The organism is Azospirillum palustre (genome assembly GCF_002573965.1).
Lineage (GTDB): Bacteria > Pseudomonadota > Alphaproteobacteria > Azospirillales > Azospirillaceae > Azospirillum > Azospirillum palustre.
Genome location: NZ_PDKW01000038.1, coordinates 376,007 through 432,939, shown reverse-complemented (window position 1 = coordinate 432,939; position 56,933 = coordinate 376,007). Strand labels below are relative to the sequence as shown.

47 protein-coding genes and 2 pseudogenes (1 of these 49 cut by a window edge) are annotated in these 56,933 nt (G+C 68.9%); 27 read left to right on the top strand and 22 right to left on the bottom strand.

Translation table 11 applies throughout. The annotated features are described in order from the left end of the window. The 6 genes from CRT60_RS05710 to CRT60_RS05685 form a co-directional block, all read left to right on the top strand. Positions 1–694, top strand: partial view of an ABC transporter permease gene (locus CRT60_RS05710; RefSeq protein WP_425290395.1) — the 3' portion only. The gene continues 335 nt to the left of window position 1, outside the view; only the last 694 of its 1,029 coding nucleotides appear in the window; its start codon lies off the left edge, out of view; the stop codon is at positions 692–694. Beyond that, positions 691–1,572, top strand: coding sequence for an ABC transporter permease (locus tag CRT60_RS05705; protein ID WP_098735460.1), 882 nt, complete (start codon positions 691–693; stop codon positions 1,570–1,572). Before CRT60_RS05710 ends, CRT60_RS05705 begins: the two co-directional genes overlap by 4 nt. After that, complete coding sequence (locus tag CRT60_RS05700; protein WP_098735459.1) at positions 1,569–2,588, top strand: ABC transporter ATP-binding protein; 1,020 nt, start codon at positions 1,569–1,571, stop codon at positions 2,586–2,588. Before CRT60_RS05705 ends, CRT60_RS05700 begins: the two co-directional genes overlap by 4 nt. Continuing rightward, complete coding sequence (locus CRT60_RS05695) at positions 2,572–3,588, top strand: ABC transporter ATP-binding protein (protein WP_098735458.1); 1,017 nt, start codon at positions 2,572–2,574, stop codon at positions 3,586–3,588. Before CRT60_RS05700 ends, CRT60_RS05695 begins: the two co-directional genes overlap by 17 nt. A 22-nt stretch (positions 3,589–3,610) precedes the next feature. Next, positions 3,611–4,159: a carboxymuconolactone decarboxylase family protein gene (locus tag CRT60_RS05690; RefSeq protein ID WP_098735457.1), complete on the top strand. Its 549-nt coding sequence runs from the start codon at positions 3,611–3,613 to the stop codon at positions 4,157–4,159. Between the two features lie 145 nt (positions 4,160–4,304). After that, positions 4,305–5,339 (top strand): aldo/keto reductase, encoded by a 1,035-nt coding sequence (locus CRT60_RS05685; protein WP_098735456.1) that lies wholly within the window; start codon positions 4,305–4,307, stop codon positions 5,337–5,339. A gap of 48 nt (positions 5,340–5,387) precedes the next feature. Here CRT60_RS05685 and CRT60_RS05680 read toward each other — a convergent pair whose 3' ends face one another. Genes CRT60_RS05680 through CRT60_RS05630 form a run of 11 tightly spaced genes read right to left on the bottom strand, consistent with a single transcriptional unit; the run spans position 5,388 to position 18,099 of the window. Next, positions 5,388–6,401, bottom strand: coding sequence for a ketopantoate reductase family protein (locus tag CRT60_RS05680; RefSeq protein ID WP_098735455.1), 1,014 nt, complete (start codon positions 6,399–6,401; stop codon positions 5,388–5,390). Further along, positions 6,398–8,065 carry a rhodanese-like domain-containing protein gene (locus tag CRT60_RS05675; protein ID WP_098735454.1) on the bottom strand — a complete coding sequence of 556 codons (1,668 nt, stop codon included), beginning with the start codon at positions 8,063–8,065 and terminating at the stop codon, positions 6,398–6,400. Before CRT60_RS05675 ends, CRT60_RS05680 begins: the two co-directional genes overlap by 4 nt. Further along, positions 8,062–8,856: a class II aldolase/adducin family protein gene (locus CRT60_RS05670; protein ID WP_098735453.1), complete on the bottom strand. Its 795-nt coding sequence runs from the start codon at positions 8,854–8,856 to the stop codon at positions 8,062–8,064. Before CRT60_RS05670 ends, CRT60_RS05675 begins: the two co-directional genes overlap by 4 nt. After that, positions 8,853–9,875 carry an ABC transporter ATP-binding protein gene (locus CRT60_RS05665; protein WP_098735452.1) on the bottom strand — a complete coding sequence of 341 codons (1,023 nt, stop codon included), beginning with the start codon at positions 9,873–9,875 and terminating at the stop codon, positions 8,853–8,855. Before CRT60_RS05665 ends, CRT60_RS05670 begins: the two co-directional genes overlap by 4 nt. Further along, a complete protein-coding gene (locus CRT60_RS05660; RefSeq protein ID WP_098735451.1) occupies positions 9,872–10,888 on the bottom strand; it encodes an ABC transporter ATP-binding protein in 1,017 nt (338 codons plus the stop codon). Before CRT60_RS05660 ends, CRT60_RS05665 begins: the two co-directional genes overlap by 4 nt. Positions 10,889–10,891: 3 nt before the next feature. Continuing rightward, a complete protein-coding gene (locus tag CRT60_RS05655) occupies positions 10,892–11,785 on the bottom strand; it encodes an ABC transporter permease (protein WP_244592291.1) in 894 nt (297 codons plus the stop codon). Continuing rightward, entirely contained in the window at positions 11,782–12,765 is a 984-nt protein-coding gene (locus CRT60_RS05650; RefSeq protein WP_098735450.1) for an ABC transporter permease, read from the bottom strand. The genes CRT60_RS05655 and CRT60_RS05650 overlap by 4 nt, the downstream gene beginning before the upstream one ends. Positions 12,766–12,790: 25 nt before the next feature. Beyond that, the gene (locus tag CRT60_RS05645) at positions 12,791–13,621 is read right to left on the bottom strand and encodes an SDR family NAD(P)-dependent oxidoreductase (protein WP_098735449.1); all 831 of its coding nucleotides are present in this window, start codon (positions 13,619–13,621) and stop codon (positions 12,791–12,793) included. Positions 13,622–13,672: 51 nt separating this feature from the next. Beyond that, positions 13,673–15,061 (bottom strand): LLM class flavin-dependent oxidoreductase, encoded by a 1,389-nt coding sequence (locus CRT60_RS05640; RefSeq protein WP_098735448.1) that lies wholly within the window; start codon positions 15,059–15,061, stop codon positions 13,673–13,675. Next, the gene (locus CRT60_RS05635; RefSeq protein ID WP_098735447.1) at positions 15,058–16,443 is read right to left on the bottom strand and encodes an LLM class flavin-dependent oxidoreductase; all 1,386 of its coding nucleotides are present in this window, start codon (positions 16,441–16,443) and stop codon (positions 15,058–15,060) included. Before CRT60_RS05635 ends, CRT60_RS05640 begins: the two co-directional genes overlap by 4 nt. A 9-nt stretch (positions 16,444–16,452) precedes the next feature. Then, positions 16,453–18,099 (bottom strand): ABC transporter substrate-binding protein, encoded by a 1,647-nt coding sequence (locus tag CRT60_RS05630; protein ID WP_244592290.1) that lies wholly within the window; start codon positions 18,097–18,099, stop codon positions 16,453–16,455. A 399-nt stretch (positions 18,100–18,498) separates the two neighbouring features. On the opposite strand from CRT60_RS05630, the gene CRT60_RS05625 reads away from it, so the two are divergent. The 8 genes from CRT60_RS05625 (at position 18,499) to CRT60_RS05590 (ending at position 26,338) form a co-directional block, all read left to right on the top strand. After that, positions 18,499–19,839 (top strand): LLM class flavin-dependent oxidoreductase, encoded by a 1,341-nt coding sequence (locus CRT60_RS05625; RefSeq protein WP_098735446.1) that lies wholly within the window; start codon positions 18,499–18,501, stop codon positions 19,837–19,839. A gap of 85 nt (positions 19,840–19,924) precedes the next feature. Next, positions 19,925–21,553, top strand: a complete 1,629-nt coding sequence (locus tag CRT60_RS05620; protein WP_098735445.1) for an ABC transporter substrate-binding protein — start codon at positions 19,925–19,927, stop codon at positions 21,551–21,553. Then, complete coding sequence (locus CRT60_RS05615; protein WP_098735444.1) at positions 21,550–22,746, top strand: acyl-CoA dehydrogenase family protein; 1,197 nt, start codon at positions 21,550–21,552, stop codon at positions 22,744–22,746. Before CRT60_RS05620 ends, CRT60_RS05615 begins: the two co-directional genes overlap by 4 nt. A gap of 31 nt (positions 22,747–22,777) precedes the next feature. Beyond that, complete coding sequence (locus tag CRT60_RS05610; RefSeq protein ID WP_098735443.1) at positions 22,778–24,019, top strand: acyl-CoA dehydrogenase family protein; 1,242 nt, start codon at positions 22,778–22,780, stop codon at positions 24,017–24,019. Between the two features lie 360 nt (positions 24,020–24,379). Next, positions 24,380–24,757: a response regulator gene (locus tag CRT60_RS05605; protein ID WP_098735442.1), complete on the top strand. Its 378-nt coding sequence runs from the start codon at positions 24,380–24,382 to the stop codon at positions 24,755–24,757. A 5-nt stretch (positions 24,758–24,762) separates the two neighbouring features. Further along, positions 24,763–25,140 (top strand): response regulator, encoded by a 378-nt coding sequence (locus CRT60_RS05600; RefSeq protein ID WP_143273097.1) that lies wholly within the window; start codon positions 24,763–24,765, stop codon positions 25,138–25,140. A gap of 100 nt (positions 25,141–25,240) precedes the next feature. Further along, positions 25,241–25,774, top strand: coding sequence for a response regulator (locus tag CRT60_RS05595; RefSeq protein WP_244592289.1), 534 nt, complete (start codon positions 25,241–25,243; stop codon positions 25,772–25,774). A 54-nt stretch (positions 25,775–25,828) separates the two neighbouring features. Further along, positions 25,829–26,338, top strand: a complete 510-nt coding sequence (locus tag CRT60_RS05590; protein ID WP_098735439.1) for a response regulator — start codon at positions 25,829–25,831, stop codon at positions 26,336–26,338. A gap of 62 nt (positions 26,339–26,400) precedes the next feature. Here the strand turns inward: CRT60_RS05590 and CRT60_RS05585 are convergent, their stop codons facing one another. Further along, complete coding sequence (locus CRT60_RS05585; protein WP_098735438.1) at positions 26,401–27,537, bottom strand: mandelate racemase/muconate lactonizing enzyme family protein; 1,137 nt, start codon at positions 27,535–27,537, stop codon at positions 26,401–26,403. After that, the gene (locus CRT60_RS05580; RefSeq protein WP_098735437.1) at positions 27,534–28,868 is read right to left on the bottom strand and encodes an MFS transporter; all 1,335 of its coding nucleotides are present in this window, start codon (positions 28,866–28,868) and stop codon (positions 27,534–27,536) included. Before CRT60_RS05580 ends, CRT60_RS05585 begins: the two co-directional genes overlap by 4 nt. A gap of 147 nt (positions 28,869–29,015) precedes the next feature. On the opposite strand from CRT60_RS05580, the gene CRT60_RS05575 reads away from it, so the two are divergent. Continuing rightward, positions 29,016–29,912 (top strand): LysR family transcriptional regulator, encoded by an 897-nt coding sequence (locus CRT60_RS05575; protein WP_098735436.1) that lies wholly within the window; start codon positions 29,016–29,018, stop codon positions 29,910–29,912. Between the two features lie 31 nt (positions 29,913–29,943). On the opposite strand, the gene CRT60_RS05570 is transcribed toward CRT60_RS05575, so the two are convergent. Beyond that, complete coding sequence (locus CRT60_RS05570; RefSeq protein WP_098735435.1) at positions 29,944–30,843, bottom strand: dihydrodipicolinate synthase family protein; 900 nt, start codon at positions 30,841–30,843, stop codon at positions 29,944–29,946. A gap of 79 nt (positions 30,844–30,922) precedes the next feature. Further along, entirely contained in the window at positions 30,923–32,410 is a 1,488-nt protein-coding gene (locus CRT60_RS05565) for an aldehyde dehydrogenase (RefSeq protein WP_098735434.1), read from the bottom strand. 221 nt (positions 32,411–32,631) lie between these two features. On the opposite strand from CRT60_RS05565, the gene CRT60_RS05560 reads away from it, so the two are divergent. The 8 genes from CRT60_RS05560 (at position 32,632) to CRT60_RS05525 (ending at position 41,698) form a co-directional block, all read left to right on the top strand. Further along, on the top strand, positions 32,632–33,261 hold the full coding sequence (locus tag CRT60_RS05560) for a cupin domain-containing protein (RefSeq protein ID WP_161957980.1): 630 nt from the start codon (positions 32,632–32,634) through the stop codon (positions 33,259–33,261). A gap of 169 nt (positions 33,262–33,430) precedes the next feature. Next, a complete protein-coding gene (locus tag CRT60_RS05555) occupies positions 33,431–34,315 on the top strand; it encodes an ABC transporter permease (protein WP_204561684.1) in 885 nt (294 codons plus the stop codon). Beyond that, positions 34,312–35,118 carry an ABC transporter permease gene (locus CRT60_RS05550; protein WP_098735431.1) on the top strand — a complete coding sequence of 269 codons (807 nt, stop codon included), beginning with the start codon at positions 34,312–34,314 and terminating at the stop codon, positions 35,116–35,118. Before CRT60_RS05555 ends, CRT60_RS05550 begins: the two co-directional genes overlap by 4 nt. Next, on the top strand, positions 35,115–36,242 hold the full coding sequence (locus tag CRT60_RS05545) for an ABC transporter ATP-binding protein (RefSeq protein ID WP_098735430.1): 1,128 nt from the start codon (positions 35,115–35,117) through the stop codon (positions 36,240–36,242). Before CRT60_RS05550 ends, CRT60_RS05545 begins: the two co-directional genes overlap by 4 nt. Positions 36,243–36,289: 47 nt before the next feature. Beyond that, entirely contained in the window at positions 36,290–37,366 is a 1,077-nt protein-coding gene (locus CRT60_RS05540) for a polyamine ABC transporter substrate-binding protein (protein WP_098735429.1), read from the top strand. A gap of 58 nt (positions 37,367–37,424) precedes the next feature. Then, on the top strand, positions 37,425–38,861 hold the full coding sequence (locus tag CRT60_RS05535; RefSeq protein ID WP_098735428.1) for an FAD-binding oxidoreductase: 1,437 nt from the start codon (positions 37,425–37,427) through the stop codon (positions 38,859–38,861). A gap of 45 nt (positions 38,862–38,906) precedes the next feature. Further along, entirely contained in the window at positions 38,907–40,193 is a 1,287-nt protein-coding gene (locus CRT60_RS05530; protein ID WP_098735427.1) for an NAD(P)/FAD-dependent oxidoreductase, read from the top strand. 149 nt (positions 40,194–40,342) lie between these two features. Then, on the top strand, positions 40,343–41,698 hold the full coding sequence (locus tag CRT60_RS05525; RefSeq protein WP_098735426.1) for an ATP-binding cassette domain-containing protein: 1,356 nt from the start codon (positions 40,343–40,345) through the stop codon (positions 41,696–41,698). Between the two features lie 171 nt (positions 41,699–41,869). Here the strand turns inward: CRT60_RS05525 and CRT60_RS37735 are convergent. From CRT60_RS37735 to CRT60_RS05510, 4 genes and pseudogenes are all read right to left on the bottom strand, one after another. Then, a pseudogene (locus tag CRT60_RS37735) lies at positions 41,870–42,012 on the bottom strand (IS30-like element ISAzs27 family transposase); the annotation flags it as partial. Positions 42,013–42,071: 59 nt separating this feature from the next. Beyond that, a pseudogene (locus CRT60_RS05520) lies at positions 42,072–42,552 on the bottom strand (IS30 family transposase); the annotation flags it as partial. A gap of 101 nt (positions 42,553–42,653) precedes the next feature. Then, entirely contained in the window at positions 42,654–43,652 is a 999-nt protein-coding gene (locus tag CRT60_RS05515) for an LLM class flavin-dependent oxidoreductase (protein WP_098735425.1), read from the bottom strand. 138 nt (positions 43,653–43,790) lie between these two features. Beyond that, positions 43,791–45,047, bottom strand: coding sequence for a cation:proton antiporter (locus CRT60_RS05510; RefSeq protein WP_098735424.1), 1,257 nt, complete (start codon positions 45,045–45,047; stop codon positions 43,791–43,793). Positions 45,048–45,426: 379 nt separating this feature from the next. Here CRT60_RS05510 and CRT60_RS05505 point away from each other — a divergent pair, with 379 nt between their 5' ends. Then, positions 45,427–48,156 carry a GAF domain-containing hybrid sensor histidine kinase/response regulator gene (locus CRT60_RS05505; RefSeq protein WP_244592288.1) on the top strand — a complete coding sequence of 910 codons (2,730 nt, stop codon included), beginning with the start codon at positions 45,427–45,429 and terminating at the stop codon, positions 48,154–48,156. A 196-nt stretch (positions 48,157–48,352) separates the two neighbouring features. On the opposite strand, the gene CRT60_RS05500 is transcribed toward CRT60_RS05505, so the two are convergent. Both CRT60_RS05500 and CRT60_RS05495 read right to left on the bottom strand, forming a co-directional pair. Beyond that, positions 48,353–51,505 carry an efflux RND transporter permease subunit gene (locus CRT60_RS05500; RefSeq protein WP_098735422.1) on the bottom strand — a complete coding sequence of 1,051 codons (3,153 nt, stop codon included), beginning with the start codon at positions 51,503–51,505 and terminating at the stop codon, positions 48,353–48,355. Between the two features lie 30 nt (positions 51,506–51,535). Further along, complete coding sequence (locus CRT60_RS05495) at positions 51,536–52,741, bottom strand: efflux RND transporter periplasmic adaptor subunit (protein ID WP_098735421.1); 1,206 nt, start codon at positions 52,739–52,741, stop codon at positions 51,536–51,538. Between the two features lie 276 nt (positions 52,742–53,017). On the opposite strand from CRT60_RS05495, the gene CRT60_RS05485 reads away from it, so the two are divergent. After that, positions 53,018–53,764: a TetR/AcrR family transcriptional regulator gene (locus CRT60_RS05485; RefSeq protein ID WP_244592287.1), complete on the top strand. Its 747-nt coding sequence runs from the start codon at positions 53,018–53,020 to the stop codon at positions 53,762–53,764. 28 nt (positions 53,765–53,792) lie between these two features. Here the strand turns inward: CRT60_RS05485 and CRT60_RS05480 are convergent, their stop codons facing one another. Then, a complete protein-coding gene (locus CRT60_RS05480) occupies positions 53,793–55,265 on the bottom strand; it encodes an MFS transporter (protein ID WP_098735420.1) in 1,473 nt (490 codons plus the stop codon). A 316-nt stretch (positions 55,266–55,581) separates the two neighbouring features. Between CRT60_RS05480 and CRT60_RS05475 the strand changes: the two genes are divergently transcribed. Beyond that, positions 55,582–56,256, top strand: a complete 675-nt coding sequence (locus tag CRT60_RS05475) for an amino acid ABC transporter permease (RefSeq protein WP_098735419.1) — start codon at positions 55,582–55,584, stop codon at positions 56,254–56,256. A gap of 13 nt (positions 56,257–56,269) precedes the next feature. Beyond that, positions 56,270–56,923, top strand: coding sequence for an amino acid ABC transporter permease (locus tag CRT60_RS05470; protein ID WP_098735418.1), 654 nt, complete (start codon positions 56,270–56,272; stop codon positions 56,921–56,923). The last annotated feature ends 10 nt before the right edge of the window (positions 56,924–56,933 follow it).

The following is a 56,933-nucleotide window of genomic DNA, read 5'->3' as shown; positions in this document are numbered from 1 at the left end:
CGGGCAGCGGCTGCCGGCCACCCTGCTGCTGATGACCGCCAGCATCGGGTTCGCGGTGCTGGCCGGATCGGCGCTCGGCGTGGTCGCCGCGCGCAACGCCGGGCGGCTGGCGGATACGCTGATCTCGACGCTGGCCCTGCTGTTCTATGCCACGCCGGTGTTCTGGATCGGACTGGTGCTGGTGGTGGTCTTCTCGGTCGGGCTGGACTGGCTGCCGGTCGGCGGCATGACCAGCGTCGAGGCCGGCTATGGCGGCTGGGACCATGTCAAGGACGTCGCCCGTCATCTGGTGCTGCCGGCGGCGACCCTCGGGCTGTTCTACCTCGCCATCTACACCCGCCTGATGCGGGCGGCGATGCTGGAGGTGACGACCCAGGACTTCGTCCGCACCGCCGTCGCCAAAGGGTTGAAGCCGCGCCGCATCGCGCTGCGCCACGTGCTGCGCAACGCGCTGCTGCCCGTCGTGACCATGCTCGGGGTGCAGGTCGGCTCGATCCTCGGCGGGGCGGTGCTGGTGGAGACCATCTTCGCCTGGCCGGGGCTGGGGCGCCTCGCCTTCGAGGCGCTGTTCCAACGCGACCTGAACCTGCTGCTCGGCATCCTGCTGTGCAGCTCGGCGGTGGTCGTGGTCGTCAATCTCGCGGTCGATCTCCTCTACACGGTGCTCGACCCGCGCATCGAGCTTGCCAGATGAGCATCGCCCAATCCGTCCTTCCCGCCGCGGAGGAGCGGCCCGTCCGCCGCGGCCTGTTCGCCCGCCTGCTGCGCCGGCCGTCGCCGGTCGCCGGGCTGGTCCTGCTCGGCGCCATCCTCGCCATGGCGGCGCTGGCCGACGTCGCCTATCCGGTCGATCCGCTCGACATGGTGGGCACGCCCTTCCTCTGGCCGGGCGCCGATCCCGATTTCCCGCTCGGCACCGACATGATGGGGCGCGACATCGCCGCCGGCATCTTCCACGGCGCGCGGGTGTCGCTGCTGATCGGCGGGGTGGCGACGCTGGTGTCGCTGGTCATCGGCGTCGGCGTCGGCGCCATCGCCGGCTTCTTCCGGGGCCGCGCCGACCACGCGCTGATGCATGTGACGGAGCTGTTCCAGACCATCCCGCCCTTCCTGTTCGCCATCGTCATCGTCGCCATCCTGCAGCCGACCATGACCAATGTGGTGCTCGCCATCGGGCTGACCTCCTGGCCCAGCCTGGCCCGGCTGGTGCGGGCGGAGGTGCTGCGCCTGCGCGACGGCGAGATGGTCCAGGCCAGCATCGTGCTCGGCCTGTCGGATGCGCGGATCATCCTGACCCATGTGCTGCCCAACGTGCTGGCGCCGATCGTCGTGTCGGCCTCGATCATGGTGGCGTCGGCGATCCTGACGGAATCGAGCCTCGCCTTCCTGGGCCTGGGGGATCCCAACATCGTCAGCTGGGGCAGCATGGTCGGCGCCGGCCGCGAGGTGCTGCGCACCGACTGGTACGTCGCCACCGTGCCGGGTCTCGCCATCGTCGCGGCGGTGCTGGCCCTGAACCTGCTCGGCGACGGGCTGAACGACGCTCTCGATCCCAGGCAGAACCGCCGATGACCGCATCATCCCCTGTGCTGGAGGTGGAGGATCTGTCCATCCGCTTCCAGGAGCGCGGGCGCAGCCTGCTGGCGGTGCGCAACCTGTCCTTCCAGGTGGCGCGCGGCGAAACGCTGGCCATCGTCGGCGAGTCCGGCTGCGGCAAGTCGATCACCGCGCTGGCCCTTCTCGGCCTGGTCCCGCCGCCGGGCCGCGCCGAGGGCAAGGCGATCCGGCTGGAGGGACGCAACCTGCTGGGGCTCGGTCCCGAGGCTCTGCGCGATGTCCGCGGCCGCCGCATCGCCATGGTCTTCCAGGAGCCGATGACCACGCTCAACCCGGTGCTGACCATCGGCGAGCAGATCGTCGAGACCATCCGCGACCATGAACCGGCGAGCCGCCGCGAGGCCCGCGACCGCGCGCTGACGCTGCTGGAGCGCGTCCACATCCCCGACCCGGTCCGCCGCTTCGGCGAGCACCCGCACCGGCTGTCCGGCGGGATGCGCCAGCGGGTGGTGATCGCCATGGCGCTGGCCTGCAACCCGGCGGTTCTGGTCGCCGACGAGCCGACGACGGCGCTCGACGTCACCATCCAGGCGCAGATTCTCGACCTGATCGACGAGCTGAAGCAGGGCGGCATGGGCGTCGTTCTCATCACCCACGATCTGGGCGTCGTCGCCGGCCATGCCGAGCGGGTGCTGGTGATGTATGCCGGCCGCAAGGTCGAGGAGCGCGCCGCCGCCGACCTGTTCGCAACCCCGCTGCACCCCTACACCCGCGGCCTGATCGCCGCCCGCCCGCGCCGCCGCGTCGAGGGCGGGGAGCGCCCCCGGCTGGTCGAAATTCCCGGCACCGTGCCGTCGCTGGCGGCGATGCCGCCGGGCTGTGCCTTCGCCCCGCGCTGCGCGTCGGCGACGGAAGACTGCACCGCGGCCGAACCGCCCCTGACATCGTTGGAAGACGGGCAGGTCGCCTGCCTCCGCGTCGGAGACTTCCTTGCCCCAAGCCACAGCCTTCCCCATGCCCGCCTCGCCTGACCCCGTGCGCCCCGATGCCGGGGAGGGAGAGCCGCTGCTGGCGGTCGAGGACCTCGTCGTCCGTTACGATACGCCTCAGGGTGTCGTCCACGCGGTGGACGGGGTGTCGCTGACCGTCGGGCGGGGCGAGACGCTCGGCCTCGTGGGCGAGTCGGGGTGCGGGAAATCGACGCTCGGCCGGGCGATCCTGCGGCTGATCGAGCCGGCGTCCGGCCGCATCCGTCTGGACGGCGAGGATCTGTCCGGCAAGAGCCGGGCGGCGCTGCGCCCGATCCGGCGCAAGTTGCAGATGGTGTTCCAGGACCCGTTCGGCTCGCTCGATCCCCGCTGGACCGTCGGGCAACTGCTCGCCGAGCCGCTGCATGTCCACGGCATCGGCCGGCGGTCGGAGCGGCGCGACCGCGTCGCCGGGCTGCTCGCCCGCGTCGGCTTGCCCGCGGATGCGGCCTCGCGCCATCCGCACGAGTTTTCCGGCGGCCAGCGCCAGCGCATCGGCATCGCCCGCGCGCTCGCCCTGTCGCCGGCGCTGGTGGTCTGCGACGAGCCGGTGTCGGCGCTCGACGTCTCGGTGCAGGCGCAGATCCTCAATCTGCTGGACGATCTGCAACGCGACCTCGGCGTCGCCTTCCTGTTCATCAGCCACGACCTGTCGGTGGTCGAACACATCGCCGACCGGGTCGGCGTGATGTATCTCGGCCGCATCGTCGAGACCGCCCCGCGCGCGGCGCTGTGGCGGCGTCCGCTGCACCCCTATACCCGGGCGCTGTTCGATGCGGTCCCCGATCTGGACCGGCCGGCGGAGCGGCGGACGCGGGCGGCGTTGACCGGCGACCTGCCCAGCGCCTTCGCGCCGCCGGCCGGCTGCCGTTTCCACACCCGCTGCCCCCTGGCGGTCGAGCGGTGCCGCCATGAGGCGCCATCCCTGCGTGCCATCGGCGATGCGGACCACCTCGTCGCCTGTCACCTTGCCGAGCCCCCGTCGAAAACCGATCTTGTCTGATCCGACAGAAGGAACCGTTCCCATGGCCCGTGTCCGCAACATCGAAATCGAGGACGTCAGCGGCGAAGCCCGTGCCGTCTACGAGCGCATCCAGCGCGACTACGGCCCCTTCGGCAACATGCTGCGCGTCTTCGCCCACCGCCCGCCGGCCTTGCGCCACGTCTTCGGGCTGCTGCTGGAATCCGCCTCCGACGCGGTGATCTCCAAACGGCATCTGGAGATCGTCCTGGTGACCGCATCGAAGGCGGCGGCCTGTGCCTACTGCGTCGCCCACCATGCCCCGCGTCTGGTCGAGCAGGGCCTGCCCGCCGAGACGGTGGAGCGCATCCTGGAGCCCGACGTGCCGGGGCTCGATCCGGTGGACCGTCTGGTTCGGGACTATGCGGCGCAGGTCACCCGCGACCCGGCGCGGGTGAGCGACGCCCTGTTCGCCCGCTTGCTTGAGCATTTCAGCGAGGAGCAGGTGGTCGAGCTGACGCTGCGCACCGCGCTCTGCGCGTTCTTCAACCGGTTCAACGAGGCGCTGGGCATCGAGATCGAGGAGGACGCCCTGACGCTGCCGCTTGCCTGAATGGCGAGGCGACCGGTCCACTGGTCTCGGCGCAGGGATCGGTCGCAAGATAGGTCGTAGGGAGAGCGTCCAAGGTTGCCTGCCGGCGGGGCTGCCGGCCGGGGATCCGCAGGGTGAGGCGTCCAGCCAAGGGAGATTTGGGGACATGGTCGATTACCGCAATCTTGGCCGCAGCGGACTGAAGGTTCCGCCGCTGGCGCTGGGCACCATGATGTTCGGCGGGCAGACCGACGAGGCGACAGCCCACCGCATCGTCGCGAAGGCGCGGGCTCAGGGCTTCACCTTCATCGACACGGCCGACGTCTATCATCGCGGCGCGTCGGAGCGGGTGGTCGGAAGCGCGATCCGCGGCGACCGCGACGCCTGGGTGCTGGCGACCAAGTTCGCCAACCCGATGGGGGAGGGGCCGAACAGCAGGGGCATCTCGCGCAAGTGGATCGTCGAAGCGGTGGAGAACAGCCTGCGCCGCCTCGGCACCGACTACATCGACATCGCCTATATCCACCGGGCGCCGTTCGACGCACCGCTGGACGAGGCGGTGCGGGCCATCGCCGACCTGATCCGGGCCGGCAAGCTGCGCTATTTCGGCGTGTCCAACTTCACCGGCTGGCGGATCGCCGAGATCGTCCATCTGGCCGACGCCCACGGCATCGACCGGCCGGTGGCGAGCCAGCCGCTTTACAACATCGTCGACTGCAAGGCGGAGGTGGAGCAGCTTCCGGCCGCGGGCCATTACGGGATCGGCGTCGTCTCCTACTCGCCGCTCGCCCGCGGCGTGCTGACCGGCAAATATGTTCCCGGGGCGGCACCGGCGCCGGACAGCCGGGCCGGCCGGGCCGACCGCCGCATCCTCGAAACCGAATGGCGCCCGGAATCCCTGGCCATCGCGCAGGAGATCCAGCGCCATGCCGCCGCCCGCGGCATCTCCGCCGCCGATTTCGCCCTGGCCTGGGTGCTGAACAACCGGCTGGTCACCGCCGCAATCGCCGGTCCCCGCACCGAGGAGCAGTGGGACGCCTATGTGCGGGCGCTCGATTACCGCTTCACCGCCGAGGACGAGGCGCTGGTCGACCGTCTGGTGTCGACGGGCAATGCGTCCACCCCCGGCTACAACGACCCCGGCCATCCGGTCGAGGGCCGCGTCCCGCGCATCCCGGCGGGCGGCCCGGTGCCGGACTGACGGACCGCCTGCCGCCGATGGCGACGCCAGAAAAGATCTGCGCCGCCGTCACCGGCGCAGCGAGCGGTCCAGGCCGCGCAGGATCGGCAGGACGATGTCGATGACCGGCGTCGGAACGGAGCGTTCCCTGGCAAAGGCCTGGACCTGACCGAGCAGGCATTCGACCTCGGTGCTCCGGCCGAGCAGGACGTCCTGCAACATGGACGGCCGGGTTTCCGACCGTGTGGCGGCCCACACCGTTGAATCGGCCATCGTATCGTCGGCATCGCCATGCTGGGTCAGATCATAGCCGAGCGCCCGGGCGGTGTCGGTCACCTCGTCGGCGATGCGCCGTCCGAGTTCCGCCAGCTCCGGGTCGGCGGCCCGGTCCTTCGCCGACAATCGGGTCAGGGCGGCCAGTGGATTGCCCGGCGCGTTGACCAGCAGCTTGCGCCAGATGTCGGTCCGGATGTCGGTCGACAGCAGGGCGGGCATGCCGGCGCCGGTGAACAGTTCGACCAGTCCGCGGGCCCGCGGGCTGTCGCCGCCGTCGGGTTCGCCGATGGTGAAGCGGCTGTGCGCGCCGTGGATGACGACCCCCGGTTCGACGATCTCGTTGGGCGACATCACGACGCCCCCCAGCGCCCGCTCCGGCCCGACCTGTCGCCAGAGCGCGGCATCGGGATCGAGCAGCGGCAGCGGACCGCCGCCCTCCCGCAGGCCGCCTTCCCGCAGGCCATAGTTCCACCACCACGGGATCCCGTTCAACAGGAAGACCGCGACCCCGTCGGAAGCCAGCAGCCGGGCGAGCGCGCCTGCCGCCGCCGGCAGGGCCGGCGCCTTCAGCGTGACGACGACGATGTCCTGCGGCGGCAGGGTCGACGGATCGTCGGTCGCCACCGGCAGCGCGACGCGGAACTCTTCCCGATTGCTCCGGAAGGTCAGACCATGCTCGCGCATCGCTGCCAGATGAGGACCGCGCGCGACGACGGCGACGCCGGGGATACCGGCGTGCAGCAGCCTCGCCGCCACATGGCTGCCCACCGCGCCCGCCCCGAAGATGCAGATCCGCGGGGCGGTCATCGCGCCGCCGCCGGTCCGATGCGGAAACCGGCGGCTTCCGGCGTGCCGACGGCCTCCGGCAGCGACAGTTCCCAATCGAGATAGGCGCGCGACGCTTCGAGATTGCCGCTGTGGCGGTCATGGAGCCAGAACAGATGGTCGATGCGGTCGGCGTCGGCAGGCTCGGACGGCGACGGGACGACCGCAAGCCCGGCGGCCGTCCAGGCCGCCTCGCCGCCGGGAAGGACCGCGGCCGGAATGCCGGCCTCTTCCAGATCCAGGGCGAGGAGATGGGCGGTCACCGGATCCCGCCCCGTCACCACGACCCCGGCCGCGCGGTCGAACCGTTCCGGCGGGCCGAGGTGCGAGCGGTTGGCCCAGAGCGCTCCCGCCGGGTGGGCGCGGCGGTAGTCGCCGCTGGAATCCGAGAAGAGCAGAGCCGCACCGCGCCGCAGCCGGTCGCCGGCCTCGTCGGCGGACAGTACCGTCGCCAGCGGTGGGGCGGCGGGCACCGCATGGGCGGCAGGCGGCGCGGTCCCCGACACCAGCCCGGGCAGGACCAGCGCATCCCAGCCGAGCTGGCGCAGCCAGTGCGCCGTCACGGTGGCGCGCACACCGTCGTCGTCGGTCAGCACGATCCGTGCCCCGCGGGTGGCCGCCCATTTGTCGAGCGCCTGCACCAGCTGCCCGCCCTGGGCGGATGGAACCCCCTCGGCATGCCCCCCGGCATGCTCGGCCGGCGGGCGGACGTCGAAGAGATAGGTGGTTCGGGCGGGATCGGCACGCAGCCGCTCCAGCGCGGCGCGGTCGATCACCGGGACGGCGAAGCGCCGGGCAAGATCGGCGGCGCGCCGCTGCGCCGTTTCGCCGGCCTCCGGCCCCACCGGCGGCCGGGGCGGAAGCGGGGTATCGCGCTCCAGCTCGAAGCCGGCAAGGCGCCAGCCCTGGGTTCCGCCCGACAGGACGACCACGCGGTTGGGAACGCCGGCGTTGATCAGCGCCTGCGCGCCGATGATGCCGCGCGTCCGTCCGGCACAGGACACGACGACGAGGCTGTCCGGCGAGGGAACGAGGTCGGCGAAGCGGTGGACGATCTCGGCACCCGGCGCGCTGACGGCGCCCGGCACATGGAAACGCTCGAACTCTTCCACGGTGCGGCTGTCGAGGATCACCAGATCGGCCCCGGCCCGGATGAGCCGGTCGAGTTCAGCCGCCTCGATGTCAGGCGTATGATAGGCATGTTCGACGCATTCGGCGAAGGCCTTGCCCGGCACGTTGACGCTGGGGAAGAGCGTCAGGCCGGCGGCGGACCAGGCCTCCACCCCGCCGGCCAGCACATGGACGCCGGTATAGCCGAGCGCCGAGAGCCGGCTGGCCGCCCGCGCGGCGACCGTTTCCCCTGCCAGCAGGACGATGCGGGTGTCGGCGCGCGGGACGAGCGCGGCGATGTCGAACTCCAGCCGGCTGAACGGAATGTTGACGGCGAGAAGCGGGTGTCCCTCGCCGAAGGAGCCCTCCTCGCGCAGGTCGAGGAAGGCGATCTCGCCGCCGTCCTCCAGCCAGTGCAGAAGCGTCCGGGGATCGATGCCGGTCGTCCCGGCCGGCGTCTTAATCGGCGTCTTGGCCGGGGCGTGGGGGAAGGCGGTCACGGCGGTGCCCTTTCGGTCGAAAACGGAGACGGTCATTCGCGGTAGCCGGGGTTCTGGCGGTCGAGCAGCCGCTTGAGGGCGCCGAAATGCAGCTCGTGGCCCGACGGCACGCCTGGGGCCAGCGGGGTGCCGGTGATGGTGGCGTGGACATGCGCGACCATCTCGGCGGGCAGTTCGCGCAGCGGCTTGCCGGTCCATTGGGCGAAGATCTGCACCCGCGCCGCCCGCTCCAGCGTATAGAGCCGGTCATAGGCTTCCGAGACGGTCCGGCCGGCGACCAGCACGCCGTGGTGCGCCATGATCAGGATGGTCTTGTCGCCGAGGATGTCGGCCAGACGCTCGCCCTCGGCCGGGTCGCGGGCGAGGCCGGTGTAGTCGTCGTCATAGGCGATCTCGGCGATCAGCTGGGCCTCGGTGTGCCCGATCGGCAGCAGCCGCTGGTCCTGCAACCGGGTCAGCGCGCTGGTGTAGGGCATGTGGGTGTGGAACAGCGCGGCGTGCTGCGGCTTGCGCCGGTGGATGGGGGCGTGGATGCAGAAGGCGGAGCGCTGGAGCGGTCCCTTGCCGTCGAGCAGGCGGCCGTCGTAATCGACGGTGAGCAGGTCGCCGGCCTTGATCTCCGACCAGTGCAGCCCGAGCGGGCTGACATAGAATCGGTCGTCATGTCCCGGCACCGCCAGGGTGAAATGGTTGTAGATGCCCTCGCTCATCTCCTGGATCACCGCCAGGCGCTGGGCCGCGGCCAGATCGACGCGGGCCTGCCTCTGTTCGGCCGTCTCGAAACTCGGGTCATGCGCGGGGACGGGCTTGCCGGTGACGGCGTTCATTGGACGGTGTCCTTCTGCAGGGAATGGGGGAGGGACGGGGCTGCCGCGCCACCGAGTGCGCCATCGGGCGCGGTATGGAGATGACAGGCGACCGCATGTCCGGGGGCGATCTCGGCCAGCCGCGGCGTCTGCTCGCGGCACAGGCGGGTCGCGAAGGGGCAGCGGCCGGCGAAGCGGCATCCTGGTGGCGGATCCTGCGGTGCCGGCAGGTCGCCCGGCAGCAGCCGGGTCCGATCCAGCCCGCGCCGTTCCGGTTCCATGCGCGGAACCGCGGCGATCAGCGCCTGGGTGTAGGGGTGGGCCGGCGACCGCCACAAGGCCGCGCGGTCGGCGATCTCGACGATCTGGCCGAGATACATCACGGCGATCCGGTCGGCGAGATGCTGGACCACCGAGAGGTCGTGGCTGATGAACAGGTAGGCGATCCCGCGCGACGCCTGGAGGTCGGCCAGCAGGTTGAGGATCTGCGCCTGGAGCGAGACGTCGAGCGCCGAGACCGGCTCGTCGCAGACGATCAGGCTCGGCTCCAGCATCAGGGCGCGGGCGATGGCGATGCGCTGGCGCTGGCCTCCGGAGAACTCGTGCGGAAGCCGGTCCGCCATCTCCGGATGCAGCCCGACCTGGGCCATGACCTCGTGCACCCTGTCGCGCCGCTCGCTCCGGCCGCCCCGGCCATGCACGGCCAGCGGCTCCTCCAGGGCGCGGCGGATGCGCTGGCGCGGGTCGAGCGAGGCCGCCGGGTCCTGGAACACCATCTGGAAGCGGCGGCGGTGCGGGCGCAGATGGCGGCCGTTCAGCCGGCCGATGTCCACCCCGTCGAGCCGGATGGCGCCGGAATGCGGATCGACGATCCGCATGATCGCCTTGCCGAGCGAGGATTTGCCGCAGCCTGACTCGCCGACCAGACCCAGCGTCCTGCCGGCGTGCAGGGCGAAGGACACGCCGTCCACCGCCATCAGGGAGCCGCGCCGGGTGGCGTAGCGGACACGGAGATCCTCGACCTCCAGAAGCGCGCTCATTCCGCCGCCCTCCATTGGCTGCGGTCGGCCCATCGCGGGACCTGCCGGGGCGTCCAGGCCGGCAGCCCGGCCCTGTGGCAGGCGACCGCCGCCTGCCCGTGCCGCTGCAACGGCGGGACGGCGGCGCAGCCGGCGTCGGCGTCGGCGCAGCGCGGAGCGAAGGCGCAGCCCGGCGGGATCGCGCCGGGCAGGGGCACCAGGCCGGGAATTTCCTGCAGCCGCTGCCGCGGCGGCGGCTCGCCCAGCGTCAGCCGTGGCTTGGCCCCCATCAGCCGGCGGGTGTAGGGATGCAGCGGGGCGGCGAACAGGCCGGGCGTGTCCTGCTCCTCGACCTTGCGTCCGGCATACATGACCAGCACGCGGTCGGCGGTTTCGGCAACGACGCCGAGGTCGTGGGTGATGAGGATCAGCCCCATGCCGAGGTCGCGGCGCAGCTCGTCGAGCAGGCAGAGGATCTGCGCCTGGATGGTGACGTCGAGCGCCGTCGTCGGCTCGTCGGCGATCAGCAGGGAGGGGTTGGCGGCGATGGCGATGGCGATGGCGACCCGCTGGCGCATGCCCCCCGAGAAGCGGTGCGGATGGTCGTCGAGGCGGCGATGGGCGTCGGGAATATGGACGAGATCCAGCAGCTCCGCCGCCCGCGCCCGCGCCGCCCGGGCACCGAGCGGGCTGTGGGCGCGCACCGCCTCGGCGACCTGTTCGCCGACGGTCAGCACCGGATTGAGCGCCGACATCGGGTCCTGGAAGACGATGCCGACGCGGTCGCCGCGCACGGCGCGCATCCGCGCCTCTGGCAGGCCGGTCAGGTCCAGCCCGTCGAGCCGCACCCGTCCACCGATCCTTCCCGGCGGCGCCACCAGCCGGGTCAGCGCCAGCGCCGTCATCGACTTGCCGCAGCCGGATTCACCGACGATGGCCAGCGTCTCGCCGGCTTCGACCGAGAAGGACAGCCGATCGACGACGACGGCGTCGCCGAAACGGACGGTCAGGTCTTCGACCTCGAGCAGGCTCATGGGTCACCTCACGGGGGTGCGGGGATTGAGGAGGTCGTTCAGGCCGTTGCCGATCAGCATGAAGCCCATGACGGTGAGGAAGATCGCGCCGCCGGGAAGCGCCGTCATGTACCAGGCGGTGCGCAGCATCGGCCGGCCGGCGCCGACCATGCTGCCCCAGCTCATGCCGTTGGGGTCGCCGAGACCGAGGAAGGACAGCGAGGCGTCGGACAGGATCGCCTGGGCCACCAGGATCGAGGCGGCGACCACGACCGGCGCCAAACTGTTCGGCAGCACATGCAGCAGGACGATCCGCCCATGTCCCATGCCCAGCGTGACCGCGGCGTCGACATAGTCCAGCCGGCGCACCCGAACCGCCTCCGCCCGCACCAGCCGGGCGATCTGCGGCCAGGCGGTGATGCCGATGGCGAAGCTGATGCTGGCGGTGGTCGGCCCGAGGATCACCACCAGGATGATGGTAAAGAGCAGGCTCGGCATGGTCTGGAACAGTTCGCTGATCCGCATCAGCACGTCGTCGACGGCGCCGCCGAAATAGCCGGCCAGCACGCCCGCGGCGATGCCGACCAGCAGCGCCAGCGCCGCCGCGGCGATGCCGACGGTCAGCGAGGTGCCGGCGGAGTGGGCCATCGCCGCCGCCATGTCGCGGCCCAGCATGTCGGTGCCGAGCGGGAAGCGGGCGTCGGCGCCGGGCCAGGTGCCGGCGGGGCCGGCCATGTCGCGCGGATCGCCCGGATAGAACAGGCCGGCGGACAGCGCGACGGCGACGACGGCGGCCAGCAGCAGCAGGCCGACCAGCAGCGCCCGCGAACCGCGCAGCCGGCGCAGCCCCGGTGTGCGCATCAGGCGCTGGAGGATGCCGCCCGGCATCCCGCCATGGGTCGGGGCGGACAGGCTCATTGACGGACCTCCACCCGAGGGTCGAGCGCCGCATAGAGCAGGTCGACCGCCAGATTGACGACGATGACGATGAAGGAGCTGCACAGGAAGATGCCGAGCAGCAGGTTGACGTCGCGCGAGAACACCGCCTCCTGCGCCAGCCGGCCGAGGCCGGGCCAGCCGAACACCGTCTCGACCACCACCGTGCCGCCGAAGATGGCGCCGAGTTGCAGGCCGGTGACCGTCACGATCGGCAGCAGGGCGTTGCGCAGCACATGGCGGATCACCACGCGGGCCTCGGTCAGCCCCTTGGCCCTGGCGGTGCGCACGAAATCGAGCCCGTAGACCTCCAGCATCGCCGAGCGGGTGATGCGGACATAGATCGACAGGAAGAACAGGCTCAGCGTCACGGCCGGCAGCACCAGATGCCGGCCGATGTCGAGCCACTCGTCCCAAAGGCCGCGGTAATCCGCCCCCACCGTCACCATCCCGGCCGACGGCAGCCAGCGCAGCTCGATGGAGAACAGCACGATCAGCATCAGCCCGACCCAAAACAGCGGGGTGGCGAAGCCCATGGTGGAGACCACCGAGATCGCCTCGTCCAGCAGGCTTCCGCGCGACCGCGCCGCCACCACGCCGAGGAGCACGCCGATCACGAGCGCGACCAGGATCGCGGTCAGCGACAGCAGGATCGTCGCCGGCAGGCGTTCGAGGATCAGCTCGCCCACCGGCATGCCCTGGCGGAAGGAATAGCCGAGGTCGAAATGCAGGATGCCCTGGATGTAGTTCACGAACTGGAGGTGGACCGGAATGTCGAGCCCGTAGAGCCGGCGCAGGTTCTCCATGAACTCCGGCGTCGCCGAGCCGGATTCTCCGGCGATGACGTCGGCGAGGTCGCCCGGCGTCAGCTTCAGCAGCAGGAAGTTCAGCAGCACGATGGCGAAGGCCATCGGCAGGGCCTGGACCAGCCGGCGGAAGACGTAGCGCAGCGATGTCGGCATGGCGTTCTCCGTGCTCGGGCGGCCGCTACAGGGCGAGGCTCTGGCCGCCGTCCACAGCGACCAGCGCACCGACCACGTAGCTCGCCCGCTCGCTGGCCAGGAACAGCGCCACCTCGGCGATCTCATGGGCCTCGCCGTAGCGGCGCAGCGGCGTGGCGGCGGCACCGGCGGCCAGCGCCTCGTCGCGGCTGACGCCGAGGCGTCTGGCCTCCAGGGCGAGGTTCTGTTCGATGCGGTCGGTCAGGGTGAAGCCGGGATTGATGGCGTTGATGCGGATGCCGTAGGGCGCGTATTCGCGGGCGAGCCCCAGCGTCGACAGCAGCAGGGCGGCGTTGGCGGAGCCGCCCGGCAGATGGGTGCCGGAGGGAATGCGGCCGCCGGTGCCGACGATGTTGACGATGGCGCCGATCTGCCGGGGCGGCGGCAGCCGGGTGTCCGTCCGGCCGTCCGCCCCCGCCCTGCGCCGGAAGCTCCTCAGCACGGCGTCCTGGGCGTGGATGTAGGGGAAAAACTTGGCGTCCAGCCCGGCCTTCCAGGCGGCGGCGTCGAGCTCCTCGGCCGGGGTGCGCTTCGCGGCGCCGGCGCTGTTGATCAGCACCTCGACCGGGCCGAACGGGCGTTCGGCCTCGGCGACGGCACGGGCGGCCTCGGCGGCGTCGGCGAAATCGGCGGCGACCGTCGCGACCTCCAGCCCGTCGGCGGCCAGGGCGGTCTGCGCGGCGGCGAGATTCTCCAGGCTGCGCGACGCGATGACCACGCGCGCTCCCTCCTGGGCGAAGGCGCGGGCGGCGGCGAGGCCGAGCCCCTTGCTGCCGCCGGTGACGAGAACGACCTTGCCGGCAAGGGCGAGATCCATGGCGAAACTCCTGTTGATCTGGCGGTCGGGCTGTCGGGCCAGGCTGTTGGCTTAGGCTGCCGGACCGGGATGGCGGAAGGCATGGGCGGGATGGCGCGGCGAAAGCCGGGCGCGGCCGGGACCGAACAGCTTCTCGCGCAGGGTGCCGGGGCTGTAGTCGGTCTTGTAGACTCCGCGGTCCTGGAGTTCCGGCACCAGCAGGTCGACGATGTCGGTCAGGTTGGCCGGCTCCACCACGCGGGTCAGGTTGAAGCCATCGGCGCCGGCCTCGACCCAGGTCAGCAGCTCGTCGGCCACCTGCGACGGCGTGCCGACGACGAAGGGACCGCGCCCGCCGACCTCGCCGAAATCGGCGAGGTCGCGCACCCGCCAGACGCGGTCCGGGCTGCGCAGGGTCATCGCCTCGATCTTCGACTGCATGCCGTTGCTCTTGACGTAGCGCACCGGATCGTCGGGGCCGTATTGCGAGAAATCGATGCCGGTCCAGCCCGACAGCAGGGCGAGCGCGCCGCGGGTGTCGATGTGGCTGCGGTACTCCTCGTACTTGTCGCGCGCCTCCGCCTCGGTCGGGGCGACGGACACGGTGGCGCCGACGAAGACCAGCAGATCCTCCGGGTGCCGGCCATAGGTGGCGGCGCGGCGGCGGATGTCGGCAGCGGCCTCCGCCACCGCGGCCCTGCCCTGGTTCATGAACACGCATTCGGCGTGGCGGGCCGCGAATTCGCGCCCGCGGCCCGAGGTGCCGGCCTGATAGAGCAGGGGGGTGCGCTGCGGCGAGGGTTCGCTGAGATGGATGGCGTCGAGGTCGAAGAAGGTGCCGCGATGGGTGATCCGGTGGACCTTCTCCGGCCTGACGAAGACCCGGCCGGCCTTGTCGCGGACCGCGGCATCGTCCTCCCAGCTCCCCTCCCACAGCCGGTAGGCCAGCTCCAGGAACTCGTCGGCGCGGTCGTAGCGCTGGTCGTGCTCGCGCACCCCGCCGTCGCCGATGGCGCGGGCGGCGCTTTCCAGATAGCCGGTGACGATGTTCCAGCCGACCCGCCCCTTGGTCAGGTGGTCGAGCGTGGAGAAGCGGCGGGCGAGGTAATAGGGCTGCTCGTAGCCGACCGAGGCGGTGACGCCGAAGCCGAGATCGCGGGTCGCCGCCGCCATGGCGGAGATCAGGACCGACGGGTCGTTGCTCGGGATCTGGGCGCCGGCCGCCAGCGCCGCGTCCGGCGTGCCGGCATAGACGTCGTACACGCCGGAGACGTCGGCCAGGAAGATGCCGTCGAGCTTGCCGCGCTCGGCAATGCGTGCCAGTTCGATCCAGAAATCGAGATCGGTGTAGTCGGCGCAGCGGTCCTTCGGATGGGTCCACAGGCCGGCCCAGGAATGGCCGGGCGCGTTCATGTGGAAGGCGTTGAGACGGATTTCCTTATGGCGCGTCCGGCCGGTCATGCCGCGTCCTCCGCCGGCAGGTGCCGGAAAGCCGCCGCCGGATGCGGGGCGCTCAGCCGGGCTCGCCCGGGGCCGTAGAGCTTCTCGCGCAGCGTGCCGGGGGCGTAGTCGCGCTTGCAGGCGCCGCGGCGTTGCAATTCCGGCACCACCAGATCGACGAAATCGACGTAGCTGTCCGGCGCCACCGCATAGGCGAGGTTGAAGCCGTCGGCGCCGACCTCCTCGACCCACGACTGCAACTCGTCCGCCACCTGGGTGGGCGAGCCGACGATCACCGGCCCCTGCCCGCCGATGCCGGCATGGAGGGCGATCTCGCGCAGGGTCCAGGAGCGGTCGGGATCGGCGGTGGTGAAGGCCTCGATGGTGGAGACCACGCCGTTGTCGCGGTTCTCGAAGCGCAGGATCTCGTCGGGATCGCGCCCGGCGAGATCGATTCCGGTCCAGCCGGAGAAGAGCACGAGGGCGCCTTCGTGGCTGATGTAGCTCTGGTAATCCGCCAGCTTGGCCTTCGCCTCCCGTTCGGTCTCGCCGGTGATGACGGTGACGAGCGGGAAGAACAGAAGCTCGGCCGGGTCGCGGCCATTCTCGGCGGCGCGGCGGCGCACGTCGCGGACGACGGCGCCGGCCACCGTCTTGCTGGGGGCGGCCAGGAAGATGCCTTCGGCGTGCCGGGCGGCGAACTGGCGGCCGCGCTGCGACCCGCCGGCCTGGAAGAGCAGGGGCGTGCGCTGCGGCGACGGCTCGGTCAGGTGGATGGCGTCGAGGCGGTAATGCTCCCCGTCGTGACGGACGCGGTGCACCTTGGCGGGATCGGCGAAGATGCCGGCCTCGCGGTCCCAGAGGACCGCGTCGTCCTCCCAGCTGCCTTCCCACAGCTTGTACACCACCTCCATGAACTCGTCGGCGATGTCGTAGCGCCGGTCGTGGGCGACGATGCCGCGTCCCAGCCCCTTGGCGCCGGCCGCCGACTTGCCGGTGACGATGTTCCAGGCCAGCCGTCCGCGGGTGAGCTGGTCGAGGGTGGACAGCCGGCGGGCGAACAGATAGGGCTGCTCGAAGGACAGGTTGCCGGTGACGGCGAAGCCGAGGTCGCGGGTGGCGTGCGCCATCGCCGGGATCAGCAGGATCGGGTCGTTGGTCGGCACCTGCGAGCCGTGGCGCAGCGCCGCCTCGATCCCGCCGCCATAGACGTCGTTCACCCCGATGCCGTCGGCGAGGAAGACGGTGTCGAACCGGCCGCGCTCCAGCGTGCGCGCCAGTTCGACCCAATAGCCGAGATCCTGGTAGGAGGTGGAGCGGTCGCGCGGGTGCCGCCACAATCCCGGCGACTGGTGGACCGGCCGGTTGACGACGAAGGCGTTGAAGCGGATTTCCTTGGCCATGCTTTCCTCTCAGGCCGACAGCCAGGCGTCGGCGAGCGAGGCCAGCGCCGCATCGGGGGTCTGTGCCAGACCCCGGAGTTTCCGGCTGTGGATGGTGACGTGCCGCATTTCGGACAGCGGCAGGATCGGCAGATCGGTCATGGCGATCGCCTGCAACTCGCCGAACAGCGCCTTGCGTTTTCCGGCGTCCGGCTCGACCTGGAGGGCCTTGATGACGCGGTCGGCCTCCGGGTTGGCGTAGCCGGTGTTGTTGGAGGTCGGAACGCCCCGGACATGGTTGGTCGACAGCAGAAGCCGCGGCAATCCCATCTCGGGATCCATCATCACGGCCACGGTGTTGCTGTCGATGTCGTAGGCGTAGTCGGTGTAGACCCGCCTGGTCCAGCTCGGATAGTCCTGGCCGCGCAGCACGAAGTCGATGCCGACCTTCTTCAGGTTGTTGCGGATGTATTCGCCGGCGTCCCGATAGGTCTCGCCGAAGGGCAGATAGTCGTGGGTGACGGTGAAGCGGATTCCGTTGGCACCCCGTGGCAGGCCGGCCTCGTCCAGCAGCGCTTCCGCCCGGGCGGGATCGTGGTCGTGGCGGGGAACGTCGGGGTTGTGGAAGCGGGTGAGCTGCGACGGCACGGGGCTGACCGCCGGCTTGCCGAAGCCGTACCAGACCGTGTCGATCAGCCCCTGGCGGTCGATGGCATGGGCGATGGCGCGCCGCACCCGCAGGTCGGCCAGATGCGGGTTCGCCAGGTTGAAGTCGAGCAGGAAGACGTGGGACTGGAAGGCGTAGCCGCCGGTGCTGACCGCCAGCGCCGGGTCGCCGCGGAGCCGGGCGACATCGGCGAGCGGGACCGCGGTGAAGGGGGCATAGTGGATCTCGCCGGTCTCCAGGGCCACCGCCCGCGATGAGGCATCGGGAATGATCCGGAAGACGATGCGGTCGAGATTGGGCCTGCCCTCGTCCCAATAGCCGGGGTTGCGCTCCAGCACGATGTGCTGGCCCTTCTTCCACTCCTTGAAGCGGAAGGGGCCGGTGCCGACCGGCGCGTTGTTCCTCGGATTCTTCAGGATGTCGGTGTTCTCGTACAGGTGCTTCGGCATCACCTGCGATTCCGCCGCGTTCAGAGCGCTCAGGATCACCGGGGCCGGTGCCGAGAGGCGGAAGATCGCGGTGTGCGGTTCGGGCGTCTCGACGTCGAGCAGGGCGGCGAAGGTCACCCGGCCGCGGGCATGCAGCGTCTTCCACAGCTCCAGCGCGCTGAACCGCACGTCGGCAGCGGTGAAGTCCGCGCCATCATGCCATTTCACCCCTTTGCGCAGCCGGAAGACGATGCTGCGGCCGCCGTCCGACACCTCCCAGGATTCGGCCAGCGCCGGCTGCGGCAGCATCTCCTCGTCGTAGCGGAGCAGCCCGTCATAGACGTTCGCACTGACCGAGGCGTTGGCGTAGTTGTTGTTGACCGCGCTGGCGAGCGCGGTCGGTTCCGGCTGGATGACCGCCACCAGGGTGCCGCCGCGCACCGGCTGTCCGGCGGCGGGAACCGGTGCCGCGGACGCCAATCCTCCCGGCAGTCCCAGCGCGGCGAGCGCGGCGAAGGCCCCCTGCGAGAAGCGGCGGCGCGAGACCGCCGGAAGCGGCGGTCGTGAGGGATTCTTGAGCAACGCGGCCTCCCTCGGCCGGCATCGGCCGGCCTCTGTCCTGATGGCGTGAGAGCGATATTGCGGCTGGCGCCCGGCCGGGCCCACCGTTGGGCCCGCCGTTGTCCGCTTGGTCCGGATCCGCCCGGCGAGGGGGGCTGGAGGGTGTCCAGGGGTTCCCGCCCGTCTGGTTTCTACCCTTACTCATTTTTGTCTATAAGATCAATAGACAAAAATATCCCCGTATGTGATTTTATGTATAACAACGATGGACATGCGTGAAACATGTCCGGATTTCCAGGCTTTCCCGTGGGACCGGGCGGTCCTCGGTACAGCCCGGCCGCTCAGGCCGAACGGCCCGTTCCACCCGTCCTGTCTTCCTTCTTCCGTTCCAGCGCCATGCGCCATCCAGCGAGAGCCGCCATGAGCCCCCCGAGACAGCTGCACCTGAATCTGAACTTCATGAATGCCGGTTCCTACAGCTCCGCCTGGCGACGGCCGGAGAGCGGGGCAGCGGACTTCATCGACCCCGCCTTCTTCGTTCGCCAGGCCCAACTCGCCGAGCGGGGCACTTTCGACGCCGTCTTCCTCGCCGACAATCCGGCGCTGCCCGACCGGCCGGACCTGCGGCCCTACCAGGCCCTGGAGCCGACCATCGTGCTGGCGGCGATGGCGGCGGCAACGACGCACATCGGGCTGATCGCCACCCTGTCGACCACCTACAACGAGCCCTACAACGTGGCGCGCCGCTTCGCGTCGCTCGACCATGTCAGCGGGGGCCGGTCGGGATGGAACATCGTCACCACCGCCGAAACCGGCACGGCGCGCAACTTCGGTCTCGACGAGGTGCTGTCCCATGACCGGCGCTATGCCCGCGCCGTCGAATTCGCCGATGTCGTGACCGCCCTCTGGGACAGCTGGGAGCCGGGCGCGCTGGTCGGCGACAAGGAAAGCGGACGCTTCATCGACGGCTCCCGCATCCATCCGATCGACCATCGGGGACGCCACTTTTCCGTAGAGGGGGCGCTCAACGTTCCGCCCTCGCCGCAGGGCCGGCCGGTCATCGTCCAGGCCGGGGGGTCGGGCGACGGCCAGGAGCTTGCCGCCCGCCATGCCGATCTCGTCTTCTCGGTCGCGCACAGCCTCGATGAGGCCAGAAGCTTCGCCGACGGCTTGCGGGCCCGGTTGCTGCGTGCCGGCCGCGCTCCGGCCGACGTGGTGATCTGCCCCGGTCTGGTCACCATACTGGGCAGCACGGAAGCTGAAGCGAAACGGCGCGAGCGGGAGCTGTGGGAGAGCGTGCCCATCGACTACGGGCTTGCACGGCTTGCCCGCACCCTCAACGTCGATCCCGGCCGGTTGAAGCTGGACGAGCCGCTCCCCGCCGACATCCCGTTCCCGGAGAATCACAGCCAGACCTTCTTCAAGGGAACTGTGACGCTCGCCCAACGGAACGGATTGACGGTGCGCGATCTCGTCAAGGCCCAGGGCGGCGGCGGCACCCAGCACCGTCTGGCCGTCGGCACGCCGGAGCAGGTCGCCGACGGGATCGAGGCATGGTTCCGTTCCGGCGCCGTCGACGGTTTCAACATCATGCCGGACGTCACCGCCTCCGGCCTGGAGATCTTCGTGGAGGAGGTCGTTCCGCTGCTGCGCAGGCGCGGGATCTTCCGCGAGGCCTACAGCGGTCGAACGCTGCGCGACCATCTGGGATTGCCGCCGCCGTCCGTCCGGCATCGCCGGCCGGCGGCTGCCACGGCCTGATGCCGGTCCCGCAAACCCAGACCTTTCACACCCGAGCCTTTCACACCCGAGCGTTTCACACTGCCCGATCCAGAAGGAATCGACCATGGTCCTCGTCCGTGGGCGCCCCGCCGCGCGCCCATTTGTCCGTCCGTTCGCCCTCGCCGCCCTGGCCTTCGGACTGGCGGCGCTCCCGCTCCAGGCCGGGGCACAGCAGAGCGCGGCGCCGGTGCGCGGCGGTACGCTGATCGCCACGATCGAGCCGCAACCGTCCGTCCTCACCACCGCCTTCAACAACCAGTATGCGAACGCCGCCTTGTCGACAAACGTGTATGACGGGCTGCTGAGCTATGCCGAGGATCTCACGGTCCGGCCGAGCCTCGCCGAAAGCTGGGAGGTCGCGCCCGACGGGCTGTCGATCACCTTCAGGCTCCGCCACGGCGTCAAATGGCACGACGGCGTCGAATTCACCTCGGGTGACGTGAAATTCAGTGCGCTGGAGGTGTGGAAGAAGACGCACCCGCGCGGGCGGCTGACCTTCGCCTCGCTGCAGGACGTCGAGACGCCGGACAGATACACCGCCGTCTTCCGCCTGTCCGCACCGTCGCTGGTGATCCTGAGCGCCTTGAATGCGGCGGAATCCCAGATCCTGCCGAAGCATGTCTTCGAGGGCGCGCCGATCCAGACCAACCCAGCCACATCCCGGCCGGTCGGCACCGGCCCCTTCCGCCTCAAGGACTGGAAGAAGGGCCAGTATGTCGAGCTGGAGCGCAATCCCGACTATTGGGACGAAGGCAAACCCTATCTCGACCGGGTCATCTTCAAGGCCATCCCCGACACCGCGAGCCGCGCCGCCGCACTGGAAACCGGGGAGGTGCAGTACGCACCCTACGACGCTGTGCCGTTCGGCGACGTCGCCAGGCTGCGCAAGGATCCGAACCTGCGGTTCGAGACGCGCGGCTACGATTACCATTCCCAGTTCTACATCCTGGAATTCAACCTGCGGAACCCGATCCTGGCGAACGACAAGGTCCGCAAGGCGGTCGCCCATGCGGTCGACAGGGCGAAGCTGGTGGAGACCGTGTGGTACGGGCTGGGCCGGCCGTCGACCGGGCCGATTCCGGCCAGCGTCAAGACATTCTACACGCCCGACGTCCAGCGCTATGACTTCGACGTCGCGGCGGCGAACCGGCAGCTCGACGAGGGCGGCTATCCGCGCAAGGCCGACGGCATCCGCTTCGCGCTCAACCTCGACTTCACCGCGGTCGGCGACGTGACCTCCCATTCGGCCGAGTTCATCCGGCAGAACCTGAAGGCCGTCGGCATCGACGCGAAGCTGAACAGCACGGACGATCCGACCTACCTGCGCAAGGTCTACAAGGACTACAGCTTCGATCTGAACCTGTTGCAGATTTCGCCGTTGATCGATCCGCAGATGGGGCTGTTCCGGCTTTACTGGACCAAGGCCCAGGCGCCGGGCGTCCCCTACGTCAACGCGTCCGGCTATTCCAACCCGGCGATGGACGGCATCATCGAGGCGATCCGCGTCGAGAGCGATGCGGACAAGCGGAAGCTGCTGTTCCACGACCTCCAGCGTCAGGCGATGACCGACCTGCCGCTGGTGCCGTTGTTCGACATGCAGCACTTCACCTTCTACAACCGCAAGGTCCACGGCATCAACACAACCCCGGACGGCGCGATCTCGTCGTTGAAGAACGTGTGGATCGAGCGATGAGCGGCCCTCCCGTGCGTGACCGCGCCGCGCTGGTCGAACTGTCGGCCGAGTTCGGCCGGCGCTTCGCCACGGGCGCCGCTGCCCGCGACCTCGAACGCCGGATGCCGTTCGAGGAAATCTCCGAGCTTGCGCGCAGCGGCCTGCTGGCGGCCCGCGTGCCGGCCGCCTATGGCGGACCGGAGGTGAGCATGGGCGAGTTCGCCCGGATCGTCCTCAACCTGTCGAAGGGCGATCCGAACATCGCGCAGTCCGCCGCCGCGACCTTTCCCAACGTCGAGAAGATCCGCATCTACGGCAGCGATGCGCAGAAGCGGCGCTATTTCGGCCTGCTGCTGGACGGCCGCCGGCTGAACGGCAACGCGGCGGCGGAGCGTGGCGGCAGCCGCATCGGCGACATGGCGACGCGGATCGTCTCCGACGGTGGCGGTTACCGGCTCGACGGACGCAAATACTACACGACCGGCAGCCTGTTCGCCGAATTCACCCTGGTCACCGCCCTGCTGGAGGGCGGTCGGGCGGCGGCGGTGGTTCCGCTCGACCGCGCGGGCGTCACCGTCATCGACGACTGGGACGGGATGGGGCAGCGCACGACGGCGAGCGGCACCATGATCTTCGAGAATGTCCGGCTGGACGAGGGCGAGGTCATGCCGATCCCCGATTATGGCCGCCGCCGCACCTACGAAGGCGCCTTCGCCCAACTCCTGCATTCGGCGCTCGACACCGGGATCGCGCTGGCGGCGCTCGACGATGCCGTCGCCTATGGGCGGACCCACGCCCGTCCGTTGCCCGAGGCCGGGGTCGGGCGCGCGGTCGAGGATCCTTACGTCCAGTACACCGTCGGCGAGATGGCGGTCCTGGCCCATGGCGCCGAGGCGCTGGTCGGGCGCGCCGCGGCGGTTCTGGACGAGGCGGTGCGCCTGTTCCATCGCGACGGCGCCGCCGACCGGCCGCTCGGCGAGGCCTCGGTCGCCGTCGCCGAGGCGAAGTTCGCCGCCAGCGAGGCGTCGGTGAGGGTGAGCGAGATGCTCTACCGGATCGGCGGGGCGTCCGCCACCTCGCGGGCGCTCAACCTCGACCGCCATTGGCGCAACGCGCGCACCCACACCACCCACGATCCGGTGGCCTACAAGGCCAAGGCAATCGGCAACTTCTATCTCACCGGCGCGCTGCCCCCGATCAACACCAAGATCTGACCGGCGCCGGGATGACAGAGTGGAGACGACAATGACCGTTATCGACAGGACCGGCTCGCGCCACGACGAGCCCGCGATTGATAAGGCAGAGGTCCCCGGACCCGGCTCGCCCGCATTGCGCCAACTGGTCGAGGCCATTGCCGCGGGGGCCGAGGCCCGCGATCGCGGCGAGGCGAGGGCCGGCGAGGCGATCGATCTGCTGCGCGCGGCCCGTCTCGGCGCCTTCCGTCTGCCACGGCGGGACGGTGGCGGCGGGGCAACGCTGACCGAGCTGTTCGAACTGGTGCTCGACCTTGCCGAGGCCGATTCCAACATCCCCCACATCCTGCGCAACCATTTCGCCTTCGTGGAGAAGGCGCTGCGCACCGCGGACAATCCGAAATACGCGCGCTGGCTCGACCATGTGCGCGCCGGCCGCATCATCGGCCTCGGCGTCAGCGAGCTCGGCATCCAGGCCATCGGCCTGAACGACGGCGACACCCGCCTGGAGCCGTCCGCGACCGGTTACGTGCTGGACGGGCGGAAATACTACAGCACCGGCAACTTCTATTCCGACTTCATCCTCGTGAATGCGCGGACGCCGGACGGCAGGACGGCGTCGGCCTTCGTGCCGACCCGCGGTGAAGGGGTGACCGTCGACGACGACTGGGACGGCATCGGCCAGCGGCTGACGGCCAGCGGCACGACGGTCCTGTCACGGGTGCCGGTGGCTCGGGACGACGTGCTGTTCGGTGCCGACGAGGATGTGCGGCTGCCGTTCCGGGCAACCTTCGCGCAGCTCTACCTGACCGCCATCGTCGCCGGTATCCTGCGTGCCGTGGTGGCGGATGCCGCGGCCCTGGTGGCGGGGCGCGAGCGCAACTACTACCACGCCGTCGCCGCCCGTCCGGCCGAGGATCCGCTGTTGCAGCAGGTCGTCGGCCGGCTGTCGAGCGCCGCCTATGTCGCCGAGGCCGCGGTGCTGCGGGCGGTCGATGCGTTGGATGCCGCGTTCCGCTCCGCCGTCTCCGGTCCTCCCGATCATACGCTTTTCGTCGAAGCGGCACTGCGCACTGCGAAGTCGAAGGTGATGGTGGATGAACTGGCGCTCGACGCGGCGACCCGCCTGTTCGAGGTCGGCGGCGCTTCCGCCATCCGGGCCGGCAACCGGCTGGATCGCCACTGGCGGAACATCCGCACCCTCTCGTCACACAATCCGAACGCCTACAAGGCGCGGGCAATCGGCGATCATGCGGTCAACGGGACCCCGCTGCCGGCCGCGGCCTTCTTCTGAATAGACCTCTCGTGGGAACCGGCCTGCCCGAGCACCCGCCCTTCCGGCCATCTCCGGCTGCCGGCGCAGGCATCGGTTTCCTATCGGGCAAGACCGACGTCAATTTGGAAGCCGTGATTTTGCAGGATATATATATTTATTTCTCATAATTTCCGGCTTTTTCTTTGCAATCTCATGACTATGGCGACGGCTATCCACTGATTCAGTTCGCTATGCACAAGGCATCAATTGACACTGATGCATTTTTTACCCGCTATATGAAGAACGTTGGCGCCAAGTAAAGAACGAGACGCGCTAATAAGAATTGTTCTCAATAAAGCGTCGAAAAGTGTCCACAAATTTTATAAGCGAACCCGCGTTTTGACCGTCTTCCCCTTGTCCGGATTGAGCGTTCTCATCATTGAGGACGAGCCTTTGATTGCGTTGAGTCTGGAAGATGTCCTGACCGACAACGGTGCAGTCTGCATCGGCCCCATCGGATCGATCGGCAGTGCGTTGGAAACGATTGCAAAGCACCACGCCGACATTGCGCTGGTCGACATCAACCTGCGTGGCGAGCGGATCGATCCGGTGGCCGACCGCCTGTCCGCCATGGGGATCCCATTCCTCTTCACCACCGGCTACGGCGAAGAAGCGCGTCCCAAGGCGCATCGTCATCGTCCGGTGATCGCCAAGCCCTACAGCGATGCCGAGGTCATCGACGCTCTGCTGCGACATCGTCCGCAGACGTGTTGGTGATCCCGATGAGCCTTATGCGCCATGTCCTGATCGCCGAGGACGAGACTTTGGTTGCCCTGGCCATGGCCTTCGTCCTGGAGTCCGAGGGATACCGGGTCACGGTCGCCTGCAACGGTGCGGAAGCGGTCGAGGCCGATGTCGACGATCCGGCCGACATCCTGATCACCGACATGCGCATGCCGGTGATGGATGGCGCGGCGCTGATCCGAACCATCCGGGAGCGGCGTCCGGAACTGCCGATCATCGTGGTGAGCGGGTTCAGCGAGCATCTTCCACGGCCGGAACCGGGGCGGCTGGTGGTCATGCGTAAACCCTACGACGTGACCGCGATGGCGCCGGCGATCACCGCGCTGTTGTCCGCTGAAGCCGGCTCCGCTTCCTGATGCCGGCTCCATGGAGGCACGCAGCAGGCCGTCTGCCGCCGGGAGTCCGCCCTTTCGGCGTAGGCATCGCATCCATCCGGCGTGTTTGCGGATATTCTGTATGCGTGAATTGACCGGTATTGCCGCCGGGTCTGTTATGGAGGACCGGCGACACGCTGGGGAACCGGGCACAGAGCGGGCGATCCGAACCATGAATTACACTTTATTTCGCTCGGCTCGCGGAAATATGGCAGTTCCAGCCGAACTGGCAGGACGGGAGGCGGCTCAGGCCGAACCGTCCTTTGCCGGCCTCACAGTCCTGATCGTCGAGGATGAGATCCTGATCGCGATGGACCTGGAGGATCTGCTCACCGACCACGGTGCGACCTGCCTCGATCCGGTCGGCTCGATCGGAAAGGCGTTGACGATGATTGCCGGACACCATGTCGACATGGCGTTTCTGGACGTCAACCTGCGTGGCGAGCTGATCGATCCGGTGGCGGACCGTCTGGCGGCGGCCGGCACGCCCTTCCTCTTCACCACCAGTTACGGTGTGGACGCGCTTCCCCCGGCACACCGCCACCGTCCGATGATCGCCAAGCCCTATGGCGAGTCGGCGATCATCCGGGCCTTTGCCGAGCATTGCCCGAACTGACACGCCGCTTCGACGGTCATCGCCGGCCGGACAGACTCTAGAACCGGAAATCCAATGATGAACCGCAAGCCTATCCTGCTGGTGGAGGGCGATGCCAGAGACCGCGACCTGTTTCTGGAGGCCTGCCGCGAGGCGGGGCTTGGCCAGAGCCCGGTGGTGGCCCGGGATGGGGAGGAGGCGCTCCGGCTGCTGTCTCCGCCGCTGGCGTCGGCCGCACCGTTGCATCCCGCCGTCGTCGTATTTGCCCTGCCGGCGCTTGGTGGGATGGAGGGGTTGCGCCGGTTCAAGGCGGCGGCTCCGGATACCCGGCCGATCCCGATGGTGGTGTTCTCGGCGGCGCGGAACCGGGAGGATGTCGGTCCGTGCTACGCGGCCGGGGCCAATGCCTATGTCGTGAAGCCGGAGGCGTTTTCCGAGCTGGTGCAAACCGTGCGGACAATCGACCGGTTCTGGTGCGGATTGAACCGGCTTCCGTCCCGTCAGAAGCTTGCCTCCGTCCCGGTGCGGCGCTCCGACGTCGGCGGAGCGGGGAACCGTCCGGCGGCCGCCGTGAGCGGTCCATGACGGGAACGGAGTTCTGATCATGGTGCTTTCAGTCATGGTTTCCCGGCTCCGCACCCCAGCGACTATTGTGCCGTCACCTCCTGCCGCGCGACGACGAAGGGTGAGAGCATGTCGGCGGTGAGATCGATGCCGAAGCCCGGCCCGTCCGGCACCGTGACGGTCCCGTCGCCGTTGACGGTGGGACGGCCGCAGAGGTCCAGCAGCGGGTTGGGGCCGGCATCGAATTCAAGGAACGGATAGCCTCCGGCCGCGCCGCCGCTGCGCTGCGCGGGCAGGGTCGCGGTCAGATGCAGGGCCGCCTGGAAATTCACGATGCCGCCCCAGACATGGGGAACGACCGGCCGGTCGTACAGCTCCGCCAGAACCGCCACCCGTCCGACGCCGGTCAGCCCGCCGCAGACGGCGATGTCCGGTTGCAGCACATCCATGCAGCCGGCCTCCAGGAAGGGGCGGAAGGCGCGGGCGTCGGTGAAGGTCTCTCCGCCGGCCAGCGCCGGGGTCATCAGGCCGGACAGCATGCGGTATCCTTGCAGGTCGCCCGGAACTGTGGGCTCCTCCACCCAGAGCAGGCCGGCCTCCCGCATGGCCGATACGGCGGCCAGTGCCGCCCGCGGCGCGTAGGACTGGTTGAAATCCAGCATCAGCGTGCCGTCCGGCCCCATCATCTGCCGGACGGTGTTGACGATGGCCGCATCGTCCGCAGGGGCGAAGCCGCTGCGCAGCTTGATCGCCTTGAAGCCCGCCCGGAGATAGCCCTCCACCTCGCGTTCGAACTCTCGGTAGGGATGGCCGCCGGGCTTGAAGAAGGGGCCGCTGGCATAGGCGGCGACCCGGTGGCGCAGGGCGCCGCCCAGCAGCGTGCTGACCGGGATGCCGCGCTGGCGCGCCGCAAGATCGTGCAGCGCCATGTCGATGGCGGCGACGGCCCCCATCGCTCCGCCGGCGGCCTCGCGCATCTCCTGCCAGAGCCGGCCGATCTGCTGGGGATCCTGCCCGAGCAGGCGCGGCGCCAGACGCGCGGCGATGGTGGCGCGGTCGGCGGCAGGGGTGTGCCAGGCCTCGCCCCAGCCCGAACGGCCTTGGCGGTCCACGATCTCGACGAACAGGCTCTCGCGGCGGTCGAAGGACACCAGCGCGTTGCCGATGACCTCGGGCAGCGGGGCGACCAGATGATGAAGGCGGACTGCGGCGATGCTCATGCCTTGCTTTCCTGTGCAGTGTCCTGGGCGGAACGCGATGCGGGCACGACGCCGCCGCGCATCATGTCGCGCATGAGATGGCCGAGCAGCAGGATCGCGCAGGCCGTCAGCGCCATCGCGCCGGCGAGGACCAGCTGCGCGCCGGCAAAGCCGCCGGTGGCGTCCCGCACCCAGCCGATGATGGTGGGGCCGAAGAAGCCGCCGGTGCTGCCGACCGAGTTGATCAGCGCGATGCCGGCTGCAGCGGCGGTGCCGGTCAAGAGGGTGGTCGGGAAGATCCAGATGTTGGGCGAGGCGCCGCCGATGCCGGCCGCCCCGATGGTCAGCCCGACCAGCCCGATCAGCGGATCGCTGCTGAGCGCGGCGAGGACGAAGCCGGCGGCGCTGACGAGGAACGGCCCGGCCGCGTGCCAGACCCGCTCGCCGGTGCGGTCGGCGTGGCGCCCGACCAGCAGCATGGCCAGCGCCATGAAGGCGGAGGGGATGGCGGCGACGAAGCCGGTCTGCACGGTGCTGAGGCCGAAGGCCTTGACGAACTGCGGCATCCAGATGGCGATGCCGGTGGTGCCCATGACGAGCCCGACCGCGATCAGGCACATCAGCAGGACGCGCGGATCGCGGACGGCGCGGCCGACGGTGAAGCGTTCCGTCTTCTCCTGGGCCGCGCGCTCGGCCTCCAGCCGGGCGGACAGCCAGCGGCGCTCGTCCTCGGCCAGGAACCCGGCCTTCTCGGGCGAGGACGGCAGGAAGAGGGCGACGACGACCCCCATGACGATGGCGGGCATGGCCTCCAGAATGAACATCCACTGCCAGCCGGCCAGTCCGTTCCAACCGTTCAGATGCTCGATGATCAGGCCGGAGGCCGGCGCGCCGATGACCGACGACAGCGGAACGGCGATGTTGAAGGTTCCGAACATGCGGGCGCGGTATTCCCGCGGGAACCACAGGGTCATGTAGAAGATCATGCCGGGAAAGAAGCCGGCCTCGGCGGCGCCCAGCAGGATGCGCACCAGATAGAAGCTGCCGGGGCTCCAGACCAGCGCGGTCGCCGCCGAGAGCAGCCCCCAGGTGATCAGGATGCGGGCGATCCACAGCCGCGCGCCGTAGCGCACCAGCAGCAGGTTGCTTGGAACCTCGCACAGCACATAGCCGAGGAAGAAGATGCCGGCGCCGAAGCCGAAGGCGGACGCCGAGAAGCCCAGATCCTGGTTCATGGTCAACGCGGCGAAGCCGATGTTCACCCGGTCGAGAAAGGCCGCGAAATAGCAGACCATCAAAATCGGCAGGATTCGCCATCCCACCTTGGCGATGACGTCGGATCGCTCTTTCATCCTGGTTTCCTCCGAATTGCGCGGACTTCGCCACGCTTTGCGCCACGTTTTGCTTTGATGGCCGACAGTGTCCGTTCATTGACATTGATAATCAAATAGGATGTTCTTAACATCTGATATTGGGAAAACTGATATTAGAAGCCGGCCATGCGGATCACCGTCGCCCAGTTGGAGGCTTTCTTCTGGACCGCGCAGCTGGGCTCGGCGCAGCGGGCGGCCGAGCATCTCAATCTGGCGCAGCCCACCCTGTCGCTGCGCCTGAAGGATCTGCGGGACGCGCTGGGAAGCGACGTGTTCGAACGGACGGGGCGCGGCCTGCGGCTGACGCCGGAAGGGCGCCTGCTGCTGCCGCGGGTCTCCGCGATCATGACCGAGCTGCGGGCCATCGGCGGACAGGACGAATCCCGCACCGTCGCCGGCCGCGTCCGGGTCGGGCTGGCCGAGGGCTTCGCCGTCACCTGCCTCTCGCCGCTGCTGGCCGGGCTTCAGGAGGATCATCCGGCGTTGCAGCCGGACTGGGTGGTGTCGACCAGCACCACGCTGGAGAGCGCGCTCCTGCGCGATGCGCTGGACGTGGCGGTCCTGCTCAACCCGATCGGCGACGAGCAGCTCCACCTCCAGCCGCTCGGCGCCCAGCCGACGAGCTGGGTCGTTCCGAAATCCTGGGGACAGACCGGTCCGCTGACGCCGCGGGATCTGTGGTCGCAGCCGGTCTTCTCCAACCCGCCGCCATCGGCCATGCACCGGCAGATCAGCGGCTGGTTCGCGACCGCGGGCCTCTTTCCCAGCCGTCTCAGCACCTGCACCAGCGTCGCGGTGATCGCGGAGCTGGTGGCCGGCGGGGTCGGTGCCGGGCTGCTTCCCATCCCGATGGCGCAGCGGTTCCTTGCGCTGGGCCAGGTCGGGCTGGTGGCGTCCGATCCCCCGGTGGAGAACGGGCGGCTTTTCATCTGCTATCGGACCGGCGTCAACGATCCCAAGGTGGCGGCGGTCGCGCGGTCCATCGCCCAGGTGATGCGGCGGATCGACTACGTCGACCTCTGACCGGCGACGGCTCCGCGTGACTATGCCGGCGCTAGACCAGCGTGCCGTCCGTCACCAGCGCCCCGACCGCGGCGGCGAGCGCTGCTTCCGTGGCATCGGAAAGGCGTCCGACCGGCGGGAGCGAGCGGCCGATCGGCAGGCCGATCAGGGCGAAGGCCCGCCGGACGGCCTCGGGGAACTGCTCGGCAAACAGGGCGTCCATCAGGGGATTGAGCCTGCCCTGGGCGGCCAGCGCGTCGGCGACCCGGCCGCTCTCGGCGAGCGTCTGAATCTTCGCCCAATAGCCGGGCAGCAGGGCGGCCGATGTCAGGATGCCGCCCTTGGCCCCGAGGATCACCTGCTGGACGAACAGGGTGTCCTGGCCGCTCAGCAGGCTGAACTCCTCGTCGAGCAGCTTCGACAGGCGGTCGAGATGGTAGAGATCGGTGTTCGATGCCTTCATGCCGACGATCAGCCGCTCCGCCGCCAGACGGGCGATGGTTTCCGGCGCGGTGACGATCTGGCTGCGGAAGGGGTTGTCGTAATAGAGGATCGGCAGGCCCAGTTCCGGGGCGAGCGCCCGGAAATAGCGCAGGATCCCCTCCTGGTCGGTGCGCGCGTAATAGGGCGGGATGACCATGAGGCCGTCGGCGCCCGCCTGCCGGCACATCCGTCCGATGTCGAGCGCGCCGCCGAAGCCGGGGGCGAGCACGCCGCCGATCACCGGCACGCGCCCGGCGGCGGCGGAGACGGTGACCTCCATGATGCGCCGGCCGGTGGCGAGGTCGAAGGAGGCCGCTTCGCCGGTGCCGCCGAGCGGGAGCAGCCCGGACGCGCCGCGCTCGATCTGGTAGGCGACGATCCGTTCGAGCCCGCTCTCGTCGAGCGATCCGTCGTCGTTCAGCGGCGTCGGGAAGGCGGGGATCAGCCCGCGGAACATCGGCAGCGGCAAGGGCAGGGTCTCCTTATGCGGATGTTGGCAGGGCAGGGCGGGCCGCAGGGAGGCGGCCCGGCCCTTCCCCGTACCGGCGTCAGCGGCCGAGGTGAATCCAGGTCGCCTTCAGCTCGGTGTATTTCTCCAGCGCGTGCAGCGACTTGTCCCGTCCGAAGCCGGATTGCTTGAATCCGCCGAAGGGGGAGGAGATGTCGCCATGGTCGAAGCAGTTGACCCAGACCACCCCGGCGCGGAGCGCGGAGGACGCCTTGAAGGCGGTGTTGAGGTCGCGGGTCCAGACCGCCGCGGCGAGACCGTAGGCCGTGTCGTTGCCGATGCGGATCGCATCGTCCACGTCGTCGGCGGCGATGGTCGCCAGCACCGGGCCGAAGATCTCCTCGCGCGCGATGGTCATGCCGCCGGTCACGTCGTCGAACAGCGTCGCCTCGATGAAGCAGCCGTCCGACGCGATGCGCTTGCCGCCGAGCCGGAGGGTGGCTCCCTCCGCCTTGCCCTTGTCGATGTATTCCATGACCCGCTCGGCCTGCCGGGCGTCGACCATGGCGCCCATCTCCGTCGCCGGGTCGAGCGGGTCGCCGACCTTGATGGCGCCGCCGACCGCGATCACCTTTTCGACGACCTCGTCCTTCACGCTCCGCTCGACGATCAGGCGCGAGCCGGCGTTGCAGACCTCTCCCTGGTTATAGAAGATGCCCCAGGCCGCCGCCGTCGCCGCCGCATCGAGATCCGGCGCGTCGGCCAGGATGATGTTCGGGCTCTTGCCGCCGCACTCCAGCCCGATCCGCTTCATGTTGGACTGGCCGGAATATTGGAGGAAGTATTTCCCGACCTCGGTCGAGCCGGTGAAGGCCACCGCATCGACGTCCATGTGCAGGCCGAGCGCCCGCCCGGCGGTCTCGCCGAAGCCGGGAACCACGTTGAACACGCCGTCGGGAATGCCGGCCGCCGCGGCAAGCTCGCCGAGCCTGATGGCGGTGAGCGGCGACTGCTCCGCCGGTTTCAGGATCACCGAATTGCCGGCGGCGAGGATGGGCCCGAGCTTCCAGGCCGCCATCAGCAGCGGGAAGTTCCACGGCACCACCGCGGCGACGACGCCGAGCGGCTCGCGGCGGATCAGCGACACCGCGGTCGGTGCGGTCGGTGCGATTTCGTCATAGAGCTTGTCGATGGCTTCGGCGTACCAATCGATGCATTGCGCCGACAGCGGCAGGTCGACCGCGAGGCTGTCGCGGATCGGCTTGCCCATGTCGAGCGTCTCGAGCAGCGCCAGTTCTTCGGTGTTGGCGGCGATCAGGTCGGCGAAGGCGGCGAGGCGCTTCTTGCGCTCGCGCGGCGCCATGCGCGACCAGACCCCGGAGTCGAAGGCCTTGCGCGCCGCCGCGACCGCATGGTCGACGTCCTCGGCATCGCAGGCGGCGATCTGCGCCAGGATTTTGCCGGTCGCCGGGTTGATGCAGTCGAAGGTCTTGCCCGAACGGGCCTGGACATAGCGCCCGTCGATGAAGGCGCTGCCGGTAACGCTGAGCGCGGCGGCGCTAGCGTGCCAATCGATCGTCGCTGACATGGGGGTTCTTTCCGCCAGGGGGGGGTCGGTTGAGAGGCCGTCCGGCCATCATCAGGTGACGGGATGATAGGTGATCCCGGCGGATCGCTCCACCGCAAATTTTTGGTTTTCTGAAAAATGAACTGACACCACTGAAACCGGTTGCTATCCTGGCGATCATTATGGGACCGCCCGGCGTCGCCGGCATCGGTCCTGATCACAGGAACGGATGCGCCACGTCGATGCCGCACACGAAGACCGCTGAGGATGGCGCCGAGCGCGTCCAGGCGAACGGTGCCACCCCCGGCACCAATGTGGATGAGGAGACGCAGAAGCTCGGGCAGCGGATCCGGGATCTGCGGCTCAAGGCGGGCATGACGCTGACCGATCTGGCGAAGGCGACCGGCGTGTCGATCGGCACGCTGTCGCAGCTGGAGCGCGGATTGGTGTCGCCGACGGTGCGGACGGTCTATACGGTCGCCGCCGCCTTCGGGGTGATGCCGGCCTGGCTGATCGACCCGTCATCGTCCAAACCCACCGAAAGCCGTTATATCGTGCGGGCCGGGGAGCGGTCGCAGCTGCTCGACCTCGACGGAATCCGCAAGGACGTCGCGTCCCCGGTCGCAAGCAAGCGGCTGCGCGGCTTCTTCATGGCGATCCAGCCGGGCTGCAATTCCGGGGCGCAGCCCTACACGCACAAGGGCGAGGAGATCGGCTTCATCCTGTCCGGCGCGCTGGAGCTTCAGATCGACGGTGAGACCTTCATGCTCTACGAGGGCGACTGTTTCGCCTTTTCCAGCGACAAGCCGCACCGCTTCGCCAACAGCAGCGCGCGGCCGGCCACGGTGTTCTGGGTGAACGCCGACATCTGATGCGGCGGCCTCATGCGGATTCCTGAAGGCCCACCGATCCGCTGTTTTTAGAATATTGAAAATACCCGTTGCCTTACTGAAAATTGGCGCCCATAGTTTCAACACACCCCGCCGGGGCGCGCCGCAGGCGCCCCCCGGATCCCGTGCCGGAACTGAAGGACGTGCTGCGTTGACCAGTTCATCCACCGCATCGGGCGCATCGGGTCTCGGTCCCTGGTCGGCGATAGTGCTTCTGGCCCCCCTGACCGTTCTGATGTTCGCCATCCTGCTTTATCCGCTGGGCCTCACGCTGTGGACCAGCCTCTATGACGGCCAGACGTCCGGCCAGCTGTCTGGCCATCTGTCCCTGCGGGCCTACGCCGAGCTGGCGTCGAGCACCCTGTTCCTCAAGGTCCTGCGCAACACCTTCGAGATCGCGATCACCGGCACGCTGGTCAGCCTGGTCTTCGGCTATCCGGTCGCCATGCATCTGGCGGCCCAGCCGCCGCGGCGGCGGACGGCCTGTCTGGTGATGGTGATGCTGCCGTTCTGGACCAGCATCCTGGTCAAGAGCTTCGCGCTGGTGGCGGTGTTCGGCAACCAGGGGCTGGTCAACCAGCTGCTCGGCTTCCTCAGCGGCGGCCAGATCAACCTGCCGATGATGTTCAACCGCGTCGGCGTGGTGCTGGGCATGATCAATTTCCTGCTGCCCTTCATGATCCTGTCGATCCTCGGCAGCCTGCTGGCGCTCGACCGCCGCCTCATCCTCGCCGCCGAGACGATGGGCGCCGGCCCGCTGCGCATCTTCTGGAAGATCATCCTGCCGCTCAGCCTGCCGGGCGTGGTCGCCGGGGTGCTGATCAACGTGACGCTGTCGATCGGCATGTACATCACCCCGGCCCTGCTCGGCGGGCGGCAGGACATGATGGTCGCCAACCTCGTCGATTTCTACACCCGCCAGACGCTGGACTGGACCGCCGCCTCGGCGACGGCCGTGGCCCTGCTGGCGATCTCGGGCCTGCTGGTCGCGATGCTGGGCCGGGTGCGCGGCGGCCTGTCGGGAGGTGCGGCATGAACCCGCTGTTCGGCTCCAGCCACATTGCCCGCCGCATCGTCACCGCCGCCGCCTGGCTCTGCTATCTCTTCCTGCTGGTGCCGAGCCTGATCGTCGTGCCGATCTCCTTCGGCAATTCCGGACAGATCGAGTTCCCGCCGCGGGAGTTCTCCCTCGGGCTCTACCGGCAGTTCTTCACCGATCCGGCCTGGTGGGGATCGATGGTGCAGAGCCTGGTCGTCGCCGTCGCCACCACGGCGATCGCCCTGCTGCTGGCGGTGCCCGCCGCCTATGCGCTGGCGCGGTCGGAGCTGCCCGGCCGGGGCCTGCTGCGCGGCCTCTTCATGATGCCGATGCTGGTGCCGGTCATCGTCCTCGGCCTCGGCCTCTACCTGCAATTCTCCAACTGGGGGCTGCTCGACACCACCGCGGGCGTCGTCCTCGCCCATGTCATGCTGACCACGCCCTACATCATGATCTCGGTGATGTCGGGACTTCAGCATTCGGACATCGCGCTGGAGACCGTGGCGTCGATCATGGGGGCCTCGCGGCGGGTGGTGTTCTTCCGCGTGGTGCTGCCGCAGCTCGGGCCGGCCATCGCCGTCGGCGCGCTCTTCGCCTTCCTGATGTCGCTGGACGAGGTGGTGGTCGCCTATTTCCTGACCGGCACCGACGCCATGACGCTGCCGGTCAAGATGTACAGCTCCATCCGCTGGGAACTGACGCCGGTCCTGGCCGCGGTATCGACCCTGCTCACCGTCCTGTCGTTGCTCATCGCTCTGGGCATCATCGCCCTGCAGCGCAAGACCGAGGCGCATTCATGAACGCTCCGTCCGCTCCCGCCATGGTCCAGCTCCAGGGCGTCACGAAACGCTATGGCGAGTTCGAGGCCCTGCACAGCATCGACCTGTCGATCGCCAAGGGCGAGTTCGTCACGCTGCTGGGGCCGAGCGGCTCGGGCAAATCGACCCTGCTCAACCTGATCGCCGGCATGATCGGCCCTAGTTCCGGCCGGATCATCATCGACGGCCGCGACGCCACCACCCTGCCGACCAACCGGCGCGGCCTGGGCATGGTGTTCCAGAACTACGCGCTGATGCCGCACATGACGGTGTTCGAGAACATCGCCTTCCCCCTGCAGGTGCGCGGCCTGTCCAAGGACGAGATCCGGCGCAAGGTCACCGGCGTGCTCGACCTGATCCAGCTCGGCCATGTCGCCGGGCGCAAGCCGCGCGAACTGTCGGGCGGCCAGCAGCAGCGCGTCTCGCTCGCCCGCTGCATCGTCTACAATCCGGCGCTGATCCTGATGGACGAGCCGCTCGGCGCGCTCGACAAGAAGCTGCGCGAGCAGATGCAGCTGGAGATCAAGCGGCTCCATGCCGAGCTTGGCATCACCATGCTCTATGTGACGCACGACCAGGACGAGGCGCTGACGATGTCCGACCGCATCGTCCTGATGAACGGCGGCCGGATCGAGCAGCAGGGACAGCCCGACACCCTCTATTTCAAGCCGGAGACCGTGTTCAGCGCCGAGTTCATCGGCAGCTCCAACCTGATCCCCGGCGAGATCGCGGCAGGGGAGGGCGGCACCGTCACGCTGAAGACCGCGCTCGGCGCCTTCCCGGTGCCGGCGCCCGACCGGCCGGTCAGGCCCGGCGACCGCGGCGTCCTGCTGGTCCGCCCGGAGAACATGATGCTGACCGACCGCGCCGATCCCACCAGCGTCGCCGGCCGGATCGAGGATTCGATCCTGCTCGGCGGGGTGGTGCGGCACTTCGTGCGCTGCGCCGACGGCAGCATGGTCATCGTCCAGGAACTCAACCAGCCGGGCCGGGCCGGCGCCCGCCGCGACGAGACGGTCCGCGCCGGCTGGACCATGGACCACGCCCGGCTGCTGCCACCGCCGCCCGACACAACGCTGCCCAACACACCTCTGTCGGCCGGCTGACGCCGACCGGTTTTGACCACTGCCGAAAAACGAGGGGGAAAGTGCCCATGACCAAGACGACGTTCCTGACTTCGCGGCGCGGGCTGCTGAAGGGCGGTGCCGCCGGCCTCGCCGGCATCGTGGGCCTGACGGCGGCGCCGGCGGTGTTCTCCCGCCGCGCCCATGCCGCCGACACCACCCTCACCGTCACCTCCTGGGGCGGCGACTACAACAAGATGGTCCGCGAGATCTTCGCCGACCCCTTCACCCAGGAGACCGGCATCAAGGTCGCGCTGGTCGACAACGGCGACATGGCCAAGGTGAAGGCGCAGGTGCAGAGCAAGGCCGTGCAGTGGGACGTCATCGACGCACCCGCCGCCTTCGCCACCTCCGGCGCCCGCGACAAGCTGTGGGAGGAACTCGACCTCTCGATCGTCAAACCGGGTCCGCTGGTGCAGGCCGCGGCGCCCGACTACATGCCGCTCTATCTCTACAGCGGCGGACTGGTCTGGGATGCCAAGCGCTCTCCCGATGGCAAGCATCCCGTCGATTTCGCCGGCTTCTACGACGTGGCGCGCTTCCCCGGCCGCCGGGTGATGCGGTCGCTGGCGTCGGAAACGCTGGAGGCCGCGCTGATCGCCGACGGCGTCGCGCCGAAGGATCTCTACCCGCTCGACGTCGAGCGGGCGTTCCGCATGCTCGACCGCATCAAGCCCCATGTCAGCAAATGGGCGGCCACCACCCCCGATCAGGTGAACGCCATCGTCCAGGGCGAGGCCGACTTCTCCTACAGCTATTTCAACCGGGTCAAGTCGGCCCAGAAGGCGGGCGCCAGCCTGGACTTCTCCTTCGCGCAGACGATCAATTCGCTCGACTATTTCGCTGTTCCCAAGGGCACGAAGAACAAGGAGGCGGCGATGCGCTTCATCGACTTCTGCCTGCGGCCGGACCGTCAGGTCGCCTGGGCGACGCGCGGCTATTATCTGCCGAACAGCGTCGCGGCGATGGACGAGGTGAAGGGCGGGACCGCCAGCCAGTATCTGCCCGACCTCACCAACGGCAAGAACGTGATCGTCGATTCCCAATGGTGGAGCGAGAACTACACGGCGATGCAGAAACGCTATGCCGAGTGGATGCTGACCTGACCGCCGGACGATCCCGTCCTCCATCCTACCTCTTGCCGCTGCCATCGGTGCGAATGCCATGTCCCACGATGCCCTGCTTGCCGAACTGATCTCGATTGTCGGGGAGCGGTATGTCGTCACCGCCGCCCCCGACACCGCGGCCTTCCTCACCGACCACCGCGGCCGCTACACGGGCGAGGCGCTGGCCGTGGTCAAGCCGGCGAGCACGGCGGAGGTGTCCGGCGTGGTGAAGGCCTGTGCCGCCGCCGGGGTGGCCATCGTGCCGCAGGGCGGCAACACCGGCCTGTGCGGCGCCGCCACGCCGGTCGGACCGCGGCCGAGCATCGTCCTGCGCCTCGACCGCATGAACCGCATCCGCGCGGTTTCCGCGGCGGAGGAAACGATCACGGTGGAGGCGGGCTGCATCCTCGCCGACATCCAGGCGGCGGCGGCCCGCGACGGGCTGCTGTTCCCGCTGAGCCTCGGCGCCGAGGGCAGCTGCCAGATCGGCGGCAACATCGCCACCAATGCCGGCGGCATCGCCGTTCTGCGCTACGGCAACATGCGCCAGCTCGTGCTCGGGCTGGAGGTCGTGCTGGCCGACGGCACGGTGCTGGGCGGCCTGCGCCGGCTGCGCAAGGACAATTCGGGCTACGATCTGAAGCAGCTGTTCGTCGGCGCCGAGGGCACGCTCGGCATCGTCACCGCCGCGACGCTGAAGCTGTTCCCGGCCATCCGCTCGCGCTCCATCGCGATGATGCAGATAGCGGGCGTGGCGGATGCGCTGACCCTGTTCGCACAGGCGCGCAAGACCTTCGGCGAGCGCATCTCCAGCTTCGAGATCATCGGCTCGTCCTATATGGATTTCGTGCTGAAATACGTGACCGGCACGGTGATGCCCTTCGCCCAGCCGGCCCCCTGGTATCTGCTGCTGGAGGTGGGGGATTCGCGGCCCGACGCCCCGCTGGCGGCGGACATGGAGGCGTTTCTCGGCGAGATCTTCGAGGCCGGTCTGGTCAGCGACGCCGTCATCGGCTCCAGCCTCGCCCAGGAGGAGGCGATCTGGAAGCTGCGCCATGGCGTCACCGGCGAATTCAAGCTCGCCGGCAAGACCATGTCGCACGACACCTCGGTTCCGGTCGCCGAGCAGCCGGCCTTCGTCGAGCGGGTCGAGGCTGCGGTGCTCGCCGCCTATCCCGACGCCAACGTCATGATGGTCGGCCATATCGGCGACGGCAACATCCACGTCGTGGTGCTGTTCCCGCACGAGCGTTTCGCGACTGCCGAGGCGTTCGAGGCGGCGTCGGACGACGTCGATGTGATCATCGACGACATCGCGATGGATCTCGGCGGCAGCATCACGGCCGAGCACGGCGTCGGCTACACCTACCGCAAGCGGCTGGCGCGGACCAAGAACCCCGACGAACTTCTGCTGATGCGCGGGATCAAGCAGATGCTCGATCCGAACGGGCTGATGAATCCGGGCAAGATCTTCCTGCCGGCCGAACCGGCCTGAGCGTTTCGCGGGAAAATCGTCGCCTCCTTCCGGAAAGCCGTCCTCATGACCGCGCCTCTCGCCTTGCCTCCGAATGTCTATTCGCTCGACGCGCCGCCGGCACCGCCGACCCCGCCGCTCGGCGGTTCGCGCCGGGCCTCGGTGGCGATTGTCGGCGCCGGCATCGTCGGGCTGACGACTGCGCTTCATCTGGCGGAAGCCGGGGTGGACACCGTGGTGATCGACCAGGGCGAGCCGGGATGGGGCGCCTCGGGAAACAACGGCGGCCAGCTCAATCCGGGACTGAAGTTCGATCCCGACGAGATCGAACGGATCTGGGGTCCCGACCTCGGCCCCCGGATGGTCGAATTCGCCTATGGGACGACCGACAGGACCTTCGCGCTGATCGACCGGCTGGGCATCGCCTGCGAGGCGCGGCGAAGCGGCACGCTCCGGGCCGCGCGCAGCGCCAGATCGACGGGCGGCGTGGCGGAGAGCGCGCGCCAATGCATGGTCCGCGGCATGCCGGTGTCCTTTCTCGACCGGGAGGAGACGGCCGGCGCCACCGGGACCACGGCCTATCACGGCGCGATGCTCGACCGGCGCGGCGGCCATCTGAATCCGCTGGCCTATGTGCGCGGCCTCGCGGCGGCGGCCATCGCCGCCGGTGCCGCGGTCCATGGCCGCACGCCGGCACGGGCGCTGAACCGGCGCCCCGGCGGCTGGTCCATCGAGACGCCGGCCGGCACCATCGAGGCCGAGAAGATCCTGATCGCCACCAACGGCTTCACCGACGACCTATGGCAGGGACTGCGGCGCACGGTGGTGCCGGTGTTCAGCGCCATCGCGGCGAGCGAGCCGCTCGGCGACGACCGCCTGCTGGGTGTCCTGCCCGACCGTCCGGCGGTCTACGAAAGCGGCCGGATCACCGTCTATTACCGGATCGACGCCAGGGGGCGGCTGTTGATGGGGGGCCGCGGCCCGATGCGGCCGATCGGCACGCCGGAACCGCTGGCCTATCTCACCGACTATGCGGAGATAGTGTGGCCCCAGCTTGCGGGGCTGCGCTGGACCCATGGCTGGAACAGCCGGCTCGCCATCACGAAGGACCATTGGCCCCATCTGCACGAACCGGCGCCGGGCGTGCTCGCCTATCTCGGCTGCAACGGACGCGGCGTGGCGCTGGGAACGGCGATTGCCGAACAGCTGGCGCGGCGGCTGATCGACGGGAGTGCCGCCCGGCTCGACCTGCCGGTCATCGAGCCGAAGGCGATCCGCTTCCACGCCCTGTGGCCGCTGGGCGTCTGGAGCGTCGTGCAGCACGGCCGCATCCTGGACCGGCTGGGGCTTTAAAACCTGTCCGGTGCCTCAGCAGGCATCGATCAGACTATTCATGGGGACGCATAGCCTTCGCCGGACGGCTTGTGCAGCGCACACGCTCGATATATTCTAACGAATATAGCGCATCCCTAAACCGGGAGCCGGGGCGTGGAGAGCGAGCGATGAAGCCACCCATCGTCATAGTGGGCAACGGAACGCCATGGCTGCGGCTGGGCCGTGTCGAGCTTACCGCCGGGCAATGCGGCCTGATCACCGGCCCCACCGGCACCGGCAAGACCAGCGTGTTGCGGGCGCTTGCCGGGTTGCCGGGGCATGACGGACGGGTGATGGCGGTCGAGGGCGGCATCGCCGTGCCGAGGGGGATTGCCTGTCCGGTCGCCTTCGTGCCGCAGATTCCCGACATTCCACTGCGCTCCGGCCCGGTGGAGGCCGCACTGACGGCCGGCCTCCGCACCCACCTTCCGCCGGGCGGGGAAAATGCGGCACGGATCGCCGATGCCCTGCGCGAGGTCGGGTTGGAGGGTGCCGCCGGCCGCCGGATCGAGACGCTGTCGATGGGGGAACGCCACCGCCTCGCCATTGCCGCAGCCCTGGCAGCCGATCCGGCGGTGCTGCTGCTCGACGAGCCCTTCGCCCTGCTGGACGATGCCGGGGTGCAGATGCTGCGGTCCGTCATCCGACGGCGGCTCGCCATGGGGCGCATCCTGCTGGTCAGCGAGCACCGGCCGGACCGGCTGACCGGCCTGCCCGCCGTCCATCTGCACATGCCGGCCCCGGACGGACGCGCGGCGCCGGCCCCTCCCGACGAGCCTGTTCCAGGCGGGGACGTTCCAGGCGAGGAGGGCAGGAGGCCGGCGGAGGCGCCGGTCCTGCATGCCGAAGGGCTGCGGGTTCCACGCGGCGACGGCACGCCCTTGTTCGACCGGCTTGCGATGACGGTGCCGGCGGGGCGGCGTTTCCACCTCAGTGGCGTCAACGGGGCAGGGAAGAGCAGGCTGCTGCGCTGCCTGATCGGTGCGGAACCGCTGGAGGACGGCACCGTCACCGTCACCGACCTGCGCAATCCCAGCCCGCGCGACCTGCCGGGCCGCGTCGGTTTCCTGCCGCAGGATCCGCCGCGTCATTTCTTCGCCGAGACGGTGCGGACGGAGATCGGCTTCGCCCTGACCCGCGCCGGCCTGCGCCCACCCGACCGGGCCGAACGGGTGGACCGGGCGATTGCGCAGTTCGGCCTCGCCCCGCTGGCGGACCGCGCGCCGCAGAGCCTCAGCGTCGGAGAGCGCCAACTCGTGGCGTTGGCCGGTCTGGTGGCAGGGCGGCCCCGCCTGTTTCTGCTCGACGAGCCGCTGAGCGGGCTGGACCCCGGTCGTGCCGCCCATGCCCTGGGGGTGCTGGCGGCGGCCGCCCGAAACGATGGGTCCGCCGTTCTTCTGGCGAGCCACGGGGCGCTGCCGCTCTCCGGCTGGGCCGACCGCAGCCTGCGCCTGGAAAACGGCCGCCTCCGCGCACTGGCCTGAGGTTTCCGAGCCTCTTATGCGACGCCGCATAATGGAAAAGACGCGATGCGCCTCGGCGGCCGGCCACACGCTCGGATGACGGGGACGTTGCACTTCGGAAAAGAACCTACCCCGCGGCGGAATCAAGCTGAAGTGCGACAACACGTTTTTGTTGATCGGGTGGCCCGCTTTTTATCCATCATGCCGGGAGAGGGAGCTCGTACCGGTAGTCCATAGGCTTGATCCGCGCTCCTCCATCGCGATGGCGGATCAAGCCTGTGGACCCACCGGTGCGAGCGGCGGGGCAGGGGAGGCCTGCTGGCTCCTCAACCTCTTACGCCGTTGGTCCGTTGTGCTGGTGTCTACCGTCCGACCTTCGAAGCCGCCAGATTGGCCGCAAAGACTTCGGCTGGCGTCCTGTAGTCAAGGCAGCGGCGTGGCATATCGTTGAGCCGCTTCGCGAGGGCGGAAAGTGCTGCGCCATTGCGCTCCGCTACAGGGACGCCCAAAGGCAAATATCGCCGCAAACGTCCGTTGGCATTCTCGACGCCACCTTTTTGCCAGGGGCTGCGCGGATTGCAGAAGTAACTGTCCAACGATAGGCTCTTGTAGGACAGGAACTCCGTTCCCCGGTCAAAAGTAATGGTCCGGCATGCATGATGTGGAAATTTGCCAAGCACCGTTGCGATCCGGCTGATCACCTCGGCTGAGCGGCGATCCTCATTGGCAATGAGGATATGGTATCGGCTCTGACGCTCCTGAAGAGACGTGATGTTGGATTTGCCAAACTGAGGGCTGAAGATCACCAAGTCACATTCCCAGTGCCCGAAACTCTGCCGGGTCTCCACCTCGGCCGGACGATTGGCGATCGACTTTCGAACCGTGCTGCGTCGCGGGAGGCGGTGTATAGGCCGCTTGGCCGATGCCGCGCAAGCGCTTTTTTCGCCCCCTCGCGATTTTCACCCGGACCGCGTCCTCAGGCGATCCGCTCACGCACCTCCGCCCCGATCTGGAAGGAGCGCAGGCGGGCGGCATGGTCGTGGATCTGGCCGGCCAGGATCAGCTCGTCCGCCTGGGTGGCGCGGACGATCTCCGACAGCTTGCCCGCCACCTGATCGGGCGTGCCGACCGCGGCCATGGTGCCAAGCGCGCGGTCCACCATCATCTTCTCGGCCGGGCTGCTCCACCAGGACTCGATGTCGTCCACCGGCGGCGGCAGCTTGCCCGGCGTGCCGCGGCGCAAATTGGCGAACTGCTGCTGGGCGGAGGAGAAGATGCGCCGCGCCTCCGCCTCGGTGTCGGCGGCGAAAATATTAGCGGCGACCATGGCGTGCGGCTTGTCGAGCGTCGCCGACGGTTCGAAGCGGGCGCGGTAGATCGCCAGCGCCTCCATCAGCATGTCGGGCGCGAAGTGGGAGGCGAAGGCGAAGGGCAGCCCGAGCATCGCCGCCAGCTGCGCACTGAACAGGCTGGAGCCCAACAGCCACAGGGGCACCTTCAGCCCGGCCCCCGGCACGGCGCGGATGCGCTGGTTGGCCTCCGGCTCCTCGAAATACATCTGCAGCTCGACGACATCCTGCGGGAAGCGGTCGCCGCTGTCGGTCATGTCGCGGCGCAGCGCCCGCGCCGTCATCATGTCGGTGCCGGGTGCACGGCCGAGCCCGAGGTCGATGCGGCCGGGATAAAGCGACTCCAGCGTGCCGAACTGCTCCGCCACCACCAGCGGCGCATGGTTGGGCAGCATCACCCCGCCCGACCCGACACGGATGGTCGAGGTGCCGGCGGCGACATGGGCGATCACCACGGCGGTGGCGGCACTGGCGATGCCCGGCATGTTGTGGTGCTCGGCCAGCCAATAGCGCTTGTAGCCCCAGCCTTCCGCATGGCGGGCGAGGTCGAGGGTGTTGCGGAAGCTGTCGCCGGCGCTCGCCCCCTGGACGATGGGGCTGAGGTCGAGAACGGAAAAGGGAATCATCGCGCGGTCCCTGACAGGAACGGGGGTGGGGCCGGCATGCGGCCATCGGTTGCCATTGAAGGTATGGTCCCGGAGGGGCCGCTTCCACGCCGGGGCCCGCGCGGCTGCCTTGCGTGCGGTAAGACGGTGTGGTGAAGGTCAGGAATCCTGCCGGCCGCCGTAAAGCCGACGGCCGATGGGTTCCAGGGTCAGGCCCTGCACCAGGATGCTGAAGGCGACGGCGACATAGCAGACCGCCAGGATGGGATCGCGGTAGGGGCTGGCCGGCAGCGACAGCACCAGCGCCACGGCAACGCCGCCGCGCAGCCCCGCCCAGGTCAGGACGGCCAGCGCGCTGGATTTGTCGGTCCGCCCCATATGCATGAGCAGGGCCGGCGTCAGGCTGAGCATCCGCGCCGCCAGCGCCAGCGGAACGGCCAGCACGGCGGCGAGCAGAACCGGCCCGGTCCAGGAGATCACCACCGTCGCCTCCAGCCCCACCAGCAGGAACAGCAGCGAATTCAGCACGGCGTCGATCATCCTCCAGACCACATGCAGGTCGCGGCGGCTCTCGTCGCTGCGCACATGCCGCCCGGTGGTGGAGCCGATCAGCAATCCTGCGACCACCACGGCGATGGGGCCGGACAGGCCGAGCCGGCTGGCCAGCGAATAGGTGCCGAGCACCAGCGCCAGCGAGATGGTCAGCTCAACCGCACTCTCATCGACCCGCCGCTTCGCCTGATAGGCGATCCAGCCGCAGACGAAGCCAAGCGCCGCCCCGCCCACCGCCTCTTTCAGGAAATCCAGCGCGGCCTCCCCCACCGTCAGGTCCTGCTCGCTGCCGGTCGCGAGGTGGAGCAGCGTGACGAAGAGCACCACACCGGCGCCGTCGTTGAACAGGCTTTCGCCGGAGATCACCGACCGCAAGCTGTCCGGAACCGGCAGCCGCCCCAGGATGCCATGCACCGCCACCGGGTCGGTCGGCGCCACCGCCGCTCCCAGCACCAGGCACCAGATCAGCGGCACCTCGATCCCGACCAGCGGGAAGAGGAGGTGCAGCCCCAGCCCCAACAGGCCGGTGAACAGCAGGACGCTCACCGTCGCCAGCGCCAGAACCGTCCATTTCCGCGTCAGCAGGACGCACAGATCCTCGTTCACCGCGGCGGTGTAGAGCAGCAGGCTGAGGATGCCGTCGAGCAGGATCGCCGGCAGGCTGATCTGGTCGATCAGGCCGCGCAGCCAGTCGCCCACGCCCAGGGTGGAGCCCACCGCGTCGATTCCGCTCACCAGCAGCGCCAGAGCCAGCCCCTGGAAGAACAGCGAGATGGTGTTGGGCAGCTTCAACCACTTGTGATTGATGAGACCGAAGATCGCCGCCAGGCTCAGCAATATGGCGGAGAGATGGAACGGACCCACGCGCATTCTCCGAAAAAAGCAGCACACGCTGCGCAGTCGCCCGACAAACTCCGGGCCGGACCAGGAAACGCCTGCCGGCTGCGATGATGTCGAAAACATCGGCAGAGGCGCAAAAGTCGCGTGCGCATGAGGATTCGGGTCAACTACTCCCAAATGGCTAGAGGGCGCTGATTGCCACCCCTGTTGCGATTGCCTATTCTTGCGCCACGATCTGCGCAGGGATCCTTATGTTTCCTCTAATTTATGTTCATCGTCGCCGTACCGCCGCGGCAGCGAAATCGGTCGCATGATGGCCGACCCGGTCTGGCAGGACGCCGCAAGGCTGCGTCAATCCGCAGGTCCCGTCCGCGCAGCCGGCGGCATGGAAAACCCTGACGGCATGAAAAGCAGGGCCGGCAGCGGTCCGGATGTCTTCACCGGCGGCGGCGAGATGGGCCGGCGGATGCGGGAGATGGACTGGTCGGCGACACCGCTCGGCCCGCCGGAGCACTGGCCGCAGTCGCTGCGCACCACCGTCAATCTGATGCTGACCTCCGGCTTTCCGATGTTCACGGCCTGGGGGCCGGAGCTGACCTTCCTCCACAATGACAGCTACCGCCCGATCCTCGGCGACAAGCCGGAGGCGCTTGGCCGCCCCTTCGCCGAGGTCTGGGCCGAAACCTGGCACCAGTTGATTCCTCTTGTGGCGCGGGCTTTGTCCGGGGAAGCGTTCTACCATCAGGATCTGCAGCTGTTCATGGAGCGGCACGGCTACTGGGAGGAGACCTATTTCACCTTCTCCTACAGCCCGGTCCGCGACGAGGCCGGCCATGTCGCCGGCATGTTCTGCGCCTGCACCGAGAACACCGCCCGCGTGCTGGCCGAACGGCGGCTGACCTTCCAGCTCGATCTGGCGGAGAAGCTGCGCGGACTGAACGATCCGGTCGGCATCACCGCCGCCGCCGCCGAAGCCATCGGCCGCCATCTGCGGGTGGCGCGGGCCGGTTATGGCCGGATCGATCCAACCGGCAGCATGATTTCGGTGGACCGGGACTGGAGCGACAGCGGGGTGGAAAGCCTCGCCGGCCAGTCACGGCCGCTCGACAGCTTCGGCCCGGCGCTGATCGCCGAGCTGCGGGCGGGATACACGCTGCGCGTCGACGACGTCGCCACCGACCCGCGCACCAGCGGAAGCGGGCCGGCGGCGGGCTTCGCCGGGATCGGGGCCCGCGCGCTGCTGGTCGTGCCCCTGTTGAAGGCCGGTCAGTTGACCGCCATCCTCTACCTGCATGAGAGCGAGGCGCGCCACTGGACCGAGACCGACGCCGCCCTGGCGGAGGATGTGGCCGAACGGACCTGGGCCGCGGTCGAGCGTGCCCTCGCCGAGGCGGCCTTGCGGGCCGCCAACACGGCGCTGATCCGCGAACGCGCCGCGGTGGAGGCGGCCAACGCCCGGCTGGCGGCGGAGGGGGAGCGGCTGCGCACCCTGTTCCGGCAGGCGCCAAGCTTCATGTGCGTGCTGCGCGGTCCGGACCATGTCTTCGAACTGGCGAACGATACCTATATGCAGCTGGTCGGCCGCCAGGATCTGGTGGACCGACCGGCGCGGGACGCCTTGCCGGAGGTGGAGGGCCAGGGCTTCTTCGAATTGCTCGATCGCGTCTATGCCAGCGGCGAGACCTTCGTCGGGCACAGCATGCCGATCAGTTTCCGGCGCAGGCCGGACGGGCCGCTGGAGGAGCGCTTCCTCACCTTCGTCTATCAGCCGATCAAGGACGAGGACGGCCGCGTCACCGGCCTGTTCGTCGAGGGCAGCGACGTCACCGAGGCGAAGCGGGCCGAGGAGGAGCTGCAACAGCTCAACGCCACGCTGGAGGCCCGCGTCGCCGAGGAGGTGGCGGAGCGCGAGCGTGTCCAGATCGCCCTGTTGCAGACGCAGAAGACCGAGGCGCTGGGCCAGATGACCGGCGGCGTCGCCCACGACTTCAACAACCTGCTCCAGGCACTGTCCGGCTGCCTGCACATGATCGAGAAGCGGGCGGAGGGCACGCGCATCCAGCCGCTGGTCGATGCCGGGCGGCAGGCGGTGGACCGCGGCGCCAAGCTGGTGCAGCAGCTGATGGCCTTCGCCCGCCGGCAGGCCCTGCGGCCGGAGACGGTCGATCTGCGCGACCGCGTGCTCGGCATGTCGGAGCTGCTGAACCGGGCCCTGCGCGCCGACATCCGGCTGGAGGTGGATTTCGCCGCCGGGCTCTGGCCGGTGGAGGTCGATGCGACGCAGCTGGAGCTGGCCCTGCTGAACCTCGTGGTCAATGCGCGCGATGCGATGCCGGACGGCGGCATGCTGTCGATCCGGGCGGCCAACGTCACCCTGACGCACGGCGATCCGCAGGCGCCGAACGGGCTGTCGGGCGAATTCGTGCGGCTGACGGTGAGCGACACCGGCACCGGCATGCCGGCCGATGTCCAGGCCCGCGCCTTCGACCCCTTCTTCACCACCAAGGAGATCGGCAAGGGCAGCGGGCTCGGGCTGTCGCAGGTCTACGGCTTCGCCCGCCATTCCGGCGGCACCGTCTGGATCGAGAGCGAGGAAGGGCGCGGCACCACCGTCGGCCTGCTGATCCGCCGGTCGGGCACCGCCCCGGCGACGGCGGCCGAACCGGTGGCGGAGGCCGGTGCCAGCCGGGTCGGCGGCCATGTGCTGGTGGTGGAGGACGATCCCATCGTCGCGCTGACCGTGGCGACCGCGCTGGAGGATGCCGGCTTCACCGTCACCCGTGCCGCCACGGCCGACGAGGCGCTGCCTCTGCTGGAGGCCGGCGGCTTCGACCTGCTGTTCAGCGACGTGGTGATGCCCGGCACCATGAGCGGCGTCGACCTGGCGCGGAGCGCGCAGCGGCTCCGGCCCGATCTGCCCGTCGTCCTGGCGACCGGCTACAGCGAGGAGGTCGCCCGCGCCACCGGCGTGATGGTGCTGGCGAAACCCTACCGCATCGACCATCTGGTCGAGGTGCTGGACACGCTGCTGACGGAGGCGAAGCGGGTGGAAGGAGAAGCGCCCTCTCCCGTCCCGGGAGAGGGCATGGAGCCGACGGCCACAGGCCGGACGAGCGCCGAAGGGCGATCGTAAGCGGAATGCAGTCGCGAGACTTGCGAGCGACTTCGGGGCCCATGCGAAGCATGGGAAGGTGAGGGGTGTTCCAAGGAACCATTCGGTTCGGGATCCTTGGCTACCCCCTCACCCTCCCCACGGCTTCGCCGCGGGTCCCCTCCCTCTCCCGGGGCGGGAGAGGGCATTTATCGCTGGGTGAAATGTCCTCCCCCCCTCAGTCCCCCGCCGCCGGCTGCGGCATGGCGCCATGCCCCGGACGCCTGCGGACGAACAGCCGGTAGACCGCGACGAAGAAGACCGGCACGAACAGCACCGCCAGCACGGTGGCGGAGATCATGCCGCCCATCACGCCGACGCCGATGGCGTTCTGGCTTTCCGACCCGGCGCCGGTGCTGATCGCCAGCGGCAGCACGCCGAGGATGAAAGCCATCGAGGTCATGATGATGGGGCGCAGGCGCTGACGGCAGGCCTCCGCCGCGGCTTCCTTCAACTCCATGCCCTGGTCGTAGAGCGCCTTGGCGAACTCCACGATCAGGATGGCGTTCTTCGCCGACAGGCCGATGGTGGTCAGCAGGCCGACCTGGAAATAGACGTCGCTCGGCAGGCCACGCAGCGTCGCCGCGATGACGGCGCCGATGACGCCCAGCGGCACCACCATGATGACCGACACCGGCACCGACCAGCTTTCATAGAGGGCGGCAAGGCAGAGGAAGACGATGATCATCGACAGGGCGTAGAGCGCCGGCGCCTGCGAGCCGCTGAGCCGCTCCTCGTAGGACAGGCCGGTCCATTCGTAGCCGATGCCCGGCGGCAGCTTCTGCATCAGCGTCTCCATCTCGGTCATCGCCTCCCCCGAGCTGATGCCCGGTGCGGCCGATCCCTGGATGTTCACCGACGAGGAGCCGTTGTAGCGCTCCAGCTTCGGCGAGCCGTAGATCCACTGCGCCGTGGTGAAGGCGGAGAAGGGAACCATCTGGCCGCCGGCATTGCGCACATACCAGCGGTCGATGTCGCTGGGCTGCATGCGGTAGGGCGCGTCGGCCTGGAGATAGACCTTCTTCACCCGGCCCTGGTCGATGAAGTCGTTGACGTAGGACGAGCCCCAGGCCGCCGACAGCGTCGTGTTGATGTCGCTGAGCGACAGGCCGAGCGCGCTCGCCTTCTCGCGGTCGATGTCCAGCTTGAACTGCGGGGTGTCCTCCAGACCGTTGGGACGGACGCCGACCAGCTTCGGGTTCTGCGCCGCCGCCCCCAGCAGCTGGTTGCGCGCCTGCATCAGCCGGTCATGGCCCAGCCCGCCGCGGTCGACCAGCTGAAGGTCGAAGCCGGTGGCGTTGCCGAGGCCGGGAACCGACGGCGGCAGGAAGGAGAAGAGCACCGCGTCCTTCAGCTTCGACATCGCGCCCATCACCCGGCCGGCGATGGCCTGCGGCTTCTGCGACGCCTGGGTGCGTTCGCTCCAGTCCTTCAGCCGGACGAAGGCCATGCCGGCATTCTGGCCGCGGCCGGAGAAGTTGAAGCCGACGATGGTGAACAGGCCCTCGACGCTGTCCTTCTCCTTTTCCAGCATATAGGCGGTGACGGCCTTGGCGGTCTCGGCCGTGCGCTGCGAGCTGGCGTTCGGCGGGGCCGACCACAGCACGAACAGCTGGCCGCGGTCCTCCGTCGGCAGGAAGGAGGACGGCATCTGCACGAACAGATAGCCCAGCCCGCCCAGGATCAGCGCATAGGCGATGAAGTAGCGGCCCAGCCGGTTGACCGCGCCGCGCACGCCGCGGACATAGACCCGGCTGCCGGCATCGAAGCCGCGGTTGAACAGGCCGAAGAAGCCGCCGCGGGCGTGACCGTGCCCTTCCCCATGGCCGGCGACCGGCTTGAGCAGGGTGGCGCAGAGCGCCGGGGTCAGGACGAGGGCGACCAGCACCGACAGCGCCATCGCCGAGACGATGGTCAGCGAGAACTGGCGGTAGATGGCGCCGGCCGAGCCGCCGAAGAAGGCCATCGGCACGAACACCGCCGACAGCACCAGCGCGATGCCGACCAGCGCGCCGGTGATCTGGTCCATCGACTTGCGCGTCGCCTCGCGCGGGGGGAGCCCCTCCTCGCCCATCACGCGTTCGACATTCTCGACGACGACGATGGCGTCGTCGACCAGCAGGCCGATCGCCAGCACCATGCCGAACATCGTCAGCACGTTGATGGAGAAGCCGAAGGCCGACATCACCCCGAAGGTGCCAAGCAGCACCACCGGAACCGCGATGGTCGGGATCAGCGTCGCGCGGAAGTTCTGGAGGAACAGGTACATCACGACGAAGACGAGGACGATGGCCTCGAACAGCGTCTTGATCACCTCGTGGATCGACAGCTGGACGAAGGGCGTCGTGTCGTAGGGGTAGATGACCTCGATGCCCGCCGGGAAGAAGGGCTGAAGCTCCGCCACCCGCGCCTTGACCGCGGCGGCGGTGTTGAGCGCGTTGGCCCCGGTCGCCAGCTTGATGCCGACGCCGGCCGCCGGCTTGCCGTTGTAGGCGGCGTTGATCTCGTAGGTTTCGGAGCCGATCTCGATCCGCGCCACGTCGCGCAGCCGCACCTGCGACCCGTCGGGATTCACGCGCAGCAGGATGGCGCCGAACTGCTCCGGCGTCTGGAGCCGCGACTGGGCGCTGATGGTGGCGTTGATCTGCTGGCCCTGGACCGCCGGGGCGCCGCCGAGCTGGCCGGCGGAGACCTGGGCGTTCTGGGTCTTGATCGCGTTGGAGACGTCGGTGGTGGTCAGCGCGAAGTTGTTCAGCGCGTCGGGGTCGAGCCAGATGCGCATGGCATGCTGCGGCCCGAAGACGGTGATGTCGCCCACACCTTCGACGCGGCTCAGCGTGTCCTGGAGGTTGGAGGTGACGTAGTCGGCGATGTCGCCCTGGCTGAGGCGCCCGTCGCTGGACACGAAACCGACCACCAGAAGGAAGTCGTTGCCGGCCTTCGACACCTGGATGCCGCGCTGCTGGACCTCCTGCGGCAGCAGCGGCGTCGCCAGCTGCAGCTTGTTCTGGACCTGGACCTGGGCGATGTCGGGGTTGGCCTCCGGCTCGAAGGTCAGGGTGATGGTGACGTTGCCGGAAGAGTCGCTGTTGGAGGACATGTAGCGGAAATGGTCGAGCCCGGTCATCTTCTGCTCGATGACCTGGGTGACCGTGTCCTCCAGCGTCTTGGCCGAGGCGCCGGGATAGCTGGCGGTGATCGACACCGTCGGCGGCGCGATCTTCGGATATTGCTCGACGGGCAGCCGCAGGATCGCCAGGGCGCCCGCCATCATGATGACGATGGCGATGACCCAGGCGAAGACCGGGCGGTCGATGAAGAATTTCGACATGAGAGCGGTTCCTGCGAACGGTACCTGGGATCAGCGGGCCGAGGCGGCCTTTTCAGGCAATGCGGCCAGCGCGTTCTGGGCAGGCACCGGCTTCACCTCCGCACCCGGCTTCAGCTTCTGCAGGCCTTCCACCACGACGCGCTCGCCGGGGGCCAGCCCGTCCGACACCAGCCAGACGTTGCCGACCGGCCGTTCGGTCTTGATGGTGCGCGGGGTCGCCTTGTTGTCGGCGCCCACCACCCAGACGCGGGCGGAGCCGTCCGGCGAGCGCGCGACCGCGGCCTGCGGCACGGTGATGGCGTTCTCCGCCACGCCCTGCTCGACGCGGGCACGGACGAACAGGCCGGGCAGCAGCTGCTTGTTCGGATTTGGGAAGACCGCGCGCAGCTGCACCGAGCTGGTGCCGGAATCCACCGTCACGTCGGCGAATTGCAGCTCGCCCTTCGCCGGATAGGCGGTGTCGTCGCCGCTGGCGTTGCTGTTCAGGAACAGCGTCACCGGGATCTTGCCGGGTTCCGCCGGGCGGATGCGGCCGGTCTCCATGTCCTCGCGCAGCTTCATCAGCTGCGAGGCGGTCTGCGTCACGTCGACATAGATCGGGTCGAACTGCTGGATGGTGGCGAGCGCCGTCGCCTGGTTGGAGGTGACCAGCGCGCCTTCCGTCACCGCCGACTTGCCGATGCGGCCGGAGATGGGGGCGAACACCTTGGTGTAGTTCAGGTTGATGCTGGCGAGGTTGTAGGCGGCCTTGGCGGAGGCGACCTGCGCCTCGTTCTGCTTCAGCGAGGCCTGGACGTCGTCGAAGTCCTGCTTGCTGACCACGCTGTTCTTGACCAGATCGCCATAGCGCGACGCCTTGTTGCGGGCGGCCTGGAGATTGGCTTCCGCCTTCTGCACGTCGGCCTGGGCGCTCGCCAGCGACGCCTCGTAGGTGGCGGGGTCGATCTGATAGAGCTGGTCGCCCGCCTTGACCTCGCTGCCCTCGCGGAACAGGCGCTTCAGCACGATACCGCTGACCTGCGGCCGTATTTCCGCCACCCGGTAGGGGGCGGTGCGGCCCGGAAGCTCGGTGGTCACCGGCAGGCGCTGCGGCTCGATGGTGGCGACCGAGACCTCGGGCGGGCCGCCGGCACCCTGGGGCTGGCCGGATGCCTGCTTCTGCTGGTTGCAGCCGGCGAGCACCGCGATCAGGCAGGCCGCCGCGGCCAACGTCATGAATGGCTTTGAACTGGACATCTGTTTCCTCGTCTCGGCGCCGCACGTCGGCGGACCCGTCTCCCTGCTGCACGCTCTCTCTATACGCTGCGGGGTCAGGCGGTCCGGCACATCCCCGTTGCTTAGTACTGTCTCATACAGTACAGTGTACCAGACGATACATTCAGAATGCTGCACCGCGCAAGGGGGTTCCGCAAATGCCCGATATGGGGCCGGAACATGGGAAGTCACCGGGAACCCCCACGTCCTTTTCGCAGAATGTGCCGGATCGCGGCCCGGGACCGAGGGAAACGCAAGATGACCAGCAGCCAAAAGGCCCAGATCGGGAAAGCCCCGATAGAGAAGGCCCCGATGGAGAGGGAAGGGGCCGGGCACCCGCCGACCGCCGCCACTGCCGGACCGACTTGCGGGCCCGCCACCTGTGGGCCGCGCGGCCTGGCGCGCCGGCAGGCGATCCTGACGGCGGCGCGGCGCCTGTTCGTCGAGAAGGGCTTCGAGAAGACGACGCTGAGCGACATCATCGCCGTCGCCGGCGGATCCCGCGCCACGCTGTACGAGCATTTCGGCGACAAGGAGGGACTGTTCCGCGCCATCATGGAGGAGGACAACGCCATGATCTTCTCCGGCCTCGCCCCCGCCCAGGCTGACGAGCGGGTGACGCCGGAAGCCGGGCTGACCGCCTTCGCGCTGCATCTGGTCAAGGCCCTGCTGAACGAGGAGACGACCGCCACCGTCCGCATCCTGATCGCGGAGGGCGACCGGGTGCCCGACATCACCGAGGCCTTCTTCCGCATCGGGCCGGAGAACGCCATCGGCCGGCTGGCCGACTATCTGCAACGGCTGTCGGACAGCGGCGATCTCAGCATCGACGATCCGGCCGCCGCCGCGCAGGCCTTCCTGGGCATGGTCACCGGCAACCTGCTGATCCGCCGCCTGATCCTGCCGCAGAGCGCGCCGGCCATCCCCGACCTCGACCGCTATGTCCGGCAGGCGGTGCGCCTCTTCCTGACCGGGGCGTGCGCGAGGGTGACCAAGGCGGGCTGAGGGGAGGGAAACCTCAAATCGCTGCCTTTCAAATCGTCTCCGCCGCCGTATCCCCCACCCCGCGGGCGCGGCCGGCCTTGGTCAGCGGTTCGGCGATGTCCTCCAGACTCTTGCCTTCGGCGTCGACGCCATAGACCAGCGCCACCACCCCGCCGATCATCATCACCACCGACCCCAGCACATAGCCCCAGAACAGTGGGTCGCGCTCCGTCCCCTCCCCCACCAGCCAGCCGAACAGCAGCGGGCCGGTGGATCCCACCACCTGGGCGATGGCGAAGAAATAGGAGATCGCCTGCGCCCGGACCTCCAGCGGAAAGATCTCGCTGACCGTCAGATAGGCCGACGACGCCCCGGCCGACGCGAAGAAGAAGGAGACGCACCAGAAGATCGTGTGCGTGTTCGCGGTCAGCACCCCCTGGCGGAACAGGAAGGCGGAGACCAGCAGCACGACCCCCGCCAGCAGATAGGTGCCGAAGATCATCCGGCGCCGACCCACCGTGTCGAACAGCGGCCCCAGCAGCAGCGGCCCGATCAGGTTGCCGGCGGCGAAGGGGAAGAAATAGAGCGCCGTCTGCGACGGATCGAGATGGTAGAAATTCTGCAGGACCAGCGCGTAGGTGAAGAAGATCGCGTTGTAGAGAAAGGACTGCGTCACCATCATCGTCACGCCCAGGACGGTGCGCGTCGGGTACTGCCGGAAAAAGACGTCGACCAGCTGCGCGTAGGACACCGACTCTTCCGCGACGATGTGCATGGCCCGCTTCGGATCGACCGGCGCCAGGCTCTTGCCCTGCTCCCTCACGCTGGCCTCGATGTCGTCGACGATGCGTTCGGCCTCCGCCTCCCTGCCGTGGGTGACCATCCAGCGAGGGCTTTCCGGAATGTGCCGGCGCAGCTGGATGATGATCAGACCCAGCAGCGGGCCGATGAAGAAGGCGATGCGCCAGCCGAGATTTTCCGGGACCAGCGAATGGTCGAGCAGGAAGACGCTGCCGACCGCGCCGATCATGGCACCCGCCCAATAGGTGCCGTTGACGGCGATGTCGACCCGGCCGCGGAAGCGCGCGGGGATCAGCTCGTCGATGGCCGAGTTGACGGCGGCATATTCGCCGCCGATGCCCATCCCGGCGATGAAACGCCAGACATAGAGGAACCAGGGCGTCCAGGCGAAGCCGGCGATGCCGGACGCGATCAAATAGAGCGCCAGCGTGGTGATGAACAGCCGTTTCCGTCCCCAGCGGTCGGTCAGCCGGCCGAAGACCAGCGCGCCCACCACCTGCCCCATCAGATAGATGGTGCCGGCCAAGCCGACCTCGGCACTCGACATGCCGAGACTCTCCTTGTAGCCGGAGGCCGAGATCAGTTGGATTTCGATGCCGTCCAGGATCCAGCTCACCCCCAGCCCGATCACCACCATCCAGTGGAAGCGCGCCCAGGGCAGCCGGTCCATCCGGGCCGGCACCAGACTGCTCACCGCGGCGGCGCTGTTTGCAGCGGTCATGTCGGGCTGACTCCCCAAGGCTGGCGGCAGATGTCGTGCCTGTGAGAACACGGCGTGCCGCCGGAAGGTTTCCGAACCCGCGGGGTGCCGTCAAATATCTGGCATGCGAATTGTCCTGACTCTCCTCATTTCCCGTTGCGCTTTTGGATCGATCCAATTACCGTGTGCCGACAGTTGGAGCGCAGAGATGCGCCCTGCGGTCCGGGCAGGACTCCCGGACGACAAGACCTGAGCGGACAAAGGCAATCCGTGCGACGCCGAGACTTCCGAAAGCAATTCCCGGAGGGCAGCGCGACACGGGTGCGGAGGAACGCCCGTGACCTATGATTTTCAATTCGACGCGGTGTTCGCGTCCTGGGACTATCTGCTCGACGGGGCATGGCTGACCGTCAGGCTGTCGTTCGGCGCCATGGCCATCGGCATGGTGGTCGCCATCCTCTGCGCGCTCGGCAAGACCTCCGGGCCGAAGCCGGTGCGCTGGGCGATCAATGTCTACATCGAGGTCATCCGCAACACGCCCTTCCTGGTGCAGATCTTCCTGATCTTCTTCGGGCTGCCGACGGTCGGGCTCCGGCTGTCGCCGGACGTGGCGGCGATGATCGCGATGGTGGTCAATGTCGGCGCCTACGCCACCGAGATCATCCGCGCCGGCATCGAATCCATCCACAAGGGCCAGATCGAGGCCGGGCTGGCGCTGGGCCTCAGGCCGTTGCAGGTCTTCCGCTACATCGTGCTGAAGCCGGCCCTGCGCACGGTCTACCCGGCGCTGACCAGCCAGTTCATCCTGCTGATGCTGAGTTCCAGCGTGGTGTCCGCCATCTCCGCCGACGAGCTGACCTCGGTCGCCAACAACATCCAGTCGCAGACCTTCCGCAGCTTCGAGATCTACATCGTCGTGACCGGGATCTATCTGGTGCTGGCGCTGATGTTCTCGGCCCTGTTCGCCGGCATCTACCGGCTGGCCTTCGCCTACACCGTTGACCGGCGCTGAGGGGGACCGAGCGATGATCCGCGCCTTCGGATACAACGAATTCCTGTTCCTGCTCAGCGCCGTGCAATGGACGCTGATGCTGTCGGTCATCGCCTTCATCGGCGGCGGCCTCGTCGGGCTGTTCGTGGCGCTCGGCCGCACGTCGGACGTGAAGCCGCTGCGCCTGCTCGCCACCGGCTACATCCAGCTGTTCCAGGGCACGCCGCTGCTGATGCAGCTGTTCCTCGTCTTCTTCGGCGCCACCGTGATCGGCATCGACATGAGCCCGTGGGTCGCCGCGGCGGTCGGGCTGACGCTGAACACCAGCGCCTTCCTGGGCGAGATCTGGCGCGGCTGCATCCAGTCGGTGCCGCGCGGCCAGTGGGAGGCGGCATCGTCGCTCGGCCTGCGCTATCCCGGCCTGATGCGCTACGTGATCCTGCCGCAGGCGGTGAAGGTCGCGGTGCCGCCGACCGTGGGCTATCTGGTGCAGGTCATCAAGGGCACCTCGCTGGCCGCCATCATCGGCTTCGTCGAGCTGACCCGCGCCGGCCAGATCGTCAACAACGCCACTTTCCAGCCCTTCCTGGTCTTCGGCATCGTCGCCGCGATCTATTTCGCGCTGTGCTGGCCGCTGTCGCTGCTGAGCCAGCGCCTGGAAGCCCGCTACGCAGCGCCTTCTCGCTAAGAACTCTCAA

What these genes read in the sequence shown, in the direction of transcription:
- CRT60_RS05705 (WP_098735460.1), top strand. Translation starts at nt 691, where the DNA reads ATGAGCATCGCCCAATCCGTCCTTCCCGCCGCGGAGGAGCGGCCCGTC.
- CRT60_RS05700 (WP_098735459.1), top strand. Translation starts at nt 1,569, where the DNA reads ATGACCGCATCATCCCCTGTGCTGGAGGTGGAGGATCTGTCCATCCGC.
- CRT60_RS05695 (WP_098735458.1), top strand. Translation starts at nt 2,572, where the DNA reads ATGCCCGCCTCGCCTGACCCCGTGCGCCCCGATGCCGGGGAGGGAGAG.
- CRT60_RS05690 (WP_098735457.1), top strand. Translation starts at nt 3,611, where the DNA reads ATGGCCCGTGTCCGCAACATCGAAATCGAGGACGTCAGCGGCGAAGCC.
- CRT60_RS05685 (WP_098735456.1), top strand. Translation starts at nt 4,305, where the DNA reads ATGGTCGATTACCGCAATCTTGGCCGCAGCGGACTGAAGGTTCCGCCG.
- CRT60_RS05680 (WP_098735455.1), bottom strand. Translation starts at nt 6,401, where the DNA reads ATGACCGCCCCGCGGATCTGCATCTTCGGGGCGGGCGCGGTGGGCAGC.
- CRT60_RS05675 (WP_098735454.1), bottom strand. Translation starts at nt 8,065, where the DNA reads ATGACCGTCTCCGTTTTCGACCGAAAGGGCACCGCCGTGACCGCCTTC.
- CRT60_RS05670 (WP_098735453.1), bottom strand. Translation starts at nt 8,856, where the DNA reads ATGAACGCCGTCACCGGCAAGCCCGTCCCCGCGCATGACCCGAGTTTC.
- CRT60_RS05665 (WP_098735452.1), bottom strand. Translation starts at nt 9,875, where the DNA reads ATGAGCGCGCTTCTGGAGGTCGAGGATCTCCGTGTCCGCTACGCCACC.
- CRT60_RS05660 (WP_098735451.1), bottom strand. Translation starts at nt 10,888, where the DNA reads ATGAGCCTGCTCGAGGTCGAAGACCTGACCGTCCGTTTCGGCGACGCC.
- CRT60_RS05655 (WP_244592291.1), bottom strand. Translation starts at nt 11,785, where the DNA reads ATGAGCCTGTCCGCCCCGACCCATGGCGGGATGCCGGGCGGCATCCTC.
- CRT60_RS05650 (WP_098735450.1), bottom strand. Translation starts at nt 12,765, where the DNA reads ATGCCGACATCGCTGCGCTACGTCTTCCGCCGGCTGGTCCAGGCCCTG.
- CRT60_RS05645 (WP_098735449.1), bottom strand. Translation starts at nt 13,621, where the DNA reads ATGGATCTCGCCCTTGCCGGCAAGGTCGTTCTCGTCACCGGCGGCAGC.
- CRT60_RS05640 (WP_098735448.1), bottom strand. Translation starts at nt 15,061, where the DNA reads ATGACCGGCCGGACGCGCCATAAGGAAATCCGTCTCAACGCCTTCCAC.
- CRT60_RS05635 (WP_098735447.1), bottom strand. Translation starts at nt 16,443, where the DNA reads ATGGCCAAGGAAATCCGCTTCAACGCCTTCGTCGTCAACCGGCCGGTC.
- CRT60_RS05625 (WP_098735446.1), top strand. Translation starts at nt 18,499, where the DNA reads ATGAGCCCCCCGAGACAGCTGCACCTGAATCTGAACTTCATGAATGCC.
- CRT60_RS05620 (WP_098735445.1), top strand. Translation starts at nt 19,925, where the DNA reads ATGGTCCTCGTCCGTGGGCGCCCCGCCGCGCGCCCATTTGTCCGTCCG.
- CRT60_RS05615 (WP_098735444.1), top strand. Translation starts at nt 21,550, where the DNA reads ATGAGCGGCCCTCCCGTGCGTGACCGCGCCGCGCTGGTCGAACTGTCG.
- CRT60_RS05610 (WP_098735443.1), top strand. Translation starts at nt 22,778, where the DNA reads ATGACCGTTATCGACAGGACCGGCTCGCGCCACGACGAGCCCGCGATT.
- CRT60_RS05600 (WP_143273097.1), top strand. Translation starts at nt 24,763, where the DNA reads ATGAGCCTTATGCGCCATGTCCTGATCGCCGAGGACGAGACTTTGGTT.
- CRT60_RS05595 (WP_244592289.1), top strand. Translation starts at nt 25,241, where the DNA reads ATGCGTGAATTGACCGGTATTGCCGCCGGGTCTGTTATGGAGGACCGG.
- CRT60_RS05590 (WP_098735439.1), top strand. Translation starts at nt 25,829, where the DNA reads ATGATGAACCGCAAGCCTATCCTGCTGGTGGAGGGCGATGCCAGAGAC.
- CRT60_RS05585 (WP_098735438.1), bottom strand. Translation starts at nt 27,537, where the DNA reads ATGAGCATCGCCGCAGTCCGCCTTCATCATCTGGTCGCCCCGCTGCCC.
- CRT60_RS05580 (WP_098735437.1), bottom strand. Translation starts at nt 28,868, where the DNA reads ATGAAAGAGCGATCCGACGTCATCGCCAAGGTGGGATGGCGAATCCTG.
- CRT60_RS05575 (WP_098735436.1), top strand. Translation starts at nt 29,016, where the DNA reads ATGCGGATCACCGTCGCCCAGTTGGAGGCTTTCTTCTGGACCGCGCAG.
- CRT60_RS05565 (WP_098735434.1), bottom strand. Translation starts at nt 32,410, where the DNA reads ATGTCAGCGACGATCGATTGGCACGCTAGCGCCGCCGCGCTCAGCGTT.
- CRT60_RS05560 (WP_161957980.1), top strand. Translation starts at nt 32,632, where the DNA reads ATGCCGCACACGAAGACCGCTGAGGATGGCGCCGAGCGCGTCCAGGCG.
- CRT60_RS05550 (WP_098735431.1), top strand. Translation starts at nt 34,312, where the DNA reads ATGAACCCGCTGTTCGGCTCCAGCCACATTGCCCGCCGCATCGTCACC.
- CRT60_RS05545 (WP_098735430.1), top strand. Translation starts at nt 35,115, where the DNA reads ATGAACGCTCCGTCCGCTCCCGCCATGGTCCAGCTCCAGGGCGTCACG.
- CRT60_RS05540 (WP_098735429.1), top strand. Translation starts at nt 36,290, where the DNA reads ATGACCAAGACGACGTTCCTGACTTCGCGGCGCGGGCTGCTGAAGGGC.
- CRT60_RS05535 (WP_098735428.1), top strand. Translation starts at nt 37,425, where the DNA reads ATGTCCCACGATGCCCTGCTTGCCGAACTGATCTCGATTGTCGGGGAG.
- CRT60_RS05530 (WP_098735427.1), top strand. Translation starts at nt 38,907, where the DNA reads ATGACCGCGCCTCTCGCCTTGCCTCCGAATGTCTATTCGCTCGACGCG.
- CRT60_RS05525 (WP_098735426.1), top strand. Translation starts at nt 40,343, where the DNA reads ATGAAGCCACCCATCGTCATAGTGGGCAACGGAACGCCATGGCTGCGG.
- CRT60_RS05515 (WP_098735425.1), bottom strand. Translation starts at nt 43,652, where the DNA reads ATGATTCCCTTTTCCGTTCTCGACCTCAGCCCCATCGTCCAGGGGGCG.
- CRT60_RS05505 (WP_244592288.1), top strand. Translation starts at nt 45,427, where the DNA reads ATGAAAAGCAGGGCCGGCAGCGGTCCGGATGTCTTCACCGGCGGCGGC.
- CRT60_RS05500 (WP_098735422.1), bottom strand. Translation starts at nt 51,505, where the DNA reads ATGTCGAAATTCTTCATCGACCGCCCGGTCTTCGCCTGGGTCATCGCC.
- CRT60_RS05495 (WP_098735421.1), bottom strand. Translation starts at nt 52,741, where the DNA reads ATGTCCAGTTCAAAGCCATTCATGACGTTGGCCGCGGCGGCCTGCCTG.
- CRT60_RS05485 (WP_244592287.1), top strand. Translation starts at nt 53,018, where the DNA reads ATGACCAGCAGCCAAAAGGCCCAGATCGGGAAAGCCCCGATAGAGAAG.
- CRT60_RS05480 (WP_098735420.1), bottom strand. Translation starts at nt 55,265, where the DNA reads ATGACCGCTGCAAACAGCGCCGCCGCGGTGAGCAGTCTGGTGCCGGCC.
- CRT60_RS05470 (WP_098735418.1), top strand. Translation starts at nt 56,270, where the DNA reads ATGATCCGCGCCTTCGGATACAACGAATTCCTGTTCCTGCTCAGCGCC.